The organism is Pantoea sp. Cy-640, assembly GCF_011752635.1.
Taxonomy (GTDB): Bacteria; Pseudomonadota; Gammaproteobacteria; order Enterobacterales; family Enterobacteriaceae; genus Pantoea; species Pantoea dispersa.
This window is the reverse complement of sequence record NZ_VWXB01000010.1, coordinates 57,009-114,679: the sequence shown is the minus strand read 5'-3', so window position 1 is coordinate 114,679 and position 57,671 is coordinate 57,009. Positions and strand designations below refer to the sequence as shown.

General features: G+C 59.3%; 45 protein-coding genes and 3 tRNA genes (2 of these 48 cut by a window edge). 36 read left to right on the top strand and 12 right to left on the bottom strand.

The features are described 5' to 3' along the window. The 11 genes from ptsP to recD all read left to right on the top strand — a co-directional run. Positions 1–500: the 3' end of a phosphoenolpyruvate--protein phosphotransferase gene (gene ptsP, locus F3J36_RS20855; RefSeq protein WP_058757064.1), read on the top strand. 1,747 nt of this gene lie to the left of the window's left edge; only the last 500 of its 2,247 coding nucleotides appear in the window; the start codon falls outside the window, past its left edge; its stop codon occupies positions 498–500. A 112-nt stretch (positions 501–612) separates the two neighbouring features. Then, a complete protein-coding gene (gene lgt, locus F3J36_RS20850; RefSeq protein WP_021506703.1) occupies positions 613–1,494 on the top strand; it encodes a prolipoprotein diacylglyceryl transferase in 882 nt (293 codons plus the stop codon). Then, the gene (thyA, locus tag F3J36_RS20845) at positions 1,491–2,285 is read left to right on the top strand and encodes a thymidylate synthase (RefSeq protein ID WP_104188425.1); all 795 of its coding nucleotides are present in this window, start codon (positions 1,491–1,493) and stop codon (positions 2,283–2,285) included. The genes lgt and thyA overlap by 4 nt, the downstream gene beginning before the upstream one ends. Positions 2,286–2,487: 202 nt before the next feature. Then, complete coding sequence (locus tag F3J36_RS20840; RefSeq protein ID WP_166720487.1) at positions 2,488–2,958, top strand: prepilin-type N-terminal cleavage/methylation domain-containing protein; 471 nt, start codon at positions 2,488–2,490, stop codon at positions 2,956–2,958. After that, positions 2,949–3,488, top strand: coding sequence for a prepilin peptidase-dependent protein (locus F3J36_RS20835; protein ID WP_166720486.1), 540 nt, complete (start codon positions 2,949–2,951; stop codon positions 3,486–3,488). Before F3J36_RS20840 ends, F3J36_RS20835 begins: the two co-directional genes overlap by 10 nt. Next, positions 3,485–3,913: a DUF2509 family protein gene (locus tag F3J36_RS20830; RefSeq protein WP_166720485.1), complete on the top strand. Its 429-nt coding sequence runs from the start codon at positions 3,485–3,487 to the stop codon at positions 3,911–3,913. Before F3J36_RS20835 ends, F3J36_RS20830 begins: the two co-directional genes overlap by 4 nt. A 1-nt stretch (position 3,914) precedes the next feature. Next, positions 3,915–4,205 (top strand): prepilin-type N-terminal cleavage/methylation domain-containing protein, encoded by a 291-nt coding sequence (locus tag F3J36_RS20825; protein ID WP_230857086.1) that lies wholly within the window; start codon positions 3,915–3,917, stop codon positions 4,203–4,205. 61 nt (positions 4,206–4,266) lie between these two features. Continuing rightward, positions 4,267–7,647, top strand: a complete 3,381-nt coding sequence (gene recC, locus F3J36_RS20820) for an exodeoxyribonuclease V subunit gamma (RefSeq protein WP_166720484.1) — start codon at positions 4,267–4,269, stop codon at positions 7,645–7,647. Between the two features lie 107 nt (positions 7,648–7,754). Then, positions 7,755–10,652: a pitrilysin gene (gene ptrA, locus F3J36_RS20815; protein ID WP_166720483.1), complete on the top strand. Its 2,898-nt coding sequence runs from the start codon at positions 7,755–7,757 to the stop codon at positions 10,650–10,652. Continuing rightward, complete coding sequence (recB, locus tag F3J36_RS20810; RefSeq protein ID WP_166720482.1) at positions 10,649–14,188, top strand: exodeoxyribonuclease V subunit beta; 3,540 nt, start codon at positions 10,649–10,651, stop codon at positions 14,186–14,188. The genes ptrA and recB overlap by 4 nt, the downstream gene beginning before the upstream one ends. Then, entirely contained in the window at positions 14,185–16,032 is a 1,848-nt protein-coding gene (gene recD / locus F3J36_RS20805) for an exodeoxyribonuclease V subunit alpha (RefSeq protein ID WP_058757057.1), read from the top strand. The genes recB and recD overlap by 4 nt, the downstream gene beginning before the upstream one ends. Positions 16,033–16,084: 52 nt before the next feature. Here the strand turns inward: recD and argA are convergent, their stop codons facing one another. Beyond that, positions 16,085–17,413, bottom strand: coding sequence for an amino-acid N-acetyltransferase (gene argA / locus F3J36_RS20800; RefSeq protein ID WP_021506712.1), 1,329 nt, complete (start codon positions 17,411–17,413; stop codon positions 16,085–16,087). 232 nt (positions 17,414–17,645) lie between these two features. Between argA and amiC the strand changes: the two genes are divergently transcribed. After that, positions 17,646–18,881 carry an N-acetylmuramoyl-L-alanine amidase AmiC gene (gene amiC / locus F3J36_RS20795; protein WP_166720481.1) on the top strand — a complete coding sequence of 412 codons (1,236 nt, stop codon included), beginning with the start codon at positions 17,646–17,648 and terminating at the stop codon, positions 18,879–18,881. An 88-nt stretch (positions 18,882–18,969) separates the two neighbouring features. Here amiC and F3J36_RS20790 read toward each other — a convergent pair. The 3 genes from F3J36_RS20790 to F3J36_RS20780 all read right to left on the bottom strand — a co-directional run bounded on the left by F3J36_RS20790 (position 18,970) and on the right by F3J36_RS20780 (position 19,304). Beyond that, positions 18,970–19,046 (bottom strand) — tRNA-Met (locus F3J36_RS20790). Between the two features lie 52 nt (positions 19,047–19,098). Beyond that, a tRNA-Met gene (locus F3J36_RS20785) sits at positions 19,099–19,175 on the bottom strand. Positions 19,176–19,227: 52 nt separating this feature from the next. Continuing rightward, positions 19,228–19,304, bottom strand: a tRNA-Met gene (locus F3J36_RS20780). A 207-nt stretch (positions 19,305–19,511) separates the two neighbouring features. Here F3J36_RS20780 and mltA point away from each other — a divergent pair. Further along, positions 19,512–20,660, top strand: coding sequence for a murein transglycosylase A (mltA, locus tag F3J36_RS20775; protein WP_021507388.1), 1,149 nt, complete (start codon positions 19,512–19,514; stop codon positions 20,658–20,660). A 60-nt stretch (positions 20,661–20,720) separates the two neighbouring features. Further along, complete coding sequence (tcdA, locus tag F3J36_RS20770) at positions 20,721–21,527, top strand: tRNA cyclic N6-threonylcarbamoyladenosine(37) synthase TcdA (RefSeq protein ID WP_021507387.1); 807 nt, start codon at positions 20,721–20,723, stop codon at positions 21,525–21,527. Here tcdA and csdE read toward each other — a convergent pair. Beyond that, positions 21,515–21,967 carry a cysteine desulfurase sulfur acceptor subunit CsdE gene (gene csdE, locus F3J36_RS20765; RefSeq protein ID WP_021507386.1) on the bottom strand — a complete coding sequence of 151 codons (453 nt, stop codon included), beginning with the start codon at positions 21,965–21,967 and terminating at the stop codon, positions 21,515–21,517. The genes tcdA and csdE overlap by 13 nt on opposite strands. A gap of 4 nt (positions 21,968–21,971) precedes the next feature. Further along, positions 21,972–23,177 (bottom strand): cysteine desulfurase CsdA, encoded by a 1,206-nt coding sequence (csdA, locus tag F3J36_RS20760; protein ID WP_166720480.1) that lies wholly within the window; start codon positions 23,175–23,177, stop codon positions 21,972–21,974. 208 nt (positions 23,178–23,385) lie between these two features. Between csdA and F3J36_RS20755 the strand changes: the two genes are divergently transcribed. The 4 genes from F3J36_RS20755 (at position 23,386) to rlmM (ending at position 26,409) form a co-directional block, all read left to right on the top strand. Further along, entirely contained in the window at positions 23,386–23,610 is a 225-nt protein-coding gene (locus F3J36_RS20755; protein ID WP_010616412.1) for a YgdI/YgdR family lipoprotein, read from the top strand. A gap of 342 nt (positions 23,611–23,952) precedes the next feature. After that, entirely contained in the window at positions 23,953–24,870 is a 918-nt protein-coding gene (locus F3J36_RS20750; RefSeq protein ID WP_010616414.1) for a transcriptional regulator GcvA, read from the top strand. Between the two features lie 50 nt (positions 24,871–24,920). Continuing rightward, positions 24,921–25,316, top strand: coding sequence for a DUF423 domain-containing protein (locus F3J36_RS20745; RefSeq protein ID WP_021507384.1), 396 nt, complete (start codon positions 24,921–24,923; stop codon positions 25,314–25,316). Continuing rightward, a complete protein-coding gene (rlmM, locus tag F3J36_RS20740; RefSeq protein WP_021507383.1) occupies positions 25,309–26,409 on the top strand; it encodes a 23S rRNA (cytidine(2498)-2'-O)-methyltransferase RlmM in 1,101 nt (366 codons plus the stop codon). The genes F3J36_RS20745 and rlmM overlap by 8 nt, the downstream gene beginning before the upstream one ends. Before the next feature lie 728 nt (positions 26,410–27,137). Here the strand turns inward: rlmM and xni are convergent. The 3 genes from xni to queF form a co-directional block, all read right to left on the bottom strand. Next, the gene (gene xni / locus F3J36_RS20735) at positions 27,138–27,905 is read right to left on the bottom strand and encodes a flap endonuclease Xni (protein ID WP_021507382.1); all 768 of its coding nucleotides are present in this window, start codon (positions 27,903–27,905) and stop codon (positions 27,138–27,140) included. 38 nt (positions 27,906–27,943) lie between these two features. Then, positions 27,944–29,308 carry a nucleotide 5'-monophosphate nucleosidase PpnN gene (gene ppnN / locus F3J36_RS20730; protein ID WP_021507381.1) on the bottom strand — a complete coding sequence of 455 codons (1,365 nt, stop codon included), beginning with the start codon at positions 29,306–29,308 and terminating at the stop codon, positions 27,944–27,946. 186 nt (positions 29,309–29,494) lie between these two features. Beyond that, the gene (gene queF / locus F3J36_RS20725; protein WP_058757052.1) at positions 29,495–30,340 is read right to left on the bottom strand and encodes an NADPH-dependent 7-cyano-7-deazaguanine reductase QueF; all 846 of its coding nucleotides are present in this window, start codon (positions 30,338–30,340) and stop codon (positions 29,495–29,497) included. 62 nt (positions 30,341–30,402) lie between these two features. Between queF and syd the strand changes: the two genes are divergently transcribed. The 4 genes from syd to F3J36_RS20705 all read left to right on the top strand — a co-directional run bounded on the left by syd (position 30,403) and on the right by F3J36_RS20705 (position 33,104). Then, positions 30,403–30,951, top strand: coding sequence for a SecY-interacting protein (gene syd, locus F3J36_RS20720; protein WP_166720479.1), 549 nt, complete (start codon positions 30,403–30,405; stop codon positions 30,949–30,951). 588 nt (positions 30,952–31,539) lie between these two features. Next, the gene (locus tag F3J36_RS20715; RefSeq protein WP_136547242.1) at positions 31,540–31,866 is read left to right on the top strand and encodes a YqcC family protein; all 327 of its coding nucleotides are present in this window, start codon (positions 31,540–31,542) and stop codon (positions 31,864–31,866) included. Beyond that, on the top strand, positions 31,866–32,645 hold the full coding sequence (truC, locus tag F3J36_RS20710) for a tRNA pseudouridine(65) synthase TruC (protein WP_166720478.1): 780 nt from the start codon (positions 31,866–31,868) through the stop codon (positions 32,643–32,645). Before F3J36_RS20715 ends, truC begins: the two co-directional genes overlap by 1 nt. A gap of 12 nt (positions 32,646–32,657) precedes the next feature. Further along, positions 32,658–33,104 carry a flavodoxin gene (locus F3J36_RS20705; RefSeq protein ID WP_021507375.1) on the top strand — a complete coding sequence of 149 codons (447 nt, stop codon included), beginning with the start codon at positions 32,658–32,660 and terminating at the stop codon, positions 33,102–33,104. A 73-nt stretch (positions 33,105–33,177) separates the two neighbouring features. On the opposite strand, the gene garD is transcribed toward F3J36_RS20705, so the two are convergent. Then, positions 33,178–34,737, bottom strand: a complete 1,560-nt coding sequence (gene garD / locus F3J36_RS20700; protein ID WP_166720477.1) for a galactarate dehydratase — start codon at positions 34,735–34,737, stop codon at positions 33,178–33,180. A 507-nt stretch (positions 34,738–35,244) separates the two neighbouring features. Here garD and F3J36_RS20695 point away from each other — a divergent pair. From F3J36_RS20695 to F3J36_RS20670, 6 genes are all read left to right on the top strand, one after another. Then, positions 35,245–36,591 (top strand): MFS transporter, encoded by a 1,347-nt coding sequence (locus F3J36_RS20695; RefSeq protein WP_058771607.1) that lies wholly within the window; start codon positions 35,245–35,247, stop codon positions 36,589–36,591. Positions 36,592–36,601: 10 nt separating this feature from the next. Beyond that, positions 36,602–37,948, top strand: coding sequence for an enolase C-terminal domain-like protein (locus F3J36_RS20690; RefSeq protein ID WP_125310154.1), 1,347 nt, complete (start codon positions 36,602–36,604; stop codon positions 37,946–37,948). A 10-nt stretch (positions 37,949–37,958) separates the two neighbouring features. Beyond that, positions 37,959–39,290, top strand: coding sequence for a glucarate dehydratase (gudD, locus tag F3J36_RS20685; RefSeq protein WP_166720476.1), 1,332 nt, complete (start codon positions 37,959–37,961; stop codon positions 39,288–39,290). 52 nt (positions 39,291–39,342) lie between these two features. Further along, a complete protein-coding gene (garL, locus tag F3J36_RS20680; RefSeq protein ID WP_021507370.1) occupies positions 39,343–40,110 on the top strand; it encodes a 2-dehydro-3-deoxyglucarate aldolase in 768 nt (255 codons plus the stop codon). Between the two features lie 19 nt (positions 40,111–40,129). Next, the gene (garR, locus tag F3J36_RS20675; RefSeq protein ID WP_058771604.1) at positions 40,130–41,014 is read left to right on the top strand and encodes a 2-hydroxy-3-oxopropionate reductase; all 885 of its coding nucleotides are present in this window, start codon (positions 40,130–40,132) and stop codon (positions 41,012–41,014) included. A gap of 85 nt (positions 41,015–41,099) precedes the next feature. Then, positions 41,100–42,239, top strand: coding sequence for a glycerate kinase (locus F3J36_RS20670; protein ID WP_166720475.1), 1,140 nt, complete (start codon positions 41,100–41,102; stop codon positions 42,237–42,239). A 172-nt stretch (positions 42,240–42,411) separates the two neighbouring features. On the opposite strand, the gene barA is transcribed toward F3J36_RS20670, so the two are convergent. Beyond that, positions 42,412–45,141, bottom strand: a complete 2,730-nt coding sequence (barA, locus tag F3J36_RS20665; RefSeq protein ID WP_166720474.1) for a two-component sensor histidine kinase BarA — start codon at positions 45,139–45,141, stop codon at positions 42,412–42,414. Between the two features lie 90 nt (positions 45,142–45,231). Here barA and rlmD point away from each other — a divergent pair, with 90 nt between their 5' ends. The 6 genes from rlmD (at position 45,232) to queE (ending at position 53,801) form a co-directional block, all read left to right on the top strand. Beyond that, the gene (gene rlmD / locus F3J36_RS20660) at positions 45,232–46,548 is read left to right on the top strand and encodes a 23S rRNA (uracil(1939)-C(5))-methyltransferase RlmD (RefSeq protein ID WP_166720473.1); all 1,317 of its coding nucleotides are present in this window, start codon (positions 45,232–45,234) and stop codon (positions 46,546–46,548) included. 32 nt (positions 46,549–46,580) lie between these two features. Next, entirely contained in the window at positions 46,581–48,815 is a 2,235-nt protein-coding gene (relA, locus tag F3J36_RS20655; protein ID WP_021507365.1) for a GTP diphosphokinase, read from the top strand. 109 nt (positions 48,816–48,924) lie between these two features. Then, positions 48,925–49,707, top strand: a complete 783-nt coding sequence (mazG, locus tag F3J36_RS20650) for a nucleoside triphosphate pyrophosphohydrolase (protein WP_125310165.1) — start codon at positions 48,925–48,927, stop codon at positions 49,705–49,707. Between the two features lie 259 nt (positions 49,708–49,966). Next, positions 49,967–51,604, top strand: coding sequence for a glutamine hydrolyzing CTP synthase (gene pyrG / locus F3J36_RS20645; protein ID WP_166720472.1), 1,638 nt, complete (start codon positions 49,967–49,969; stop codon positions 51,602–51,604). A gap of 77 nt (positions 51,605–51,681) precedes the next feature. Beyond that, complete coding sequence (gene eno, locus F3J36_RS20640; protein ID WP_021507362.1) at positions 51,682–52,980, top strand: phosphopyruvate hydratase; 1,299 nt, start codon at positions 51,682–51,684, stop codon at positions 52,978–52,980. A gap of 149 nt (positions 52,981–53,129) precedes the next feature. After that, positions 53,130–53,801, top strand: coding sequence for a 7-carboxy-7-deazaguanine synthase QueE (gene queE, locus F3J36_RS20635; protein ID WP_021507361.1), 672 nt, complete (start codon positions 53,130–53,132; stop codon positions 53,799–53,801). A gap of 204 nt (positions 53,802–54,005) precedes the next feature. Here the strand turns inward: queE and queD are convergent, their stop codons facing one another. Beyond that, positions 54,006–54,368, bottom strand: a complete 363-nt coding sequence (gene queD, locus F3J36_RS20630; RefSeq protein ID WP_176428100.1) for a 6-carboxytetrahydropterin synthase QueD — start codon at positions 54,366–54,368, stop codon at positions 54,006–54,008. Between the two features lie 293 nt (positions 54,369–54,661). Between queD and cysJ the strand changes: the two genes are divergently transcribed. Both cysJ and cysI read left to right on the top strand, forming a co-directional pair. Continuing rightward, positions 54,662–56,464 (top strand): NADPH-dependent assimilatory sulfite reductase flavoprotein subunit, encoded by a 1,803-nt coding sequence (gene cysJ / locus F3J36_RS20625; protein WP_058759740.1) that lies wholly within the window; start codon positions 54,662–54,664, stop codon positions 56,462–56,464. Beyond that, on the top strand, positions 56,464–57,671 hold the 5' portion of the coding sequence (gene cysI, locus F3J36_RS20620) for an assimilatory sulfite reductase (NADPH) hemoprotein subunit (protein WP_021507358.1). 517 nt of this gene lie beyond the right edge of the window; the window shows 1,208 of its 1,725 coding nt (coding positions 1–1,208); it begins with the start codon at positions 56,464–56,466; its stop codon lies beyond the right edge, outside the window. The genes cysJ and cysI overlap by 1 nt, the downstream gene beginning before the upstream one ends.

Here is a 57,671-nt window from a genome sequence, read left to right as displayed (position 1 = left end):
TCGGTTATGCCATTCCGAAACCGCGCATTGGTGTGATGATTGAAGTGCCGTCGATGCTGTTTCTGATCCCGCATCTGGCGCAACGCGTGGACTTTATCTCCGTCGGCACCAACGATCTCACCCAGTATCTGCTGGCGGTCGATCGCAACAATACCCGCGTTGCCAACCTTTACGATTCGCTGCATCCGGCGATGCTGCGGGCGTTGCAAACCATCGCCAGTGAAGCCCGCCAGGCCAAACTGGAGCTGTGCCTGTGTGGTGAAATGGCGGGCGATCCGATGTGCGTCGCGTTGCTGGTGGGTCTGGGTTATCACCATCTCAGCATGAACGGCAAGAACATTCCGCGCGTCAAATACCTGCTGCGCCACCTCGATTACGAAGAGGCGCAGAAACTGAGCCAGCAGGGCGTGATGGCGCACACCGCAACGGAAGTGCGCCATCTGGTGTCGGCCTTCATGGAGCGGCGCGGCCTGGGCGGACTGATTCGCGGCGGACGTTAACTGTTTACATTTCTGCGGAAATTGTGAAAAGCGGCTGTGCTATGATGCGCAGCCTTTTATTGTATGGCCCTTTAGCCACGCCCTTTTGCGGGCAGAAAAAACATGGTGAAAGATGACTAACGGCTACATTTCATTTCCCCAATTCGATCCGGTGATCTTCTCCATCGGACCGGTTTCGCTGCACTGGTACGGCCTGATGTATCTGGTAGGCTTTGTGTTTGCTATGTGGCTGGCGGTGCGCCGCGCCAACAAACCCGGCAGCGGCTGGAAGAAAGAAGAAGTTGAAAACCTGCTGTACGCAGGCTTCCTCGGCGTGTTCCTCGGCGGCCGCATCGGCTACGTGCTGTTCTATAACCTGCCGCTGTTCCTCGACAACCCACTCTATCTGTTCAAAGTGTGGGACGGGGGCATGTCATTCCACGGTGGTCTGATTGGCGTGATCGTGGTGATGCTGATCTTCGCCCGCCGTACCAAACGCACCTTCTTCCAGGTCTCTGATTTCATTGCGCCGCTGATCCCGTTTGGCCTCGGTGCTGGCCGTCTCGGCAACTTCATCAACGGGGAACTGTGGGGCCGCGTGGCGCCTGACTTTAAATTCGCCATGCTGTTCCCGGGTTCGCGCAGCGAAGATCTCGCGCTGGCGGCCAATAACCCGCAGTATCAGGAACTGCTGAACACGTACGGCGTGCTGCCGCGCCATCCGTCACAGCTGTACGAGCTGTGCCTGGAAGGCATTGTGCTGTTTATCATCCTCAACCTGTTTATTCGCAAGCCGCGCCCGATGGGCAGCGTCTCCGGCCTGTTCCTGATTGGCTACGGCGCATTCCGCATTATCGTGGAGTTTTTCCGCCAGCCGGATGCCCAGCTTGGCCTGTTCGAAGGCGGTATCAGTATGGGCCAGATTCTGTCGATCCCGATGATTCTGGCCGGAGTGATTATGATGGTCTGGGCGTATCGTCGTCGCCCGCAGCAACAAACGCGTGAGGTAAAATGAAACAGTATCTGGATTTGATGCAACATGTGCTGAATGAAGGCGCAGAAAAGGCCGACCGTACCGGTACCGGCACGCTCTCCATCTTTGGCCACCAGATGCGTTTCAATTTGCAGGACGGTTTTCCGCTGGTCACCACCAAGAAGGTGCATCTGCGCTCAATCATTCATGAGCTGCTGTGGTTCCTAAAAGGCGACACCAACATCGGCTACCTGAAAGAGAACAAGGTCACCATCTGGGACGAATGGGCGGATGAAAACGGCGATCTGGGACCGGTCTACGGCAAGCAGTGGCGCAGCTGGGGCAATGCTTCCGGCGAAGAGATCGATCAAATCAGCAAGGTGATTGAGCAGCTGAAACGCGATCCGGATTCGCGCCGCATTATCGTTTCGGCATGGAATGTCGGTGAGCTGGATCAGATGGCGCTGGCGCCGTGCCACGCGTTTTTCCAGTTCTACGTGGCGAATGGCAAGCTGTCGTGCCAGCTGTACCAGCGTTCGTGCGATATCTTCCTCGGCCTGCCGTTCAATATCGCCAGCTATGCGCTGCTGGTGCATATGGTGGCACAGCAGTGCGATCTTGAGGTGGGCGATTTCGTCTGGACCGGCGGCGATACGCACCTGTACAGTAACCATCTCGAACAGGCGCGACTGCAGCTGACGCGTGAAACGCGACCGCTGCCGAAACTGGTGATTAAGCGTAAGCCCGCGTCGATTTTTGATTACCAGTTCGATGATTTTGAGATCGAAGGCTACGATCCGCATCCGGCGATCAAAGCGCCGGTTGCCGTGTAATCTGCCGCTCTTCAGCATCAGGCCCTGCCATCGTGCAGGGCTTTTTTTTTGCCTGGCCCCGTCCGCTTCTGCGGGGATTTTCTGAATCCGACGCGCAAAAAAAGGGTGTTGTCTGCACCGGGCATAACTTTCCTGCGGCACGCTTTCCATCTTCTCTGTTTGCCGCTGTTGCTTTTCATCCGGCAGGCGCAGAGTGCCGGTTATGAACAGAACCCAAAACGCCGGCTTTACGCTGCCGGAACTGCTGCTGGTTATGGTGATTGCCGGCATCCTCAGCATCGCAGCCTTACAGGGCTGGCAGCGCTGGCAACAGTATCAGCAACTGCGTGACAGCGTTCTGCAGCTGCAGAGCTTTTTGCTACGGCTGCGCGCGCACGCCAGCTGGCACAACCGCGACCTCAGCCTGTGGCTGCAACCGGGCGAAAACGGCTGCCTCGGCACCGGGCCGCAGCCTGCAGAAGGGTGTCAGCTGCCGTCGCGCTGGCTGTTCCGGCCGCCTTATCGCGAAGTGCGCATCACCGCGCTGATCGGCGAGCCGGGCTTTTACGGCCGACGCGATGTGGCCCGGCCCGGCAGTATCGAACTGGAGAGCGCGGCTGGCCGCTGGCGCGTCATCCTCTCCGCCCGGGCGCGCATCCGGGTCTGCCAGCCGGGAGAGAAGGGATGCGAATAGCGCAGGGGGGCTTCAGTCTGCTGGAGATGCTGATCGCCATGGCGATTGGCGCGGTGCTGATGGTCAGCGTTGGCCGCTTTCTGCCGCTGCTGCTGGAACAGAACCTGCGGCTGCAGCAGCGGGTCCAGCTGCAACAGGAGCTGCAGCAGATTGCCGGCTCGCTGGCCAAAGCGCTGCGCCGTGCCGGTTACTGTCACGGTCAGTGCGGCGGTGCGGCGCTCACGCTGGTGAGCGGCGGCAGCTGTGTACTGCTGCGATGGGACGAAAACAGTAACGGACGCTGGGAAGGCGTCGGTCACAGTGAAAGCGATTATTACGGCTATCGTCTGCGCAACGGACAGCTGGAGATGCAGCGCGGCGTGGACGAGTGCAACAGCAACGGCTGGGAGCGCATCACCGATCCGGCATTCCTCACCCTCAGCACCTTCCGGGTTGAGCGCCAGGGCACGCGGCTGCTGTTGCAGCTGGCCGCCACGGCGGGCCGCCAGCAGGCAGAGCTAACGATGATAGCGGAGGGGCTGAATCTGTGAAGCAGCGCGGCAACAGCACGCTAGGCATGGTGGTGATGTTACTGCTGATGGGCGGGCTCACGCTGCACGCCGCGCGCACGCAGCTGGTGCAGGGCATGGCGCTGGTCGCCGACGAGCAGCAGCATCAGCAGGATTTCTGGCAGGCGCAGGCCGCGTTAACGTGGGGCCGGCAGCAAAACTGGCCGCGGGCCGCGGGCTGGCAGTGTCAGACCGCTCTGACCGATGCGTGGCAAAGCTGTCTGCTGCGGCAGGAGGAGAACAATGGCTTATTATCGGCGCGCGGCACCGGACGTGCGCTCGTGCTCTATCAGTGGGTATCGCTGCGCTACGGTCAGCTGCAGCCACAGCCGCATGGCTGGATCGACTACTGCCCGCTGGCGAAGGCGGAGCAGTGTCAGCTGCCAGAGGCGACAGCAGGGTTTTAGCCTGGCGGAAACGCTGGTCGCCATGCTGCTGCTGGCGATGACCATCAGCACGCTGCTGCAGTATCATCGCGCACTGGCGCTGGGATTTAGCCAGCAGTGGCAGCAGCGCCAGGCGTGGCAGGTAGCCGGGCAGGCGCTGCTCGGGCGTGATACTGCCGGCTGGCACATTGTGCACCAGCCGCAGAGTTTACCTGGCGGCTGCGTGCTGGATCGCGTTACTGTCACCGGACCCCATCAGCGCACGGCGTCACTGGCGCGGCTCAATTGCCGCGAAGGTGATGCCGGCGGGTAGGCAGGCCAGACGATTAAGGGTAGAGTGACCGGGCTGCGCTTTCCCTTCTTTAAGGAGTTTTATGTTCCGGGTTTACCACTCCAATCGGTTAGATTTATTGAAAGACTTAGCGGTAGAGCTGATAAAACTCCAGCCGCTGGCCGATCCGCTCGCGGCTGAGCAGGTGCTGGTACAGAGCCCGGGCATGGCGCAGTGGCTGCAGATGGAGCTGGCTAACCGCTTCAACATTGCCGCCAACATTGATTTTCCGCTGCCCGCCAGCTTTATCTGGAGCATGTTCGTTAAAGTGCTGCCGGATATCCCGGAAGAGAGCGCTTTCACCAAAGCCAGCATGAGCTGGAAGCTGATGCACCGGCTGCCGGTGCTGCTGGAGCAGGAGGCATTTCAGCCGCTGCGCAGCTATCTGCATGACGACGACGATCAGCGCAAACTCTACCAGCTCAGCGCGCGCGTGGCGGATCTGTTCGACCAGTATCTGGTCTACCGCTCCGACTGGCTGAACCGCTGGGAGCGCGGCGAACAGGTGGACGGGCTGAGCGATGCTCAGCAGTGGCAGGCGGCGCTGTGGCGCGATCTGGTCGAATTCACGCGCAGCCTCGGTCAGCCGATGTGGCACCGTGCCAACCTCTATGCACGGTTTATCCAGGCGCTGGAGCAGGCGTCAACGCCGCCGCCGGGGCTGCCGCAGCGCGTCTTCATCTGCGGTATCTCTGCGCTGCCGCCGGTTTATCTGCAGGCGCTGGAAGCGCTGGGCCGCCACATTGATATTCACCTGCTGTTTACCAATCCCTGTCGTCACTACTGGGGCGACATTCAGGATTACGCCTTCCTCGCGAAGCTGCAGAGCCGCCAGCGGCTGCGGCTGCATTCGCAGGAGACGCAGCCGCTGTTCCGCGATCCGGATGCCGCGCCTGCGCTATTTAACGAACTGGGCGAGCAGCAGCTGACCAATCCACTGCTGGCCTCGTGGGGTAAGCTGGGCCGCGACAACCTGTTTCTGCTGAGCCAGATGGAGTCAGCCGCCAACGACATCGATGCGTTTGTGGAGATGTCACCGGATAATCTGCTGCACTGCCTGCAGGCCGATCTGCTCAATCTTGACGATCGCGCGGTGATTGGGCTCAGCGCTGGCGAGCTGGCCGACAGCATGGACAAGCGCCGCCTCGATCCGCACGATCGTTCCATCACGCTGCAGGTGTGTCACAGCGCCCAGCGTGAAGTGGAAGTGCTGCAGGATCACCTGCTGGCGCTGATGGAAGCCGATCCGGAGCTGAAGCCGCGCGATATTATCGTCATGGTGGCAGACATCGACAGCTACGCGCCTTTTATTCAGGCGGCTTTTGCCAGTGCGCCGCCTGAGCGCTATCTGCCGTTCGCCATTTCTGACCGGCGCGCCAGTCAGGCGCATCCGGCCATCCTCGCGCTGCTCAGCCTGCTGGCACTGCCGGACAGTCGCTTTGCCTCAGAAGAGGTGCTGGCGCTGCTGGAGGTGCCGGCGCTGGCACAGCGTTTCTCCGTCGAGGAGAGCGGCCTGCGCCTGCTGCGCCGCTGGGTGATGGAATCCGGCATCCGCTGGGGACTGGATGATGCCAGCGTGGAAGCGCTGGCGCTGCCGGTCACCGGCCAGCACACCTGGCGCTTCGGCCTGCAGCGTATGCTGCTGGGCTACGCGCTGGAAAGCCGCAACGGCGACTGGCAGGGCATTCTGCCGTATGACGAATCCAGCGGCCTGATCGCCGAGCTGGCGGGCCATCTGGCCGAGCTGCTGGCGCGGCTCGACAACTGGCGCACGCGCCTTGCGCAGACGCGCACCCTGGCCGAGTGGTTGCCGCTGTGCCGCGAGCTGATCGACAGCTTCTTCAGCGGCGATGCCGACAGCGAGGCGGCGCTGCTGCTGGTCGAAACGCAGTGGCAGGAGATCATTGAACAGGGGATGCAGGCCGCCTATCAGCAGCCGATTCCGGTCACGCTGCTGCGCGATGAGCTGCGTTCGCGCCTCGATCAGCAGCGCATCAGCCAGCGCTTCCTGGCCGGGCCAATCAACTTCTGTACGCTGATGCCGATGCGCTCCATCCCGTTTAAAGTGGTGTGCCTGCTGGGCATGAACGACGGCGTGTATCCGCGCACCCTGGCGCCGCTCGGTTTTGACCTGATGCAGCAGCAGACGCGGAAAGGCGATCGCAGCCGGCGTGATGATGACCGCTATCTGTTCCTTGAAGCGCTGATCTCGGCGCAGCAGCAGCTGTACATCAGCTACATTGGCCGGGCGATTCAGGACAACACCGAGCGCTATCCCTCGGTGCTGGTGACTGAACTGGTGGATTATCTGGCGCAAAGTTTCTGTCTGCCGGGCGATGAAGCCTGTGAGCCGGACGTCAGTGAGCAGCGGGTGCGGGCACATTTGCAACGCCTGCATAGCCGCATGCCGTTCGCGGCGGAAAATTTCCAGCCGGGAAGCCACGTGCAGAGCTTCGCCGCAGAATGGTTGCCAGCGGCGACCGGCAGCGGCGTGGCGCAGCCCGGGTTTGTCCAGCCGCTGCCGGTTCAGCCGCTGACCACGCTGTCGCTGGAGCAGCTGCTGCGCTTCTGGCGTCATCCGGTGCGGGCGTGGTTTCAGCAGCGCCTCGGCGTGGCTTTCTGGATGGAGGAGAGCGAGCTGCCGGACAGCGAACCGTTCGCACCGGACAGCCTGGAGCGCTATCAGATCAACGCTGAACTGCTGAATACGCTGGTCAACGGTGACGATCCGGCCCAGCTGTATGCGCACCATCGCGCCGCCGGTAATCTGCCTTACGGCGCCTTCGGGGAACTTTTCTGGCAAAGCCAGACCGAAGAGATGCAGGAGGTGGCGGCGGAAGTGAGCGCGCAGCGGCTGCCGGCGGAGAGCTGGGAAGTCAACCTGACGCTGGGCGCAACGCAGTTGACCGGCTGGCTGACTCAGGTGCAAGCTGATGGGCTGTTACGCTGGCGTCCGGGCGTGCTCAACATCAACGATGGCCTGCTGCTGTGGCTGGAACATCTGGTGTATTGTGCGCTGGGCGGCAACGGCACTAGCCGCATGTATGGTCGCAAACAGAGCCGCTGGTGCTTCGCGGCCGTGGCACCTGCCCAGGCGCAGGCGCAGCTGGCTGAATATGTGGCCGCCTGTGAGGCGGGTCTGGCGCAGCCGCTGCTGCTGCTGAATAAATCCGGCGGCGCCTGGCTGGACGCCAGCTTTGACAGCAAATCCGGCCAGCTTCAGGAAGATGACGCCACGCAGAAAAAGGCGCTCAACAAGCTGTTGCAGGCGTGGCAGGGCGGCTACCAGGTTGAAGGCGAGGGCAGCGATCCCTATCTGCAGCGCCTGTGCCGCACGCTGGACGAGCCGACGCAGCAGCAGATCATCGCTGCGGCGCGTCAGTGGTATTTGCCGGTGCGCCTCGCGCATCAGGATGATGAATAGCAACGGAAGTGCGGCCTGTACCTTGGCAGCCACCGTCTTATAAGAAAGTGTTTGAGTATCCCGACCGGCGCAACGCCGGCGGATAAGGGTAACGTTAAGGGGTTGAAATGCGGATTTACGCACGCTGGATAGGAGCGCTGCTGCTGAGCATGCTGGCGCTGAATGCCTTTGCCGACGACGGGCGCGGCTGGCAGCCGATTGATGAAACCATCCGCAAGAGCGATCACGATCCGCGCAGTTATCAGGCCATAACCCTGAGCAACGGCATGACGGTGCTGCTGGTGTCGGATGCTGCCGCGCCGAAATCACTGGCAGCGCTGACGTTACCGATCGGTTCTCTGGACGATCCCGACAGTCAGCTGGGCCTGGCACACTATCTGGAACACATGGTGCTGATGGGGTCAAAAAATTATCCGCAGCCGGATAACCTGGCGGAGTTTCTCAAGAAGCACGGTGGCAGCCACAATGCCAGCACAGCCTCGTACCGCACCGCGTTTTACCTGGAAGTTGAAAACGATGCGCTGCAACCGGCGGTGGATCGTCTGGCGGATGCGATTGCGCAACCCCTGCTCGACCCGACCAACGCGGACCGCGAGCGGCATGCGGTTAACGCTGAGCTGACGATGGCACGCTCGCGCGATGGGCTGCGTATGGCGCAGGTTGGCGCGGAAACCCTTAACCCGGCGCACCCCGGCTCGCGCTATTCGGGCGGTAACCTTGATACCCTTAGTGACAAACCCGACAGCAACCTGCATCAGGCGCTGCTCGATTTCTATCACCGCCACTACTCGGCGAATCTGATGAAAGCGGTGATTTACAGTAACAAACCGCTGCCGGAGATGGCGACGATCGCTGCCGAGACTTTTGGTCGCGTGGCCAATCATCAGGCCAGCGTGCCGGACATTACCGTGCCGGTGGTCACCGATGCGCAGAAAGGCATCATCATTCATTACGTGCCAGCGCAGCCGCGCAAGCAGCTGAAAATTGAGTTTCGCATCGCCAACGACAGCGACCAGTTCCGCAGCAAAACCGACACCTTAATCAGCTATCTGCTGGGCAACCGCAGCAAAAATACCCTGAACGACTGGTTGCAGCAGCAGGGACTGGCGGATGGCGTCAATGCCGGCGCGGATCCGATGACCGAGCGCAACAGCGGCGTGTTTGCCATCTCGGTTTCGCTGACCGACAAAGGTCTGGCGCAGCGCGATCGCGTGGTGGCTGCAGTATTCAGCTACCTTGATATGCTGCGCAAACAAGGCATCGACAAGCGCTATTTCGATGAAGTTGCGCACGTGCTGGCGCTGGATTTCCGCTATCCATCAATTACCCGCGATATGGATTACATTGAGTGGCTGGTGGATACCATGCTGCGCGTGCCGGTGACGCACACGCTGGATGCACCTTATCTGGCCGACCGCTATGATGCGGCCGCGATCAACGCCCGTCTGGCTGAGATGACGCCGCAGAACGCCCGCATCTGGTACATCAGTCCCGCTGAGCCGCACAACAAACAGGCTTACTTTGTGAATGCGCCTTATCAGGTGGATAAAATCAGCGCCGCGCAGTTCAGCGCCTGGCAGCAGCAGGCGCAGCAGATTCCGCTGTCGCTGCCGACCCTGAATCCCTACATTCCGTCGGATTTCTCCCTCATCCCCTCTGACGGTAAGCATTACGATCATCCGGTGGCGCTGACCAGTGGCGACAGCATGCGCATCTACTGGATGCCGAGCCAGTTCTACGCCAGCGAGCCGAAGGCCGCTATTACGCTCGCGCTGCGTAACAAATCCGCGATCAGCGATGCGCGCCAGCAGGTGTTGTTTGGTCTCAACGACTACCTCTCCAGCCTGGCGCTGGATGAGCTGAATTCGCAGGCCTCGGTGGGCGGCATCAGCTTCTCCACCGGTGAGGACGACGGGCTGGTGTTCAATGCCAGCGGCTTCACCCAGCGCCTGCCGGAGCTGCTGAAAAAGCTGGTAGAAGGCTACGCCAGCTTCCAGCCGGATGCGCAGCAGCTGGAGCAGGCGAAATCCTGGTATCTGGATCGGCTGGAAGCAGCGGAAAAGGGCAAAGCATTTGAACAGGCGATTCAGCCGATGCAAATGCTGTCCCAGCTGCCTTATACCCAGCGTGAGGCGCGACGCCAGCTTGTGAAACAGATCACGCTGCAGCAGGTGATGGATTACCGCGATGCGCTGATCCAGCATGCCACGCCGGAAATGATGGTGGTCGGCAACCTGTCGGCGGATCGCGTCAGGCAGCTGGGCGAAGAGCTTAAACAGCAACTGCACAGCGCGGGGCATGGTTACTGGCACAGCGATTATGTGGTGGTGGATAAGCCGATCAAAGCCAACCTGCAGAAAACCGGCAGCAGCACCGACTCGGCGCTGGCGACGCTGTATGTGCCGCTCGGCTACAGCGAGTATCAAAGTATGGCTAACAGCACCATGCTGAGCCAGATTGTGCAGCCGTGGTTCTACAATCAGCTGCGCACCGAGGAGCAACTGGGCTATGCGGTGTTCGCTTATCAGATGCCGATTGGCCGCCAGTGGGGCATTGGCTTCCTGCTGCAAAGCAACAGTAAAGCGCCCGCTTATCTTATGCAGCGTTTCCAGGCGTTCTATCCGCAGGCGGAACAGCGTCTGCGCAGCATGAAAGCGGAAGATTTCGCCCAGTATCAGCAGGCACTGATCAACGACCTGAAACAGCGTCCGCAAACGCTGGATGAAGAAGCCAACCGTTACAGCCGTGATTTCAATCGCCAGAACTTCGCGTTTGATACGCGCGAAAAAGCCATTGCGCAAATTCAGCAGCTGACACCGGCCAGCCTGGCTGACTTTTTCCATCAGGCCGTGCTGGCGCAGCAGGGCATGGCGATGATCTCGCAGATTGGCGGCAGTCACGATGGCACCCACGATGCGGATTATGCGCCGCTGCCGGGCTTTACCACCTGGGATGAAGTCGCCCGGCTGCAGCAGTCGCTCTCCGTGAAGAGTGATGCGCCATGAGTCAGCGCCCTGAATCGCTCAATCCCCTGACGCTGCCGCTGCTGGGTGAGCGTCTGATTGAGGCCTCCGCCGGCACCGGTAAGACCTTTACCATTGGTCTGCTCTACCTGCGTTTACTGCTGGGACTTGGCGGGCAGAATGCCTATGCGCGCCCGCTGTCGGTGGAAGAGATTCTGGTGGTGACCTTTACCGAAGCCGCCACCGCCGAACTGCGCGGCCGTATCCGGGAAAATATTCATGAGCTGCGGCTGGCCTGTCTGCGCGGCGTCAGCGCAAATCCGATGCTGATGCAGCTGCTGGCCGACATTGCCCAGCCCGCTGAGGCGGCCTCGCTGCTGCTGGCGGCGGAACGGCAGATGGACGAGGCGGCGATTTTCACCATTCACGGCTTCTGCCAGCGCATGCTCAATCTCAACGCGTTTGAGTCCGGCATGCTGTTCGAGCAGCAGCTGATTGAAGATGAACAGCAGCTGTTGCGTCAGGCGACGGCGGATTTCTGGCGGCGCCACTGCTATCCGCTGACGCTGGATATTGCGCGCGTCATCGTTGCGGAATGGAGCGGGCCGGAACAGCTATTGTCGACGTTGCGCCCGTGGCTGCAGGGCGAGTCGCCCAGCCTGCGTCTGGCGCCGCACGACAGTGAAACCCTGACATCACGCCACAGCAGCAACCTGGCGCGTATTGCCGAAATGAAAGCGCAGTGGCGTGCGCTGGGCGAAGAGGTGCTGACGCTGGTCGGGCAGTCTGATGTTGATAAGCGCAGCTACAGCAGCAAAAACCTGCCGCTGTGGGTCAGTAAAGTCAGCGCCTGGGCGCAGAGCGAGACCGCGGATTACCAGATTCCCGCCGAGCTGGCGCGTTTCGGTCAGCAGGTGCTCAATGAAAAAACCAAAAAGGGCGCGCCACCGCAGCACCCGTTGTTTGCCGCCATAGATACGTTCCTGGCGCAGCCGCTGTCGCTGCGCGATTTGGTGATTGCACGCGCGCTGGTGGAGGTGCGTCACGCGGTGCGTAAAGAGAAACGCCTGCAGGCGCTGCTGGGGTTTGACGATCTGCTGAGCCGGCTGGACGAGGCGCTGCAACAGCCCGGCGGCGAGCAGCTGGCGCAGGCGATTCGCCAGCGCTTTCCGGTGGCGCTGATTGACGAATTCCAGGATACCGACCCGCTGCAGTACCGTATTTTCCGCACGCTCTATTTACAGCAGCCGCAGCATGCGCTGCTGCTGATTGGCGACCCGAAACAGGCTATCTACGCCTTCCGCGGTGCGGACATCTTTACCTATATCCGCGCGCGCAGTGAAGTTCACGCGCACTACACGCTGGATACCAACTGGCGCTCGTCACCGGCGATGGTGGAGAGCGTCAATCAGCTGTTTATGCGCCAGCCCGCACCGTTTCTGTTTGCGGACATCCCGTTTCTGCCGGTCAATGCCGCGCCGCCCAATCAGCGTTTGTCACTGAGTATCGACGGCGAGGAACAGGCCGCGCTGCGCTTCTGGCTACAGCCGGGCGCAGGCTGCAGCGTCAGCGAATACCAGCAGCTGATGGCGCAGCAGTGCGCCGCTGATATCAGCCGCTGGCTGCAGGCGGGTCAGCAACAGCGCGCGCTGCTGGGCAAAACGCCTGACCAGCGGCCGGTGCAGGCCTCGGACATTACCGTACTGGTGCGCAGCCGGAACGAAGCCAATCTGATTCGCGCCGCGCTCAATCAGCTCGGCATCCCTTCGGTGTATCTCTCCAACCGCGACAGCGTGTATACCACGCCCGAGGCGCGAGAACTGCTGTGGCTGCTGCAGGCGATCCTCGCGCCCGAACAGGAGCGGATGCTGCGCACCGCGCTGGCCACGTCGCTGTTTGCCTTTGATGCCGCGCAGCTGGACGCGCTGGATCAGGATGCACGCGGCTGGGATGCGCTGGTGGATACCTTTGCCCGCTGGCAGCAATTGTGGCACCAGCGTGGCGTACTGCCGATGCTGCGTCAGCTGATGCTGGAGCGCCAGCTGGCAGAAAACCTGCTGGCCTCAGAGAATGGCGAGCGTCGCCTGACCGATCTGCTGCACCTCGGCGAACTGCTGCAGGAGGCGGCGGCCCAGCTCGACAGTCCGCACGCGCTGGTGCGTTATCTGGCGCAGCAGATCGCCCGACCAGACAGCCAGTCGGCCAGCCAGCAGCTGCGGCTGGAGAGCGACCGCCACCTGGTGCAGATTGTCACTATCCATAAATCCAAGGGGTTACAGTATCCGCTGGTGTGGCTGCCGTTTGCCGCCGGTTTCCGCGAGACCGATATCGCGCTCTATCACGACCGCGAGCATTACAACGCGGTGCTGGATTTGCAGAATGATGAGCAAAGTCTTGCGCTGGCAGAGCAGGAGCGGCTGGCAGAGGATTTACGCCTGCTGTACGTGGCGCTGACGCGTTCGGTGTATCACTGCAGCGTCGGCGTGGCACCGCTGTTTCGCGGCACGCGCAAGAAAGAGGGCGAGAGCGATTTACATAAAAGCGCGCTGGGTTTCCTGCTGCAGCGCGGCGAGCCGGCCACCGCAGAACAGCTGGCGAGTTTACTGCACGACATCAGCGTGACCGGAACCGAAGTGGTGATGGCGCAGCCGCAGGGCCATGAACGCTGGCAGGCGCTGGACGAGGTTGACGATGAGCTGGATGCGCGCAGCGTCACGCGCGCGCTGGCCGATCCGTGGCGTGTCACCAGCTACTCCGGGCTGCAGCAGCACGGTAGTCACCGTCTGCTGGATGTGATGCCGGGCTTCGATGCGGAAGCGGTCGGGGAAGATCGCGAGGCGGAAGTGCTGGAAGCCGCGCTGACGCCGCACCATTTCCCGCGTGGCGCAGCGCCCGGGACTTTCCTGCATACGCTGTTTGAATCGCTCGACTTCACCCAGCCGCCGTCAGCGCCGCAGCTGGAACAGCAGTTGCAGCAGAGCGGCTATCCGCTGCACTGGCAGCCGATGCTGAGCGAGTGGATTACCCGCGTAGTGAACACGCCGCTCAACACTGAAGGGATCCGGCTGAGCGACATCACACCGGGCAATCGCCTGATCGAGATGGAGTTCTATCTGCCGATTGATGGACTGCTGACGGCACCGGCGCTGGACGCTTTGATGCGGCAGGATCCGCTGTCGCGTCAGGCACCGCCGCTCGACTTCCGTCAGGTGCAGGGCATGCTGAAAGGCTTCATCGACCTGGTATTTCGCTGGCAGGGCAAATACTATCTGCTGGATTACAAATCTAACTGGCTGGGCGAGAGCCATCAGGCATACACACCGCAGGCGATGGCGCAGGCGATGATCGACCACCGTTACGATTTGCAGTATCAGCTGTATACGCTGGCGCTGCATCGCTATTTGCAGCACCGCCTGACGGATTACGATTATGAACAGCATTTTGGCGGCGTATTCTATCTGTTTTTACGCGGCATGGATGGCAGCTTGCCGGATAACGGGGTGTTCCATACCCGACCAACATCAGATTTCGTTTCACAACTGGATAGCCTGTTTCGCGGGCCGGGAGCAGCAGCATGAGTAGCATGAGTACGCTATTGGCACAGGCGGCAGAACTGCGCCTGCTGCGGGCGCTGGATATTCAGTTTGCCCGGCTGCTGGCCGACGACGATCGGCCCGCGCATCTGCTGGCGGCTGCCTGTCTCAGCGCGGAAGCCGGTGACGGTCACGTCTGCCTGCCGCTGTCGCAGCTTACCCGCGAAGGGCTGTTCAGCGGTCGTCATCCGGAGCTGGCACACGCCATCTGGCAGGCCGCCGGCGAGCCGCAGGACTGGCCGACGCTGCTGGCGGACTGGCAGGCGCTCAGCGCCAGCGATCGCCCGGCACCGGTGGTGCTGCGTGATAACCGGCTCTATCTGCACCGGCTCTGGCATCACGAAGGAGAAGTGGCGCGCTTCTTCCAGCCACAGGCAGCGCCGCAGCTGTTTGCGCCCGAACAGGTGCGCAGCGTGCTGGATACCTTTTTCGGCAGCCAGCCTGAGGACTGGCAGAAAATTGCGGCGGCGGTGGCGCTGACGCAAAAAACCGCGGTGATCTCCGGCGGGCCCGGCACCGGCAAAACCACCACGGTGGCGAAGCTGCTGGCGGCGCTGATTCGCCTCAGTGAGGGAACGCTGCGCATTCAGCTGGCCGCCCCTACCGGTAAGGCGGCGGCGCGGCTCACCGAGTCGCTGGGTAAGGCGCTGCGCAGTCTCGACGTCAGCGATGCGGAGCGCCAGCGTTTTCCGGCAGAAGCCACCACGCTGCACCGTTTACTCGGTGCCCAGCCGGAGACGCAGCGCCTGCGCTACCACGCCGGTAATCCGCTGCATCTCGACGTGCTGGTGGTCGATGAAGCCTCGATGGTCGATCTCGGCATGATGGCAAACCTGATCGCCGCGCTGCCCGCTCACGCGCGGGTGATTTTTCTCGGCGATCGCGACCAGCTGGCCTCGGTTGAAGCCGGTGCGGTACTCGGGGATATCTGCCGCTGTGCTGAGGCGGGCTACAGTCCGGTGCGCGCGCTGCAGCTCACCACGCTGACCGGCTGCGAGGTTGCCGGCACCGATGATGCGGTGGCCCCGGCGGTGCGTGATGCCATCTGCCTGCTGCGCAAAAGCTACCGTTTTGCGGCGCACTCCGGCATCGGTCAGCTGGCTGCGGCGGTCAACGCCGGCGAAGCGCAGGCGGTCGAGGCGGCCTTTCAGGCGGGCTTCAGTGATATCGTGCGCCAGCCGCTCAACGATGCCGAAGCGTATCAGGCGATGCTGACGCAGATTGCCGAAGGCTATCGGCCATTTCTCCAGCTGATTAACCAGCGTGCCGCACCGGCCGAGGTGATTGCTGCGTTTGGCCGTTATCAGCTGCTGTGCGCGCTGCGCGAAGGGCCATTTGGCGTGCAGGGGCTCAATCAGCGTATTGAGCATAAGCTGATGCAGCTGCAGCTGATTCGGCGTCCGGCAGGGGGCAGCCGCTGGTATCAGGGGCGTCCGGTGATGGTGACGCGTAACGACAGCGCGCTCGGCCTGTTCAATGGTGACATCGGCATTACGCTGTTCGATGAGGAAGGGCTGCTCAAGGTGTTTTTCCCGCTGCCCGATGGCAGCATCAAAGCGGTACAGCCAAGTCGCCTGCCGGCCCATGACACGGCATGGGCGATGACGGTGCACAAATCACAGGGTTCGGAGTTTGACCACACCGCGCTGGTGATGCCGGCTCAGTTCCTGCCGGTACTGACGCGCGAGCTGATTTACACGGCTATTACCCGGGCGCGCAGCCAGCTGACGCTGTTCAGTGATGAAGCGGTGTTCCGGCGCGCGGTGCAGTTGCGCACGCAGCGGCGCAGCGGGCTGCTGGATCGCTTAGGGGGAGAAGAGGGCAGATGATTGCGCCGCCGCGGGGACTTTCCCTCAGCGGCGCTTTGATGAGCAGTGGCGCTTAGCGTAAGTCTGCCATCAGCACTTTGGAACGACGCTGATAGTTGTACATCTGCTTTTTGCTTTCAGGCAGCGACTCAATATCCACCGGCGTGAAGCCGCGCTCCTGGAACCAGTGGATACTGCGCGTGGTCAGCACGAACAGCTTCTTCAGCCCCATCTGCCGCGCCTGCAGCGCCACGCGCTCCAGCAGCAGCTCGCCGCGTGACGAGCTGCGATAGTCGGGGTGCACCGCCACGCAGGCCATCTCGCCGATTTGCTCGTCCGGGAACGGATAGAGCGCTGCGCAGGCGATGGTCATGTTGTCGCGCTGAATAATGGTGAATTTATCGATCTCCATCTCCAGCTGCTCGCGTGAACGGCGCACCAGAATGCCCTGCTGCTCCAGCGGACGAATCAGTTCGAGAATCCCGCCGATGTCGTTGATGTTGGCGCGGCGAATCTGCTCGGCCGACTCCATGACAATCTGCGTACCGATACCGTCACGCGAGAACAGTTCCTGCAGCAGTGCGCCATCTTCCTGATAGCTAATCAGATGGCTGCGGCGCACGCCGCTGCGGCAGGCTTTGACCGCACCACGCAGGAAGCGCACGGTGCCGGAGAGAAAATCACCGTCGCTCTCCATTTCATCAATACGCGTCTGCGCCTCGTTCGGGAACAGCTCGGAAATGATGGTGCCTTCGCGGTCGGTTACGCCCTGTTCGGAGCAGAAACCGATCATCTTCTCGGCTTTCAGCTTAATCGCCAGCTGCGTCGCCACCTCTTCCGAGGTCAGGTTAAAGCTTTCGCCGGTCACCGAGACCGCCACCGGCCCCAGCAGCACAATGGCATTGTTATCCAGCTGACGATGGATCGCCTCTTCGTCAATGCGGCGGATGCGGCCGCTGTGGCAGTAATCGACGCCGTCATCCACGCCCAGCGGCTGAGCGATGATGAAGTTACCGCTCACCACATTAATATGCGCGCCCTGCAGCGGCGTATTATTCAGGCTCATCGACAGACGCGCCGTAATATCGAGCTGTAAACGCCCGGCCGCCTGCTTCACCAGCTCCAGCGATTGGGCATCGGTCACGCGCGTGTGTTTGTGATAAATCGGCTCCAGCTGCTGCTGCGCGAGGCTGGCATCGATCTGCGGCCGCGCGCCATAAACCACTACCAGGCGAATGCCGAGACTATGCAACAGGCCGATATCGTTAACGATGCTGGAGAAGTTCTCATGCTCGATGGCCTCGCCACCCAGCATGATGACAAACGTCTTGTCACGGTGGGCATTAATATAGGGAACGGTATGGCGAAAACCCTGAACCAGTTCGGTACTGCGTTCCTTCACGGCAAACCCTCTGTGAATGTTTATTCGAAATTTATGTATTTTTATGCTCTTTCGCCGCTTTTTGCAAGTATCGGACCTGACGTTACTTTACGATTTTCCTGATGCAAGCCACGCTAACAGACTGCATTATCTGGTTTTTCCGGCAAGACAAGACATTCCTCATTGAATAAAGTTTTCGCCTTCTGCTCGTCAACTGACGATTTTTTAGACATAACACAGTAGCTGGAGCGGCATGTCCGAAGCTTTTACCCGAAGACGACTTTTACAGGGCGCAGGTGCGCTGTGGTTGCTGAGCGTGACGCGCAGCGGTTTTGCGGCCAGTCAGCACATTGTGGCCGTGCGCATCTGGCCATCCTCGACTTACTCGCGCGTGACGCTGGAATCCAGCGTCGCGCTGCACTATAAGCAGTTCACGCTGAGCAATCCCGAACGGCTGGTGATCGATATCCAGAACCTGCAAATCAACAGCGCGCTGAAAGGCATTGATAAGCTGGTGCGGGTGGACGATCCCTACATTAAAACCGCGCGCGTCGGTCAGTTCGATCCCACCACGGTGCGCGTGGTGCTGGAGCTGAAGCGCAGCGTGGCACCGAAAACCTTCACCCTCGATCCGGTCGCCGGTATTCGCCACCGGCTGGTGGTCGATCTCTATCCCAGCCAGTCGTCACAGGAAGAGGATCCGCTGCTGGCGTTACTGAAGGATTACAACCAGGGTGAACTGGAGCGCGATCAACCGGCGCAGGCGCCGCTACCGGGTAAAGCCGGGCGCGATCGACCGATTATTATCATGATCGATCCCGGTCACGGCGGGGAAGATCCCGGCGCGCACGGCAAGTACAAAACGCGCGAGAAAGATATCGTGCTGAAGATTGGACGCTATCTGAAAGCGCTGATCGACAAAGAACGTAATATGAAGGCTTACATGACGCGCAACGAAGATGTATTTATACCGCTGCGCGTGCGGGTCGCGAAAGCGCGCAAGCAGCGCGCCGATCTGTTTGTCTCAATTCACGCCGACGCCTTTACCAGCCGGGCGGCGCGCGGCTCTTCGGTCTTCGCGCTCTCCACCAGCGGCGCAACCTCGGCCGCCGCGCGCTTTCTCGCCCAGACGCAGAACGAAGCGGATTTGATCGGCGGGGTCAGCATGAGCGGCGATCGCTATCTCGACCACACCATGTTCGATATGGTGCAGCGGCAGACCATCAGCGACAGTCTGAAGTTTGGCAAAGAAGTGCTGACGCGCATGGGCCACATTAACCACCTGCATAAACGCACGGTGGATCAGGCCGGCTTTGCGGTGCTGAAAGCGCCGGATATCCCGTCGATTCTGGTGGAAACGGCGTTTATCAGTAACGTCGAAGAGGAGCGGAAGCTGCGTACGCCGCGCTATCAGCATCAGGTGGCGGAAGCCATTCTGCACGGTATTAAGGCGTATTTTGACAAAGGCGGCGTGCTGGCACGACGTTAGGGCAGGGCGGCAGCGATGCCGCTTTTTACCGGGCGCAGAAACAAAAAAACACCCGTCAGGGTGTTGTGATGTTCTTCGTCAGAAGAAGTGGTTGCGGGGGCCGGATTCGAACCGACGACCTTCGGGTTATGAGCCCGACGAGCTACCAGGCTGCTCCACCCCGCGTCCGTCTGTCGCACTGAGCGACTTTGCACATTGTATTCTTCGTTAAGACAATTGGTTGCGGGGGCCGGATTCGAACCGACGACCTTCGGGTTATGAGCCCGACGAGCTACCAGGCTGCTCCACCCCGCGTCCGTCTGTCGCGCTAAGCGACTTGCCACATTGTCTCTTCATCACGAAGAATTGGTTGCGGGGGCCGGATTTGAACCGACGACCTTCGGGTTATGAGCCCGACGAGCTACCAGGCTGCTCCACCCCGCGTCCGTGGATGCGCACTATACACCGGGCGTATGATGATGCAACCCCTTTTTTGCGTTAAAGCGCTAAATAGACAAACAGTTGCTGAATTATTTGGCCATTGGACGATTTATTATACAGATGTGAGCGCGCTAGCCTGCGGCAGATTTCATTCTGTCTGCCCCTTTGCTATCGTCGCCGTGCAAACAACCAGCTTAAAAAGAGAAGGTAATGAAAGGACATTGGGCGAAGTATGCACTTACTGGCGCATTTCTGGCGCTGTTAGCCGGTTGTAGCTCTAAGCCGACCGATCGCGGTCAGCAATATATTGATGGCAAGCTGGAGCAACCGCTCGGGCTGGTGAATGAGCCGAACGCCAAAGGGCGTCCGGTCAATGGCCGTGATTTCGGCCTGCAGGTGCAGCAGATCCAGTCGGCGTCGTCCGGTCTGTATGGCCGCAACCTCGGCACTTACAGTGCGATTCAGAACTGGCTGCTCTCCGGCGCCGATACGCGTCAGCTGCGCCAGTTCGGCCTGAACGCCTATCAGATGGAAGGCACCGACAGCTACGGCAACGTACAGTTTACCGGTTACTACACGCCGGTGGTGGAAGCGCGTTATACCCGTCAGGGCGAATTCCAGTATCCGATTTATCGCATGCCGCCGCGTCCGCGCGGACAGAAGCTGCCAAGCCGCGCTTCTATCTATAGTGGCGCACTGGATGAGCGTTATGTGATTGCCTGGAGCAACTCGCTGATCGACAACTTTATGATGGACGTGCAGGGTAGCGGCTATGTCGATTTCGGCGATGGCCGTCCGCTGCGCTTCTTCGGTTACGGCGGCAAGAACGGCTGGGCTTACCACAGTATTGGTAAAGAGCTGATCGATCGCGGTGAAGTGAAGCGCGAAGACATGTCGATGCAGGCGATTCGGCAGTGGGCGCAGGAGCACTCACCGCAGGAAGTGCGCAACGTTCTGGAAACCAACCAGTCGTTCGTGTTCTTCAAGCCGGAAGAGTATGTGCCGGTGCGCGGTGCCAGCGCGGTACCGCTGATTGCCAAAGCCTCGGTGGCGTCCGATCGTTCGCTGATTCCCGCCGGTACGGCGCTGCTGGCTGAAGTGCCGCAGCTGAATGAGAAGGGCAAATTCAACGGCAAATATGAGATGCGCCTGATGGTCGCGCTGGACGTGGGCGGCGCGATCAAAGGCCAGCACTTCGATATCTACCAGGGCGTCGGCCCGGATGCGGCGCATCTGGCGGGCTTCTACAACCATTATGGCCGCGTCTGGGTGCTGAAAGCCGCACCGGGAACCGGCCAGCCGCTGTTCAGCAATCCGCAAAACGGCAATAATGGTTCATTGATTATCGGCGCAAATTGATAGGCTGTGCACCCTGGGTTTGTCGGGTGCGCGTCTGCGCATCGTACTAAAAGGTTAGCTATGAAAGTTGTCAGCGACGCCTGGCGCCAGCGATTTGGCGGCACGGCGCGTCTCTACGGGCAGGAAGCACTGCAGCGTTTTGCCGACGCGCATTTCTGCGTCATCGGCATCGGCGGCGTCGGTTCCTGGGCGGCCGAAGCGCTGGCGCGCACCGGCATCGGTAAAATTACCCTGATCGACATGGACGATGTGTGTATTACCAATACCAACCGTCAGATTCATGCGTTGCAGGGGCATGTCGGCCAGGCGAAAACCGAGGTGATGGCGCAGCGTATTCATGCCATCAATCCGGAGTGTGAGGTGATCTGCATCGATGACTTTATCACGCCGGACAATACCGCGGAGCTGATGGCGGCGGGGTTCGACTATGTGATCGACGCGATTGATAGCGTGCGCCCCAAGGCTGCGCTGATTGCCTGGTGCCGGCGCAATAAGATCCCGCTGATCACCACTGGTGGCGCCGGCGGACAGATTGATCCGACGCAGATTCAGGTCAGTGACTTAGCCAAAACCATTCAGGATCCGCTGGCTGCCAAACTGCGCGAGCGGCTGAAAAGTGATTTTGGCGTAGTGAAAAACAGCAAGGGTAAACTGGGGATCGACTGCGTGTTCTCTACCGAGGCGCTGGTGTATCCGCAGCCGGACGGCAGCGTATGCGCTTCGCGCAGCACGGCGGAAGGGCCAAAGCGCATGGACTGTGCCGCCGGCTTTGGTGCGGCCACCATGGTGACCGCCACCTTTGGTTTTGTTGCGGTGTCGCACGCGCTGAAAAAATTCCTCGCGCGCGCGGCGCGTCAGTCTGCCTGATGCGCGCGGGCGGCACGCTGTACCGCCTCTGCCAGCGCCTGTAAACCACTGCTGCGCGAGGCGCTCAGCTGCGCGCGCAGCCCTAAGGTATCAAATAGCGCCAGCGGGTCTGTGGCTAACAGGGCCGCGGGCGTTTTTCCTTCCACCGCTGTCAGCAGCACCGCCAGCAATCCGCGCACAATGCGCCCCTCACTGTCGCCGTAAAAATGCAGCGTGCCGTCGGCCCGCTGCTGGCTGCTGAGCCAGACGCGGTTTTCGCAGCCGGACAGCTCAATTTCCGCCGTTTTCAGCGCTTCCGGCAGCGCCGGCAACTGGCGGCTGAGCTGAATCAGCTGGCGATAGCGATCTTCCCACTGATGAAAATGGGCAAACTTCTCCGTCAGGCTGGCTTCGGTAATCAGATCCCCAAACGGATGGGGGGCAAGCAGGGCTGATGTCATTACGTTACTCACTCAGTAAATCTACGGCATGGTGCATGGCGCGCACCAGCGCGTCCACGTCCTGCAGATTATTATAGGGGGCAAATGAGACGCGCAGCGTGCCGCTGACGCCAAGCGCCGCCATCAGCGGCTGGGCACAGTGCTGGCCGGCGCGCAGCGCGATGCCCTGTTCCGCCAGCAGCGTCACGATATCGCTGTGGTGAATACCGGCGATATCAAACGCCAGCAGGCTGGCGCTGCCGCAGCGGAAACTGCGGAAGCCGGGAATAGCGCTGAGTTGCTCTTCGGCAAGGCTGGCCAGCTGCTGGCTCCAGCGTTCGGCTTTCCCTGCATCATATTGTGTCAGCCAGTCCAGCGCCGCACTCAGCCCGACCACGCCCGCCACGTTCGGCGTGCCTGCTTCAAAGCGCCACGGCACCGGCTGCGGCGTGAAGCCGCTGAAATCGACCTGCGTCAGCATTTTGCCGCCGCCCTGCCACGGCGCCATCGCGTCCAGCAGCTCCGCTTTGCCGTACAGCACACCAGTGCCCATCGGACCGTACAGCTTGTGCGCGGAAAAGGCGTAGAAGTCGATATCCAGCGCCTGCACATCCGGCGGGCAGTGCACTACGCCCTGAGCGCCATCCACCATCACTTTCGCCCCGACGCCGTGCGCCAGCGTAATCGCCTGCGCCAGATCCGGACAGCCGCCGGTCACGTTAGACATCTGACCTATCGCCAGCAGCCGGGTGCGTGCGTTAAGTAACTGCGGCAGCAGGGCGATATCCGGCCGCCGGTCTGCGCCAATCGGCCACTTTATCACTTTCGCACCGCTGGCCTGTGCCACCATCAGCCACGGCACCAGATTGGCGTGGTGCTCGGCTTCGCTCACCACAATCTCGTCGCCCGGTTGCAGACGCGGTGCCAGCCAGCTGTGCGCCACCAGGTTGATGGCTTCCGTGGTGCCACGCGTCCAGACGATTTGCCGATCGTCCGCCGCCTGCAGCCAGTGCGCCACGCGCGCGCGCGCCTGTTCATACTGTGCCGTCAGCGCGCGGGCAGCGGCGAACTGGCTGCGGTGGACGGTGCCGCCGCTCAGCGAATAAAACTGCGCGGTCGCGTCAATCACCGCCTGCGGCTTCAGCGCGGTGGCAGCGCTGTCGAGATAGACACCCGCATCGCTCAGCGCGGGAAACTGCTGACGAAACTCGCCAGGAGAGAAATGGGTCATACTCAGCTCACTTACTTGGATGTTAGGACCAGGCTGAAAGCCACGCCGTGGCCTGGCAAAGCTGGAAAAGCGCGTTATGCTAATTATTGCAAGGTTTGAACCGAAACCCGCATAACGAATCGGTCTGTTCCAGTCGATCGCTCTGTTTGCTACCACTGGTCAGCGCACGCGGGTGGTTTAATGCAATCAATCTGCAAGGAGATAGAAGATGAATAAACTCGCCGCAGTGCTGGCCGTGTGCACCATGGCCTTTACCCTGGCCGCCTGTTCCAGCAACTACGTCATGCATACTAATGATGGTCGCACCATTGTTGCGGATGGCAAACCAAAAGTTGACGATGAAACCGGTATGATCAGCTATAAAGATGCCAATGGCAACGAGCAGCAGATTAACCGCTCAGATGTGAAAGAGATGGTGGAAATGGGCCAGTAAGCCCGGTTAGCAGGTAAAAAAAAGCACCGCAATTTGCGGTGCTATTTAAAATCACTATGGACAGACAGGGTAAATCTACAGGAATTAAAAGTTTGATCTGCAATCGTCAGATCAAAATGCAAACACAACATCACGACCACAAGCCAAAAGCTCTCTAAAAGTCTGCGATCTCTCGCACGTTTCCAGAAATCTTTTCGTTCCGGCTCAGGAAGTGCGGCAACTATAGGTATTTGCTGGAGCTTCCTCAACGGACAAATTATAATGTCTCGGATTAAAAAATCTAATACGTAACGACTTTGTATAAGTTGCAGTGTTACGCTGTCAATCCGGGTACGGAAAACCATGTCAAAACGCCTTCCGCCGCTTAATGCTCTTCGCGTCTTCGACGCTGCGGCCCGTCATTTGAGCTTCACCAAAGCCGCTGAGGAGCTGTTTGTAACCCAGGCGGCTGTCAGCCATCAGATTAAATCGCTGGAAGATTTTCTTGGTCTCAAGCTGTTTCGCCGGCGCAATCGTTCGCTGTTACTGACCGAAGAGGGTCAAAGCTACTATCTCGATATCAAAGAGATTTTTTCGGCACTGAACGATGCCACGCGCAAACTGCAGGCGCGCAGTGCCAAAGGGGCTCTCACCGTCAGCCTGTTGCCGAGTTTCGCCATTCAGTGGCTGGTTCCGCGCCTTTCCAGCTTTAATCTGGCTTATCCGGGCATTGATGTGCGTATCCAGGCGGTGGACCGTGATGAGGAGAAGCTGGCCGACGATGTCGACGTGGCGATTTTTTACGGCCGCGGCAACTGGCCCGGTTTGCGGGTAGAGAAATTGTATGCCGAATATCTGCTGCCGGTGTGCTCGCCGCTGCTGCTGACCGGCGACAATCCGCTCAAATCACCAGCCGATCTGGCGCATTTCACGCTGCTGCATGACGCCTCGCGCCGTGACTGGCAATCCTATATTCGTCAGCTGGGCTTGCAGCACATTAATGTTCAGCAGGGGCCGATCTTCAGCCACAGCGCCATGGTGCTGCAGGCGGCGATCCACGGCCAGGGCGTGGCGCTGGCCAATAACGTGATGGCGCAGAGTGAAATTGAGGCCGGACGGCTGGTCTGTCCTTTCAACGATGTCTTAGTGAGTAAAAATGCTTTTTATCTGGTTTGTCATGACAGCCAGGCAGAACTGGGTAAAATAGCCGCCTTTCGGCAGTGGATTCTGGAAAAAGCCGCAACTGAACAAGAAAAATTCCGCTTCCGCTACGATCACTAACGCGTTGCCTGCCGCACAGTGATGTGCGGTTTCACCTTGAGGATAAATGAATGTCCAGTCGTGCCATGTTTATATTTGCCGCCATCAGCGGCTTTCTGCTGGTGGCGTTTGGTGCTTTTGGGGCGCACGTGCTGAGCAAAGCGCTCGGCGCGGCCGAGATGGCGTGGATCCATACCGGCCTTGAATATCAGGCGTATCATACGCTGGCGATTATCGGTATTGGCGCAGCGATGCTGCGTCGCGCCAATATCTGGTTTTACTGGAGTAGCGCCGCGATGGCGCTGGGTATCGTCCTGTTCAGCGGCAGCCTGTATTGTCTGGCGCTGTCGCACCTGAAGTTTTGGGTGTTTGTTACGCCGGTTGGAGGCCTGTGCTTCCTGATTGGCTGGTTTTTGATGTTGATTGGCGCGCTGCGTCTGAAACGAAAGGCAGATCGCCATGAATAAAGTTTTACTCTATTGCCGTCCGGGATTTGAGAAAGAGTGTGCGGCAGAAATCAGTGCCAAAGCAGCGGAACGTGAAATCTATGGTTTTCCACGTGTTAAAGACGACGCCGGTTACGTGCTGTTTGAGTGCTATCAGCCGGAAGAGGCGGAAAAACTGATCGCCACGCTGCCGTTCGCGGAGCTGATTTTTGCCCGGCAAATGCTGGTGGTGGGCGAGCTGCTGCGCGATCTCCCGCCGGAAGATCGTATTACCCCGATTGTCGGTATGCTGAGCGGCGTAGTGGAGAAGGGCGGCGAGCTGCGTGTTGAAGTGCCCGACACCAATGAAGCCAAAGAGCTGACCAAATTTTGCCGCAAGCTGACGGTACCGCTGCGCGCCAGCCTGCGCGACAGCAAAATCCTGCTGAATTATGAGAGCAATAAACGTCCGGTAGTGCATGTGTTCTTTATCGCGCCGGGCACCTGCTACGTAGGTTATTCGCTGCCGCACAACAACTCGCCGTTTTACATGGGCATTCCGCGCCTGAAGTTCCCGGCCGATGCGCCAAGCCGCTCTACGCTAAAGCTGGAAGAAGCATTCCATGTGTTTGTGCCGGCCGATGAGTGGGACGAACGGCTGGGCAGCGGCATGTATGCGGTCGATCTTGGTGCCTGCCCCGGCGGCTGGACCTATCAGCTGGTGAAGCGCAGCATGTGGGTCTACGCGGTGGATAACGGCCCGATGGCGCCGAGCCTGATGGATACCGGACAGGTTACGCACTGCCGCGAAGACGGTTTCAAATTCCGCCCGCCGCGCAGCAACATCAGCTGGCTGGTGTGCGACATGGTGGAAAAACCGGTGCGCGTCGCCAGCCTGATGACCGAATGGCTGGTCAACGGCTGGTGCCGTGAGGCGATCTTCAACCTCAAGCTGCCAATGAAAAAGCGCTATGAAGAAGTTACGCAGAACCTGGCAATGATGGACGCGGCGCTGAAGGAGAAGGGCGTAAACGCGCAGATCCAGGCGCGCCAGCTGTATCACGACCGCGAAGAAGTGACCGTGCATGTGCGCCGGATCTGGGCGGCAGTCGGCGGACGGCGCGACGAACGCTAGTTCTGCTTCATGCTTTGCACTACCGCGGCGCTGGCTGCGCCTGCTTCATACTTTGCACTACCGCAGCGTTGGCTGCGCCTGCTCGCCCCGGTCACATACTGATGTATGCTCCCGGGGACTCTCAGGCTTGCCGCCTTGTGCCAGCACAAATTATTTCGCAGAACTTCTGCTTCATACTTTGCACTATCGCGGCGTTGGCTGCGTCTGCTCGCCCCGGTCACATACTAATGTATGCTCCCGGGGACTCTCAGGCTTGCCGCCTTGCGCTAGCACAAATTATTTCGCAGAAATTAGGTGCACCAGCCCGTAGCGGCGCGATTCATCGCGCAATAAATTGCGCCGCTACCAAAACCGCAATCGGTGTGGAATGGGGCTGAAACCTGCCTGACCAGCTCGGGCTTGCCGTCCTGCGGTGGCACAAATTATTTCGCTGAAATTAGCTGCACTAACCTTTAGCGGCGCGATTAATCGCGCAATAAATTGCGCCGCTACCAAAACCACAACCGGTGTGGAATGGGGCTGAAACCTGCCTGACCAGCTCGGGCTTGCCGTCCTGCGGTGGCACAAATTATTTCGCAGAAATTAGGTGCATTCACCCGTAGCGGCGCGATTCATCGCGCAATAAATTGCGCCGCAACCAAACCCGCGATCGTTGTGGAATGGGACTGAAACCAGCCTGAACAGCTCAGGTTTGCCGTCCTGCTGTAGGGGCGCCATTCATGGCGACCTCAGTGACGCGCCGGACCCTGATACCGCAGGGTATTTAAATTTCCCTGCAACACCAAATCCCGCTTCAGCGTTGACACCTGTCGGCACACCTCCGCGATCGCGCGGTGATCGCGTAACTTCTTCTGCCACTTCTCAGGTACCTGATCCAGCTGCTGATACAGGGCCTCGAGCGAACCAAACTGCAGCAGCAGTTCCCGCGCGCTTTTCGGTCCGATGCCGGGCACGCCTGGAATTTTGCTGCTGCTGATACCGCATAAGCCCCAGTAATCCGCCAGCTGGGCCGGCGCAACGCCGAACTCCTGTTCGATAAACGGTACGTCCAGCCAGCGCTTCTGAAAATAATCGCGGATGCGGATGCTCGGCGCCAGCAGCTGGCAGTAACCTTTATCGGTGGAAACGATGGTGGCCTGATGACCGGCGTCGGCCATCTTCACTGCCAGCGTCGCGGCCAGATCGTCCGCTTCATCCTGTTCGGCAACCCAGCAACTGACACCGCTGGCCTCAAAGGCCGCCTGCAGCGAGGCCATCTCCTGCTGTAAATCGTCCGGCATCGGCGGGCGACCCGCTTTATAGTCCGGCAATAACTGATGACGCCAGCCAGGCTGTCGGTCATGGCTGTCAAACACCGCCACCACGTGCGTTGGTCGCGTGTGGCCCAGCAGCTGATGCAGCGCCGCCACGCAGGCCTCACGACAGGGCGAACCCTGCACCGCGTGCAGGCGGCGGATCAGATTGAGCGCGTCGATAATAAGCAGATGAAGCGACATAGTGATACCGGCAGCCCGCAGGCTGCCTTCCTGATGGGTTATTTGATGATTTCGTAGCAGGGGATGTAAGCGCTGCCGGGCAGCTTCATGCGCTGCTGCGCGACGAAGCCCTGCAGCAGTTCGTCCATGCGGTGCATCAGATCGGCATCACCTTGCAGCTGATACGGACCTTTTTCCCGGATTTCGCGGATCCCCATCTCTTTGACGTTACCGGCCACGATGCCCGAGAAGGCACGCCGCAGATCCGCCGCCAGTTTTTCTGCTGGCTGATTCGGGAACAGCTTGAGGTTGGCCATATTTTCGTGGGTTGGCAGGAACGGCACCTGCAGATCCGGCGCAATGCGAATCGACCAGTTGAAGCTGTAGGCATCGCCGGTTTCGCGGCGGTACTCTTTCACCTGCGGCATGGCTTTCTTCATCAGACGCGCCACTTCCGCAGCATCATCAATGATAATTTTGTAATGCCGGCGCGCAGCTTCACCCAGCGTATTAACGATGAAATCATCCAGCACGCGGAAGTAATCGGCGCTCTCTTTTGGCCCGGTGAGGATCAGCGGCAGGACCTGATCGCTGTTCTGCGGATTCATCAGAATGCCCAGCAGATATAACAGCTCTTCAGCTGTACCGACGCCGCCAGGGAAGATCACGATGCCGTGCGCGATGCGCACAAAGGCTTCCAGACGCTTTTCGATATCCGGCATGATGATCAGTTCATTCACCAGCGGGTTAGGTGGCTCCGCAGCGATGATCGACGGTTCGGTCAGGCCGATAAACCGGCTGTCGTGATAGCGCTGCTGTGCATGGCCTACCGCCGCCCCTTTCATCGGCGCTTCCATCACGCCCGGACCACAGCCGGTACAGATGTTCAGTTCGCGCAGGCCCATCTGCGTCCCGACATTGCGGCAATATTGATATTCGACCGCGTTGATGGAGTGACCGCCCCAGCACACCACGGTGTTGGGATATTCGCCCACGTGCAGCGCGCGCGCGTTGCGCAGAATGGAGAACACCTGATTGGTGATGTGCGCGGAGTCGGTGACGTCCTGATTTTGTAAACGATCCGCCGCTGAGAGCTGACCGTTAACAAACAGAATATCGCGCAGTACGGCAAACAGGTTCGCCTGCAGCGAACGGATAATCCGGCCGTCAACAAATGCCTCTTCCGGCGGGTTGATCAGCTCCAGTTTCACGCCGCGCTCGCGGCGCAGCACGTTGATGTCAAAGTTTTCAAAGCGGGAAAGCAGTTCGTGGCTACTGTCGGTCTGGCTGCCGGAGTTGAGTACCGCCAGCGAACAGTTGCGAAACAGTTGGTAGAGATCGCTGCTGGCAGTGCGCTTCAGCATGTCGACTTCCAGCTGGGAGAGCAGATCCATTGAGCCAAGCGGGCTGATATGTGTAATCAAGAGAACTCCTTTACACGCAAATGCGTGACTGATGACGCTGCGCTTAACCCGTTGAGCGCAGTGACGAAAATCCTTCGGTAAGCACGCTGTCGCCCTCGCGCCTGTACCAGAGTACCGTTGTCGGCCGCGAATGCTCAAGTGGAACCGCGCATCCGTGCGGCGGCCTGCGAGACATCTCGCAATCTGTTACTGGCGCACCAGGCGGGAGTAGCCCGGCGTGAAGGGAACATTGCTGCGCCACGGATTGATATCCAGCCCGCCGCGCCGCGTGTAGCGCGCGTAGACGGTTAATGCTGCTGGCTGACAAAAGCGCTGAATATCGTTAAAAATACGCTCGACGCACTGCTCGTGAAACTCATTGTGCTGGCGGAACGAAATCAGATAGCGCAGCAGCGCTTCGCGATCGATACGCGGGCCCTGATAGCGGATCATCACTGAACCCCAGTCCGGCTGATTGGTGATCAGACAGTTCGATTTCAGCAGATGGCTGACCAGCGTCTCTTCAACCACTTCGCTGCCCGTTGCGCTGGCGAGGTAATCAGCGTTAAAGCCGTAATCGCTGATGGTGATATCCTGCTCGTCGATGACATCGCCAGCGAAGTGCCCGATCGGCTGACCTTCCACTTCGCTCAGGCGAAACAGCGCCACGCTGACCTGGCCGTTAGCGCAGGCGCTGAGATCGCGCTCCAGCGTTTGCCGCACGGCGCCCCAGTCGGCGAAAATCGTCTGGTTAAAGCTGTTAAGATAGAGTTTGAAGCTTTTGGACTCGATCAGATTCACGCTGTCGGCGCTTAGCACCACTTCGCCGACCGCGACCTGCGGCACGCCTTTGCTGTTTAGCCAGGAGAGTTCATACAGCGTCCAGATATCTGCGCCGTGGAACGGCAGGTTGTCGGGATAGAGCCCGAGCGGCTCGCGATTCAGGCTGCGCGGCACCGCCTGCAGCAGCGTGTTATCGTAGCGATCAACATACGCGGTGGGCTTACCCAAAGTCAGGCCGCTCAGCGCCGTATCCCGGTTTTCAGAAGACATAACGGTTACCACTAAAATCCATCAAAGGGAGTCAGTGTAACCGATCACCAGCGAGAAGATGAATGATGCAGCAAACCGCAGAGGCCCTGCGCGATTTTACCGCCCGTTATGTAGCGCACTGGCAGCAGCAGCACGGCCATTTTCCCGCCAGCGCCGAGCTGTACGGCGTGCCGTCGTCCTGCATCATCAGTGAACTGGATGAGCGCGTCCTGTGGCAGCCGCAGGACTTTACCGTGCCAGCCTCGCTGGCAGCCGTTGAGCGCGCACTGGATATTCAGCTGCAGCCGGACCTCACCACGTTCTATACCACGCAATTTGCCGGCGACATGCACGCGCAGTTTGCACAGCAGCCGCTGACGCTGCTGCAGGTGTGGAGCGAGGACGATTTTACCCGCCTGCAGGAGAACCTGATTGGTCATCTGGTGATGAAGCGCCGTCTGAAACAGAGCCCGACGCTGTTTATCGCCACGACAGATTCGGAGCAGGATGTTATCGCGGTGTGTAATCTGACCGGCGAAGTGATCATGGAGCAGCCGGGTACGAAGAAGCGGCAGAAACTGGCGGTGGATATTCAGACATTTCTTAATGCTTTACAACCGGTTAGTTCGTGAGTTGCAGACTTTTCTCGCAGCCTTTGTAAGAGATCTCTCACAACTGTTGTGCGAGATCGCCAGAACATTGCGCAGACTTCCGGAAGTCCGCAATGTAAAAATATTGTGAATCATGCAGTTATGGCATCAATCCGAAAATACAGACATGGCTTAATCGTTTAACGGCGCTTACTGACTTGTTATTGCGATGGTTTCTGCCAGAATAGTCACCACTGGCAGGAAGCCACGGATTGAGAGACGTTCAGGAGAATGTCAGCCAGGCGGCAGGAACGTAACGGAGTTTACGTCACAGGGAAGGCTTCAGGATGAAGCAGGACACTCCGGAGTGAGTAAAGGACACCTCCAGGATGGAGAATGAGAGCCACGCGGGATGTGGCGGGCCAGGATGCTAAGGACCAATGTCACGATGACAGGCGACGGAAAGCGCAGGAACAGTTGTCATGGATGAGCAGGGAGCACAGCGGTGGCGGGAATGCTGCAAACGAACCGGGAGCACTGTAATCACAGTGCTCCCTTTTTTTATGCCGTTTTTGCGCGCGCACCCACTAATGATATGCTTGCCGCCCCTTTTTGACGCGGAGGTAGCGTATGTCGACGCACCTGATTATTCAGCGGCTGCAGCAGGTCGAAGCGGTGATGCGCGAACACGGCCACTGGCAGACGCACGCCCCGACGGCGGAAGCCTTTAATAGCACGCAACCTTTCTGTCTTGATACCCTGCAGCCGCTCGAATGGCTGCAGTGGGTCCTGCTGCCGCGCATGCAGGCGCTGCTTGACGCCGGCGCCGCGCTGCCGCAAAACTTCGCCGTTACGCCTTATTATGAGATGGCCCTGCCACCCACCACGCCGGGCCATGCAGCGCTGCTGCTGACGCTCAGCCAGCTTGATGCGCTGTTTGCGCCGCCGGACGCCTGATGCTGGAGATCATTTATCAGGATGCATGGCTGGTTGCGGTGAATAAACCGGCGGGCTGGCTGGTGCACCGCAGCTGGCTCGATCGCAAAGAGAAAGTGGTGGTGATGCAGACGGTGCGCGATCAGATTGGTCAGCACGTATTTACCGCGCATCGCCTCGATCGTCCCACGTCTGGCGTGCTGCTGATGGGGCTCTCCAGCGAAATCGGGCGGCTGCTGGCGCAGCAGTTTGAGCAGCATCAGATACAGAAGACCTATCATGCAGTGGTGCGCGGCTGGCTGGACGGTAGCGCAACGCTGGATTATCCGCTGGTGGAAGAGCTGGATAAAATTGCCGACAAGTTTGTCACGGAACCACGCGCGCCGCAGCCGGCGGTCACCGATTATCGCGCGCTGGCGCAGGCGGAACTGCCGGTGGCTATCGGCAAGTACCCCAGCGCACGTTATACGCTGGTTGAGCTGTCGCCGCACACCGGGCGCAAGCATCAGCTGCGGCGCCATATGGCGCACCTGCGTCATCCGATTATTGGTGACAGCTCGCACGGCGATCTGCGGCAGAACCGCGGTGCCGCGGCCCACTTTGGCATGGATCGCCTGATGCTGCACGCCAGTGCGCTGGCGCTAACGCATCCGGTGACCGGCGAACCGCTGGTGATTCGCGCCGGGCTGGATCGTGTCTGGCAGCAGATGCTGCAATCGTTTGGCTGGCAGCAGCAACTGCCCGAGGTGCCGAGGGTTGAGTTTGCCGCTGAGGCAGTCCAGGATAAGCCGACAGAATAAAGGAGCGGCAAAATGGCAAAGATTGGCATTTTTACAGGTACGGTATACGGCAACGCGCTGCTGGTTGCCGAAGAGGCGCAGCCGGTGCTGGAAGCGCAGGGGCATGAGGTGAAGGTGTTTGAAGATCCGTCACTGGCCGACTGGCAGGCTTACAGCAAAGAGGTCGCGTTAATTGTTACCTCGACCACCGGGCAGGGCGATTTTCCGGACAATATCGCGCGGCTGTATGTGCAGGTGCGCGATGAACTGGGCTATCAGCCTGAGCTGCGCTATGGCGTGATCGCTTTAGGCGACAGCAGTTACGACCATTTCTGCGGGGCCGGTAAGACCTTTGATGCCACGCTGCAGGAGCAGCAGGCGCAGCGTATTGGCGAGGTGCTGCTGGTGGATGCGACGGAAAATCCGGAGCCAGAGTCAGTGACCACGCCGTGGGTGGAGAGCTGGGGTAAGTTGTTATAAATCAGGCCCTCACCCTAACCCTCTCCCGCAGGCGGGAGAGGGAACCGAGCGCGCCGAAAGTTAATTTTGCACATCACGTCACCGGTGCCGGATTGAATACCGCCAGCTGATTACGGATTCCCCAGCGATCTGACCACGTCTGTTTACGTCCGCTGGCGATATCCAGAATCAGCTCAAACAGCCGCCAGCCGACCTGTTCAATACTCTCTTCACCCGTCGCGATGGTGCCGGCATTGATATCCATTAAATCGTGCCAGCGGTTTGCCAGCGCGCTGCGCGTCGCCATTTTGATTACCGGAATCGCCGCCAGGCCGTAAGGCGTGCCGCGCCCGGTGGTGAACACCTGCAGCGTAATGCCGGAAGCCATCTGCTGGGTGCCACAGACAAAATCGCTGGCCGGCGTGGCGGCGTAAATCAGCCCGCGCTGCGTCGGGCGCTGTCCGGGTGACAGCACTTCGACAATCGGGCTGCGGCCGGATTTGGCAATTGAGCCCAGCGCTTTTTCTACCACATTGGCCAGGCCACCTTTTTTATTGCCCGGCGACTGATTCGCGCTGCGGTCGGTTTGCCCCTGGCTCAGATAATCGTCGTACCACGCCATCTCCTCCAGCAGCCGTTTGCCCACCGCTTCGTTTACCACACGCGGTGTCAGCAGATGGATCGCATCGCGTACCTCGGTCACTTCCGAGAACATCACCGTCGCACCACAGCGCACCAGCAGATCCGAGGCAAAGCCAACCGCCGGATTGGCCGTCACGCCGGAAAACGCATCACTGCCGCCGCACTGGGTGCCGACCACCAACGCTGACGCCGGGCAGGTTTCGCGCTGACGCTGGTTGAGTTTTTTCAGATGGCGCTCGGCCACCTGCAGAATTTCATCGACCATCGCGCCAAAGCCCACGTGACGCTCATCCTGCAGGCGCACGATATCGCGCTCATCCAGCGAAATGGCCTGTACGTCCGGTGTACCGGTGAGCAGGCGCTCCGGCTGTAATTTCTCGCAGCCGAGGCTCACCACCATCACTTCGCCGCCAAAATTAGGATTCAGCGCAAGATTGTGAATGGTGCGAATCGGCACCACCGCCGCCGGTGCGTTGATCGCCACGCCGCAGCCATATAAATGGTTGAGCGCCACCACCCCGTCGACGTTGCTATAGCGCGGTAGCAAATCGCGCTCAATCAGCTGCACCACGTAATCCACCACGCCCGCCACGCAGTGCACGCTGGTGGTGATGCCGAGCAGATTGCGCGTGCCGACGCTGCCGTCGGCGTTGCGATAGCCTTCAAAGGTGTAGCCGTCCAGCGGCGGCAGAGGCGGCGGCACGTTGGTTGCCAGCGGCAGGCTGGCCAGCGGTGGGGCGGCGGGCAGCGCCACCAGCGACTCCTCAATCCAGCTGCCGCGCGCAATCGGGCGCAGCGCTGTGCCAATCACTTCACCGTAACGCACGATGTCGCCATGCAGGGCGATATCGCTCAGCGCCACTTTGTGCCCCTGCGGCACATGCTCAGTCAGTTGCAGACCGTCATCAAAGCGGCTGCCTGCGGGCAATCCCTGATCGTTGACCACTATCGCCACGTTATCGGCGTCGTGCACTTTAATGTAGCGCGGTTTGTCTGTCAGAGGTCGGTTCATTGCTCACCTTCCGGTTCGTCGCACCGGTCATAGCGGTGCGGTTGAAATCACGTCCGTCACATCATCGTTATTTGCCAGCCTCAGTATAAGCAGGGGTATTCACCCGCGCATTGTGCAACTGACTGGCTTTGTGCCGCGATCGGCGCGCAGTTTGGTTCGTTTTACCAAACGCAAGTGAAGAGCCTCACAAAGCGTACGCTTGCTGTTCACTTTTGCAGCAATCTGGCGGCTGGATGGCGGGTTCCGTGAGCCACGCCGCAGCGTTATGGGCAAATGCCACAAAATCGTGCCGGATTGATGATTATCCTCGGGCGTTCCTCCAGTGTTTCGCGGTGATGCTGTTCCTATACTGATTGCCGTTCTTCGACGTTTGGTTATTCGTCACGACGCATCATCGTTTTGCCATAACAACAATCGCCGTGTTTAACCCAACATCATTCTGATACCCAACGCGATGTGTATGCAGTCAGAGTGAATGTAGCGTTCGCTATATTTCAGGAGTGCATCATGAATAGTTACAGCCAGACAGCGGCAGCGGTGCAAAAGCGCACCAACGCCCGTTACTGGATTGTGGTGATGTTATTTATCGTCACCTCGTTCAACTACGGTGACCGGGCCACCATTTCGATTGCCGGTTCGGCGATGTCGAAGGAGATCGGTCTCGATTCCGTCGGCCTCGGCTACATCTTCTCCGCCTTCTCGTGGGCGTACGTTATTGGTCAGATTCCTGGCGGCTGGCTGCTGGACCGCTTCGGCTCCAAACGTGTCTATTTCTGGAGCATCTTCCTGTGGTCGCTGTTTACCCTGCTGCAGGGCTTTGTCGACATCTTTAGCGGCTTCGGCATTGTGGTGTCGCTGTTCCTGCTGCGCTTCATGGTGGGGCTAGCGGAAGCGCCATCTTTCCCGGGTAACAGCCGTATTGTTGCTGCCTGGTTCCCGGCGCAGGAGCGCGGTACCGCCGTCGCCATCTTTAACTCCGCCCAGTACTTCGCCACGGTGATTTTCGCACCGATCATGGGCTGGCTGGTGGCCGAGGTGGGCTGGGCGCACGTGTTCTGGTTCATGGGCGGGCTGGGCATCATTCTCAGCTTTATCTGGCTAAAAGTGATTCATGACCCGAACGATCACCCTGGCGTGAACAAAGCCGAGCTGGAGTACATGGAGCAGGGCGGTGCGCTGATTAACATGGATGCGAAGAAAGCCGAGCGTAAAGTGAGCTGGGATGAGAAGTGGTTCCAAATTAAGCAACTGCTCTCCACCCGCATGATGTGGGGGATCTATCTCGGGCAGTACTGCGTTAACGCCCTGACCTACTTCTTTATTACCTGGTTCCCGGTGTATCTGGTGCAGGCGCGCGGCATGTCGATTCTTAAAGCCGGCATGATCGCCTCGATTCCCGCCATCTGCGGCTTCCTCGGCGGCGTGCTGGGCGGCGTGATTTCAGATTACCTGATGCGTAAAACCGGCTCGCTGAACATCGCGCGTAAAACCCCGATTGTCATCGGCATGCTGCTCTCCATCAGCATGGTGATGTGTAACTACACCGAAACCGAATGGGTGGTGGTGCTGTTTATGGCGCTGGCGTTCTTTGGTAAAGGCATTGGCGCGCTGGGCTGGGCGGTGATGGCCGATACCGCACCCAAAGAGATCAGCGGCCTGAGCGGCGGCCTGTTCAATATGTTCGGTAACTTCTCTGGCATCGTCACGCCGATTGCCATTGGTTACATCATTGCCACCAGCGGTTCGTTTGAAGGGGCGCTGATTTATGTCGGCATCCATGCGTTTGTGGCGGCGTTCAGCTTCCTGGTGATAACCGGCGATATCAAACGTGTCGAACTCAAACCCCGTTCATAAGGAACCGAATATGAATACGCAAAGTTCCCCGGTGATTACCGACATGCAGGTGATCCCGGTGGCGGGTTACGACAGCATGCTGCTCAACATCGGCGGCGCGCACAGCGCCTGCTTCACCCGCAATATCGTGGTGCTGACCGACAGCGCCGGTCACACCGGCGTCGGCGAAGCGCCGGGCGGTGAAACCATTTATCAGACGCTGGTCGCGGCAATACCGCAGGTGAAAGGGCAGCAGGTGGCGCGCATGAACCGGCTGGTGCAGCAGGTGCACAAAGGTAACCAGTCGGCGGATTTCGATACCTTCGGCAACGGCGCCTGGACGTTTGAGCTGCGGGTCAATGCGGTAGCGGCGCTTGAAGCGGCGCTGCTCGACCTGCTCGGCCAGTGCCTCGGCGTGCCAGTGGCCGAGCTGCTGGGACCAGGTCAGCAGCGCGATGAGGTCACGGTGCTGGGCTACCTGTTTTACATTGGCGATCGGCGTAAAACTGATTTGCCGTATCAGAGCGGCGACGCGGCCGGTCACGACTGGTATCACCTGCGCCATCAGGAGGCGCTGACGCCGGACGCGGTGGTGCGCTTAGCCGAAGCGGCGCAGGACAGGTACGGCTTCAAAGATTTCAAACTGAAAGGCGGCGTGCTGCCGGGCGAGCAGGAGATCGCTTCTGCGGTAGCACTGAAGCAGCGTTTCCCGGACGCGCGCATCACCGTCGATCCCAACGGCGCCTGGCATCTGGATGAAGCCATCGCGCTGTGCAAAGGCCTGCATGAGGTGCTGACCTATGCCGAAGATCCGTGCGGTGCCGAGCAGGGATATTCCGGGCGCGAAGTCATGGCCGAGTTTCGCCGCGCCACCGGTCTGCCGGTCGCCACCAATATGATCGCCACCAACTGGCGTGAGATGAACCACGCGGTGATGCTCAACGCGGTCGATATTCCGCTGGCCGACCCGCACTTCTGGACGCTGAGCGGCGCGGTACGCGTGGCGCAGCTGTGTGATGAGTGGGGGCTGACCTGGGGCTGCCACTCCAATAATCACTTCGACATTTCGCTGGCGATGTTTACCCACGTCGGCGCAGCGGCACCGGGTAAACCGACCGCCATCGATACCCACTGGATTTGGCAGGAGGGCGACCAGCGTCTGACTAAAGAGCCGCTGCAGATCCGCAACGGCAAAATTGCCGTGCCGGATAAACCCGGCCTCGGCGTTGAACTGGACTGGGATCGCCTGCGTGAGGCTAACGCCCTGTATCAATCGCTGCCGGCAGGCGCACGTAATGACGCCACGGCAATGCAATATCTGGTTCCCGGATGGTCGTTCGACCGCAAGCGTCCGGCTTTTGGACGCCGCCATGCATAAGGAGCAGGAAATGAGTCACACCCCGAAAATTACAGCAATGCAGGTCATTCCGGTGGCCGGTTACGACAGCATGCTGCTGAATCTGAGCGGTGCCCACGCGCCGTTTTTTACCCGCAATATCGTGATTGTGAAAGATAACGCCGGCCACACGGGCGTGGGCGAGATCCCCGGCGGCGAGAAAATTCGTCAGACGCTGGAAGACGCGGCGGCGCTGGTCACCGGAAAAACCGTCGGCGAGTACAAAAATATCCTCACCCTGGTACGCACCACCTTTGCCGATCGCGATGCCAGTGGGCGCGGCAATCAGACCTTTGACCTGCGCACCACCATTCACGTGGTGACCGGCATCGAAGCGGCGCTGCTGGATCTGCTCGGCCAGCATCTGGGCGTCAACGTGGCGTCGCTGCTGGGCGAAGGACAGCAGCGTGACCGCGTCGAGATGCTCGGCTACCTGTTTTACGTCGGCGATCGCCGCAAAACGTCACTGCCGTATCAGAGCCAGACCGATGATCCGTGCGACTGGTATCGCCTGCGGCATGAGGAAGCGCTGACGCCGGACGGGGTGGTGCGCCTGGCAGAAGCCGCCTACGAAAAATATGGCTTTAACGATTTCAAACTGAAAGGTGGCGTACTGCGCGGCGGTGAAGAGGCCGAAGCGGTAACCGCACTGGCGAAGCGTTTCCCGCAGGCGCGCGTGACGCTCGATCCCAACGGCGCCTGGTCGCTGAATGAGGCCATCCTGCTCGGTAAACAGCTGAAAGGCGTGCTGGCTTATGCAGAAGATCCATGCGGCGCTGAACAGGGTTACTCCGGACGTGAAGTGATGGCCGAGTTCCGGCGCGCCACCGGTCTGCCCACCGCCACCAATATGATCGCTACCGACTGGCGCCAGATGGGCCACACGCTGTCGCTGCAGTCGGTCGATATTCCGCTGGCCGATCCGCACTTCTGGACCATGCAGGGCTCGGTGCGCGTGGCGCAGATGTGTCACGACTTCGGCCTGACCTGGGGTTCGCACTCCAACAACCATTTCGATGTTTCGCTGGCGATGTTCACCCATGTGGCCGCCGCCGCACCGGGCGCCATTACCGCCATCGACACCCACTGGATCTGGCAGGAGGGCAATCAGCGCCTGACCAAAGAGCCGTTGCAGATCAAGGGCGGCATGGTGCAGGTGCCGCAGAAGCCGGGCCTTGGCGTCGAACTGGACATGGATCAGGTGATGCAGGCCCATGCGCTGTATCAGCAGTATGGACTGGGCGCGCGCGACGATGCGCAGGCGATGCAGTTCCTCGTGCCGAACTGGACATTTGATAACAAGCGTCCGTGCCTGGTGCGCTGATTTTATTCCGCGCGCCCGCGGGCGACGGTGCTAAATAACAGGAGTAGAGATCATGAGCAATGCCTGGCCCAACCCTTTTCGTCGTCGTTTGCTGGCAGGGGAAACCCTGATTGGCAGCTGGTGCGCCCTTGCCAATCCTCTCACCACGGAAGTGCTGGGGCTGGCGGGCTTTGACTGGCTGGTGCTGGACGGCGAACACGCGCCGAACGACATCACCACCTTTATTCCGCAGCTGATGGCGCTGAAAGGCAGCCCGAGCGCGCCGGTGGTACGACCGCCGTGCAATGAGCCGATCATCATCAAGCGTCTGCTGGATATTGGCTTCTATAACTTCCTGATTCCGTTTGTGGAAACCGCAGAAGAGGCGGCGCGCGCGGTGGCATCGACCCGCTATCCGCCAGCCGGTATTCGCGGCGTGTCGGTTTCGCATCGCAGCAACATGTACGGCACGCTGGCGGACTACAACGCCACCATCAATGACAACATCACCGTGCTGGTGCAAATCGAAACCCAGCAGGCGGTGGACAACATTGACGCCATCGCGGCGGTTGACGGCGTAGACGGCATCTTTGTCGGCCCGGGCGATCTGTCAGCGGCGCTGGGCTATCTCGGCCAGCCGGCGCATCCGGAAGTGCTGAAAGTGATCCGTTACATCCTTGAGCGCGCCAAAGCCGCCGGTAAGCCGAGCGGGATTCTGGCGCCGGTGGAGGCTGACGCACGCCGTTATCTCGAATGGGGTGCCAGCTTTGTTGCCGTCGGCAGCGATTTGGGTGTTTTCCGCCACGCCACGCAGGCGCTGTGCGACAAATTTAAGCAGTAACTGACGAAGGGGAAAGGCAATGAAAATTGGATTTATCGGCCTCGGCATCATGGGCAAACCGATGAGTAAAAACCTGGTGAAAGCCGGTTACACCCTGGTGGTGCGCGACCACAACGCCAGCAACGAAGCCGAACTGGTGGAGCTGGGTGCCACCGTGGCGAAAACGCCGAAAGAGCTGGCCGCGCAGGTTGACGTGGTGATCACCATGGTGCCGAACTCACCGCAGGTAAAAGAGGTGTGTCTGGGCGAGAACGGCATCATCGAAGGGGCGAAGCCGGGGCTGGTGGTGATCGACATGAGCTCCATCGCGCCGCTGGCCAGCCGCGAAGTGCATGATGCGCTGGCAGAAAAAGGCATCAGAATGCTGGATGCGCCGGTGAGCGGCGGTGAGCCAAAAGCGATTGAAGGCACGCTGTCGGTAATGGTTGGCGGTGATAAAGCGCTGTTTGATCAGTGCTACGATGTTCTTAAGGCGATGGCCGGTTCGGTGGTGCACACCGGCGATATCGGCGCGGGCAACGTCACTAAACTGGCCAACCAGGTGATTGTGGCGCTTAACATTGCCGCGATGTCAGAAGCGCTGTCGCTGGCCACCAAAGCCGGCGTCAATCCGGAACTGGTTTACCAGGCGATTCGCGGCGGTCTGGCGGGCAGCACCGTGCTGGATGCCAAAGCGCCCATGGTGCTGGATCGCAACTTTAAGCCTGGCTTCCGTATCGATTTGCATATCAAGGACTTAGCCAATGCGCTTGATACCTCACACGGCATAGGCGCACATCTGCCGCTGACCGCAGCGGTGATGGAGATGATGCAGGCGCTAAAAGTCGACGGGCAGGGTACGTCCGATCATAGCGCGCTGGCTTGCTATTATGAAAAATTAGCCAAAGTTGAGATCACCCGGTAGTGCCCGCGTCCGGTGTCTGCGGATGCCGGACGCTGTACTGCCTTAGCCAGACGGATTTCCGTCACCTACCGCGCTCGGATTGCCTATGAAAATTGTCATCGCACCGGATTCATACAAAGAGAGTTTGTCCGCCCTGGAAGTGGCTACCGCGATAGAAGCGGGATTTCGCGAAATTTTCCCCGCCGCTGACTATGTCAAAATACCGGTCGCCGACGGCGGAGAAGGCACGGTTGAAGCAATGGTGGCGGCAACCCAGGGCAACATCGTCAGACTGACGGTGACCGGGCCGCTCGGCGAGCCGGTCGACGCGTTTTACGGATTATCCGGTGATGCGCGTACTGCCTTTATTGAGATGGCGGCGGCCAGCGGGCTGGAGCTGGTGCCTGCGGCACAGCGCGATCCGCTGATCACCACTTCCTACGGTACCGGTGAACTGATCAAAAACGCGCTGGATCGCGGCGTCGATCACATCATCATCGGCATCGGCGGCAGCGCCACTAACGACGGCGGTGCCGGCATGGTACAGGCGCTCGGTGCCCGGCTGCTGGACAGCGACGGCAGCGGGATTGGCTACGGCGGCGGGGCACTGCCGCAGCTGGCGAAGATTGAGATCGCCGATCTGGATCCGCGCCTGCTGCAGTGCCGCATTGAAGTGGCGTGCGACGTGACCAATCCGCTGATTGGCGAAGAGGGGGCGTCGGCGATTTTTGGCCCGCAGAAGGGGGCAACGCCGCAGCTGGTGCATCAGCTGGATGCCGCGCTCGGCCATTACGCCGCGATTATTCAGCGCGATCTGGATATTGATGTGCTGCACATCGCCGGCGGTGGCGCTGCCGGCGGCATGGGCGCGGCGCTGCATGCGTTTTGCCAAGCGGAACTGCGGCGCGGCATTGAGATTGTCACCGAAGCGCTGGGACTGGCGCAGCAGGTGCAGGATGCCGATCTGGTGATTACCGGTGAAGGGCGCATCGACAGTCAGTCAGTCAACGGCAAAGTGCCGGTTGGCGTGGCGCAGGTGGCGAAGCAGTTCAATAAGCCGGTGATCGGTATTGCCGGCAGCCTGACGGCGGATGTCGGTGTGGTGCATCAGCACGGGATCGACGCGGTGTACAGCGTGCTGTCGGGTATCTGTTCGCTGGAAGAGGCGCTGGCCAATGCCGCGCAGAATGTCCGCCTGACGGCAAGGAACGTCGCTGCCACGATCAAGGTGGGGCAGGGGTTGTAGGGGGAGGCGGTGCGGTTTTCCCCTCACCCTAACCCTCTCCCGGCGGGAGAGGGAACCGTCCGGCGCGATCCAGAGGAACAGCGCGAAATCCAAATCTTTGCACCATCAGCCCCCTCTCCCGCGTGCGGGAGAGGGCTGGGGTGAGGGCCCAGCGCACACCCCACAACCCTCACTACACCACGCGCAGCACCTGACGCGCTTCGCGCGCCACATTCGCTATCTCGTCGCTCAGCTCCAGCAGTTCTGGTTCCAGCGCTGCGATATCGCTCTCCTGATGCAGACTCTTCTCCAGCTGCTGACACAGCTGTTTCAGCCGCGGCACGCCGCTGTAGCTGGCGCTGCCGTGCAGCTTGTGGATAATCTCGCGCAGCCCATCGACGTCATTCTGCGCCATACACTGCGCCACGCGCTGCTCCACTTCCGGCAGAAAATCCAGCAGCATCTGCAGCAGATCGCGCGCCAGCTCGGCTTTATTCGCCGCCTGGCGCAGCGCCAGCGCCCAGTCGAGTGAGGGCGCGATAGCCGGTTGTCGCACCGCGCTCGCCACGCTGCCCGGCGCATAGCGCTGCAGCAGCTGCTTCAGCTTGTCCTCATCAATCGGTTTGGCGAGATAGTCATTCATGCCGGCGGCGATTAACTGCTCACGTTCGCCATCCAGCGCATGCGCCGTGACCGCGACAATCGGCGTGCTGGCGTGCTGTGGCAGGCTGCGGATGATCTCGCTGGCGCGGATGCCGTCGATGTCCGGCATCTGAATATCCATCAGGATCACGTCCAGCCGCTGCTGCCGCGCCTGATGAATCGCCTGACTGGCGTTGTCGCACAGAATGATGTTCTGGACCTGCTCCTCCAGCAATGCGCCGATCAGCTTCAGGTTGGCCGGATTATCATCCACCGCCATCACCGTCAGCGGCTGTCTTACGCCGCGCGGGGCGGCGTCGCTGTGACGCATGTTGAGATCGAGCAGCATCGGCAGCAATCGCGTCAGCGACACCGGTTTGGCAATGCAGCCGGCGATACCGCGCGCGCGCAAATCGTCAGCGAACAGCATCATTTCGCTTGGCAGCGCCAGCAGCACGGAGTCGGCGTGCGCGCGCAGGCGGGCAATCAGCGCATCGGACAGCGTAGCCGGATGCGGATCGCTGACCGGCAGCCCCATCAGCAGCAGCGGGAAATGGGCGTCGGGCAGATCGTCAAGGCTGGCAAAGTGCTGCACCTGCAGAGGCGTAATGCTCAGCATCTCCTGAACCGCTTTCGCCACCGCCGGATGGGGTTCGATATAAGCCAGCGGCGTGGCGTGCAGATCGTCCAGCATGCGTGGAATCGCCGGTGCGTTAGGATTGAGATCCAGATGTACCTGTACCCAGAAGGTGGAGCCCTGATTCTGCCGGCTGTGGAAGGCGATCTCACCGCCCATTTCGTGCACCAGTTTCTGCGTAATCACCAGGCCAAGACCGGTACCGCCGTGACGGCGCGAAATACTGGCGTCCGCCTGACGAAATGCCTGGAACAGCTGCGACTGCTGCTGCTCAGAGATACCGATGCCGGTATCGTGCACCTGAATCTCCAGTTCCGCCCGCGTGATGCTGAGATGACGCAGCTCGACGCGCAGATCAATGTGGCCGCGCTCGGTGAATTTGATGGCGTTGCCAATCAGGTTGATCAGAATTTGCTGCAGACGCAGCGGATCGCCAATCACATTATCCGGCACCTGTTTCTCGAGGCACACGGTGATCTCAAGGCCTTTCTCATGCGCGGACGGTGCCAGCAGCACCAGCGTTTCATCCAGCGTGGCGCGCAGCGGGAACGGGATCGACTCCAGCACCAGCTTACCGGCTTCCAGTTTGGAGAAATCGAGCACGTCGTTAATGATGCTCAGCAGGTTATTGGCCGAACGCTCAATGGTGCTCATGTAATCACGCTGGTTGGTGCTCAGCCCGGTTTTCAGCATCTGGCGGGTAAAGCCAATCACGCCATTGAGCGGCGTGCGCAGCTCGTGCGACATATTGGCGAGAAACTCCGACTTGATGCGTGCCGCTTCCTGGGCGCGCTTTTTCGCCAGGTCCAGCTCGACGTTCTGAATCTCCAGCTGCTCCAGCGTTTCGCGCAGATCGTAGGTTGCCTGGTCGATGTTCTGCTGCATCTCTTCATGGTAGGCAGTGAGCGACATCGCCATGGCGTTGATGCCGTTTTTCAGGATGCTCAGCTCGCCCAGCATATAGCCATCCACGCGGCTGTCGAGCTGTCCACGCCGGATGCGGTCCACGGTGGTAACCATATTGCGGATCGGGCCGGTGACGTCGCGCATCAGTCGATAGGCAAACAGCATGGCGATACACAGGCAGAACAGCAGCAGCAGCGTGGCGACAAACACCTCTTTATACTGCTCCAGCCGCACCGACTGCAGATCCAGCTCAATCGCTACATAACCCAGCGGATTGCCTGCCGGCTTGGCGTCTTCTCCCGGCAGTTCGTCCACCGAATAGCGTTCAGAGATGATTGGCGTGCGCAGCACCATCAGGTTGCCGTGTCGCTCCACCGACACGCCATCCGCCAGCGTGGAAATATCGGCTTTTTGCAGCAGCGCGAGGTTCTGGTTGTTATTGGAGCTGACGTAGATGTGATTGTTGTTGTCGAAAACCGTAATGGCACGGACAATATCGGAATGACGGCGATGCAGCAGGCTGACCAGCTCGCGAATCGCATCACGATTATGCCACGTCATGCCGTACTCGCTCGACACCGCCAGCGGTTCGATAATGTTAGCGCCGGCATCGCGCACCTGGTGCTGCAGTTCGTTGTAGCGGTGCACCACGAAGAAGGTACTGAGCAGCAGGCCAATCATCAGCGTCGGCGCCAGTATCAGAATCATCATTCGCGCCCGCAGGCTGTATTTGGTCATAATTGTGGCCTGGCGACTCCTGGCATTTTATCCCTGTGCAAAAACCGCATACGGCTGCACACCTAATGAAAACTGAGAATTCACAATACTATGGCGCAATTTTACTCCGCAAAACAGCGCGTGACGACGAAGCAACGTCTCAGCGTCACCATTGACGAGCTCGATCCCTTTGGTCAGGGCGTGGCGCGCCATAACGGTAAAACGCTGTTTGTCAGCGGCGCTCTACCCGGCGAACAGGCCGAGGTGATCCTGACCGAAGACAAGCGTCAGTTTGCGCGCGGCAAAGCCAAAAAGATTACACAACCGAGCCCGCAGCGCCAGCAACCGCGCTGCATCCATTTCGGCGTGTGCGGCGGCTGCCAGCAGCAGCACGTGTCCGTGGCGCTGCAGCAGGAGAGCAAAGCGCGGGCGCTGGGCCGCATGCTGAGTCAGGAAGCGGCGCTGCCGGTGCAGGTGGATGAGATCATCAGCGCTGCGCCCTGGGGCTATCGCCGGCGCGCGCGTCTCGGTTTGCAGTGGCTGCCGAAGCAGCAGCGCCTGCAGATGGGCTTCCGTCAGGCGGGCAGTAACGATCTGATTGATGTGACGCAATGCCCCGTTTTGGTGCCCGAGCTTGAGGCGCTGCTGCAGCCGCTGCACCACTGTCTCAGCAGCCTGCACGCAGCGAAACGGCTGGGGCATGTGGAACTGGTGCTGGCGGATAACGGTCCGCTAATGGTGCTGCGCCATCTTGATGCGCTCTCCGCTGCGGACCGGACAAAACTGGAACGTTTTTCGCATGAGCACCGGCTGATGATCTGGCTGGCGGACGGCAGTGACGCGCTGCAGGCGCTCGGTGCCGAGCAGCCTTACTACCGCTCGTTTGATTTGCAGCTAACCTTTAGCCCGCAGGATTTCATACAGGTCAACGATGGCGTGAATCAGCAGATGGTGGCACAGGCGATTGCCTGGCTGGATCTGCAGCCGGACGATCGGGTGCTCGATCTGTTCTGTGGCATGGGCAACTTCACATTGCCGCTAGGAAAGTTCGTACAAAATGCGGTGGGTGTGGAGGGCGTTGCAGCATTAGTGCGCCAGGCAGAGTATAATGCTCAGCTTAACAATCTCAGAAATGTCTGCTTCTTCCAGCACAATTTAGAGGAAGATGTCTCGCGCCAGCCCTGGGCGGCGCAGGGATTTAATAAGGTGTTACTGGATCCGGCACGAGCCGGGGCCGCGGGCGTGATGTCGCATATCGTTAAACTTGCGCCGCAACGCGTGGTCTATGTTTCCTGTAACCCGACAACACTTGCCCGCGACAGTCAGACATTACTGTCGGCGGGCTACCATCTGGAAAGGGTCGCGATGCTGGATATGTTCCCTCATACCAGCCATCTCGAATCCATGGTGCTGTTTAGCAAAACATAAGCGATGTTTAAGTCGCTGTGGCAGGAGAGGATATGGTTGCGGTTAGAAGTGCGCATTTAAATACGGCCGGGGAATTTGCCCTTGACCAGTGGATCGCCAGCTTGAGTATCAGTAATCCGCAATCCTGCGAACGACTGGCGGAAACATGGCGCTACTGTGAAGCCGAAACGCACGACCATCCAGATCAGGCTCTGCTGCTGTGGCGCGGTATTGAGATGGTGGAAATTCTCACCATGCTCAGTATGGACATCGACAGTCTGCGCGCCGCGCTGCTGTTCCCGCTGGCCAATGCGGGCGTGGTGAGCGAAGAGGATCTGGAGAAGGCCTTTGGCAAAAGCATCGTCTCGCTGGTGCACGGCGTGCGCGATATGGATGCCATCCGTCAGCTGAAAGCCATTCACAACGACTCAATGGCCTCAGAGCAGGTGGATAACGTGCGCCGCATGCTGCTGGCGATGGTGGAAGATTTCCGCTGCGTGGTCATCAAGCTGGCAGAACGTATTGCCCACCTGCGCGAGATGAAAGATGCGCCGGAAGATGAGCGCGTGCTGGCGGCGAAAGAGAGCACCAACATTTATGCGCCGCTGGCCAATCGTCTCGGGATCGGCCAGCTCAAATGGGAGCTGGAAGATTACTGCTTCCGCTACCTGCATCCTGACGAATATAAGCGCATCGCCAAACTGCTGCATGAACGCCGCATCGATCGTGAACAGTACATTGATAACTTCGTCGATAACCTGCGTAAAGAGATGCAAAAAGAGGGCGTGCGTGCGGAAGTTTACGGCCGTCCCAAGCATATCTACAGCATCTGGCGCAAAATGCAGAAGAAGTCGCTGGCGTTTGATGAGCTGTTCGACGTGCGCGCAGTGCGCATCGTCGCTGAACGCCTGCAGGACTGCTACGGCGCACTCGGCACCGTCCACACGCTGTATCGTCATCTGCCTAGCGAGTTCGACGATTACGTTGCCAATCCCAAGCCAAACGGCTATCAGTCGATTCATACCGTGGTGCTGGGACCGCAGGGCAAAACGGTCGAGATTCAGATCCGTACCCGCCAGATGCACGAGGACGCTGAGCTGGGCGTCGCGGCACACTGGAAGTACAAAGAAGGGCCGACGGCCAGCAACGCGCGCGGTGCCGCAGGGCACGAAGAGCGCATCGCCTGGCTGCGTAAACTGATTACCTGGCAGGAAGAGATGGCGGATTCCGGCGAGATGCTGGAAGAGGTGCGCAGCCAGGTATTTGATGACCGCGTTTACGTGTTTACGCCGAAGGGTGACGTGGTCGATTTGCCGGCCGGTTCCACGCCGCTCGACTTTGCCTACCACATTCACAGTGATATTGGTCATCGCTGCATCGGCGCCAAAATTGGCGGCCGTATCGTGCCCTTTACCTATCAGCTGCAGATGGGCGATCAGATTGAGGTGATCACCCAGAAGCAGCCGAACCCGAGCCGCGACTGGCTGAACCCCAACCTCGGCTATATCACCACCAGCCGTGGACGCTCGAAGATTCATGCCTGGTTCCGTAAACAGGATCGCGACAAAAATATCGCGGCCGGCCGGCAGATTCTGGATAGCGAGCTCGGTCAGCTGGATATCAGCATGCGCGAAGCCGAGAAGCTGCTGCTGCCGCGTTATAACGTCAGCTCACAGGATGAGCTGCTGGCGATGATTGGCGGCGGGGATATCCGTCTTAACCAGATGGTTAACTTCCTGCAGGCGAAGCTCAACAAGCCGAGCGCTGAAGAGGAAGATCGCGAGGCGCTGCGTCAGCTGACGCAGAAATCGCATCAGCCGTCGTCGGCGCGCAAAGAGAGTGGCCGCGTGGTGGTGGAGGGCGTCGGCAATCTGCTGCACCACATTGCGCGCTGCTGCCAGCCGATTCCGGGCGACGATATTGTCGGGTTTATTACCCAGGGGCGCGGCATTTCGATTCACCGCGCCGACTGCGATCAGCTCAGCGAACTGATTTCACATGCGCCGGAACGGATTGTCGATGCGGTGTGGGGCGAAAGTTACTCCAGCGGTTATTCGCTGGTGGTACGCGTGACGGCCAACGATCGCAGCGGGCTGCTGCGCGACATCACCACCATTCTGGCCAATGAAAAGGTCAACGTGCTGGGCGTGTCCAGCCGCAGCGACACCAAAAAGCAGCTCGCCACCATCGATATGGATATCGAGATTTATAACCAGCAGGTGCTGGGTCGCGTGCTGGCGCGCCTTAATCAGGTGCCGGATATTATCGATGCGCGCCGCTTACATTAAGCCCTGCTGAGACCGGTGCGCAGCAATGCGCACCGGGGCAAAACAGCGTAATTACCCTGCAGGGTCGCCATTAATGGCGGCTTTTTATCTTGTTGTTCCGGGGACTTTCATGACTGCTTTAAACCGCCTGCTCACCATCATGCAAACCCTGCGCGATCCGGTGCGCGGCTGCCCGTGGGATCGCCAGCAGACTTTCGCCTCTATCGCGCCGTATACGCTGGAAGAGACCTATGAAGTTATCGACGCCATCCAGCGCGAAGACTTTGACGATCTGCGCGGCGAACTGGGCGATCTGCTGTTTCAGGTGGTGTTCTACGCCCGCATGGCCGAGGAGCAGCAGCGTTTCAACTTCGATGACATCTGCAACGCCATCAGTGACAAACTGGAGCGTCGCCATCCGCACATCTTCGGTGAAGTCCAGGTCGATTCCACGGCCGAAGTGCTGAAAAACTGGGAGGCGATCAAGCAGCGCGAGCGTGCGGAGAAGTCGCAGCACTCGGTGCTGGACGATATCCCGAAAGCGCTGCCGGCGCTGATGCGCGCCTATAAAATCCAGAAGCGCTGTCACAGCGTAGGCTTCGACTGGGACAGCCTCGGGCCGGTGCTGGATAAAGTGCATGAAGAGATCGACGAAGTGATGCATGAAGCGCAGCAGGCCGTGGTGGACAGCGACAAGCTGGAAGAGGAGATTGGCGATCTGCTGTTCGCCACCGTCAATCTGTCACGCCATCTCGGCAGCAAAGCGGAAACCGCGCTGCAGAAGGCCAATGACAAGTTCGAGCGCCGCTTCCGTCAGGTCGAGAATATTATTCAGGCCCAGGGGCTGAGCATGGAACAGGCTACGCTGGCGCAGATGGAAGCCGCCTGGCAGCAGGTCAAAGCCGGCGAATAATCTTGTTCAGCCTCACCGCGCAGCGCAGGTGATTATTCCAGCGCTGCGCATAAAATCACCGGCCGAGCTTACTCGATTCAGCCAGTCGGCAACTTTGTGACGTACGTCAACATTTCACCCGGCACTCTCCGCTATGTTACAGGCTGTAATGCGAGGAGGATGGTGTGATTCATCAATTGTGGCTGCGGACGACTTCGGGTATACTGTTTTCCCGTCCTGGTTATTCCACCGTCTTTAAACCTAAACTCTCAGGTTCAGCATGACAACGAATTATATTTTTGTGACCGGCGGGGTCGTTTCCTCTCTGGGCAAAGGCATTGCCGCAGCCTCCCTCGCAGCCATCCTTGAAGCACGTGGTCTGAATGTGACCATCATGAAACTCGATCCGTATATCAACGTCGATCCGGGTACCATGAGCCCTACGCAGCACGGTGAAGTGTTCGTCACCGATGACGGGGCCGAGACCGATCTGGATTTAGGTCACTACGAGCGCTTCATCCGTACCAAAATGTCGCGCCGCAACAACTTTACTACCGGCCGTATCTACTCAGAAGTGCTGCGCAAAGAGCGTCGCGGCGACTATCTGGGCGCGACCATTCAGGTTATCCCACACATCACCAACGCCATCAAAGAGCGCATCATTGAAGGTGGCGAAGGTCATGACGTCGTGCTGGTGGAAATCGGCGGAACCGTGGGTGATATCGAATCCCTGCCGTTCCTGGAAGCGATTCGCCAGATGGCGGTCGATGTTGGCCGTGAACACACCATGTATATGCACCTGACGCTGGTGCCTTACATGGCGGCGGCGGGTGAAGTGAAAACCAAGCCAACTCAGCACTCGGTCAAAGAGCTGCTGTCGATTGGTATTCAGCCTGACGTGCTGATTTGCCGTTCAGACCGCGCGGTGCCCGCTAACGAGCGTGCGAAGATCGCCCTGTTCTGTAACGTGCCGGAAAAAGCGGTTATCTCGCTGAAAGACGTTGATTCGATCTACAAGATCCCGGGCCTGCTGAAATCGCAGGGTCTGGATGATTACATCTGCAAGCGTTTCAACCTGAGCGCGCCGGAAGCCAATCTGGCCGAGTGGGAGCAGGTGATTTACGAAGAAGCCAATCCGGGCGGCGAAGTGACCATCGGTATGGTCGGCAAATATGTCGAACTGCCGGATGCCTACAAATCCGTGATTGAAGCGCTGAAGCACGGCGGCCTGAAAAATCGCGTCACCGTGAACATCAAGCTGATCGATTCGCAGGATGTGGAAACGCGCGGCATCGAAATTCTGAAAGATCTTGATGCTATCCTGATTCCTGGTGGCTTCGGTTACCGCGGTGTGGAAGGGAAATTGCTGACCGCACAATACGCGCGTGAAAACAACATTCCGTACCTCGGCATTTGCCTTGGCATGCAGATTGCGCTGATGGAATTCGCGCGCAACGTGGCCGGGATGGAAGGCGCCAACTCCACTGAATTTGTGCCAGACTGTAAGTACCCGGTGGTTGCGTTAATCACCGAATGGCGCGATGAAAACGGTAACGTTGAACAGCGTACCGAGCAGAGCGATCTGGGCGGCACCATGCGTCTGGGAAGCCAGCAGTGCCAGCTGACGCCGGAAAGCAAAGTGCGCCAGCTGTACGGCTCTGACGTCATTACTGAGCGTCATCGCCACCGTTACGAAGTAAACAATCTGCTGCTGAAGCAGATTGAAGCGGCGGGTCTGCACATTGCAGGCCGTTCCGGCGACGATCAACTGGTGGAGATCATCGAGATCCCGAATCATCCATGGTTTGTAGCCTGCCAGTTCCACCCGGAATTCACGTCGACCCCGCGTGATGGTCATCCGCTGTTCGCTGGCTTTGTGAAAGCCGCGCAGGAGCACCAGAAGCGTTTAGCGAAGTAAGAGTTTAACGAACAGCGCGCGAACTTTTCGCGCGTTGTTTGTCTTAGGATTGACTAACTTGTACTGAGGAAAATCGAATGTCCAAAATCGTTAAAGTCATCGGTCGCGAAATCATCGACTCCCGTGGCAACCCGACTGTAGAAGCAGAAGTGCATCTGGAAGGCGGTTTCGTTGGTCTGGCTGCTGCGCCATCAGGTGCATCAACCGGTTCACGCGAAGCACTGGAGCTGCGTGACGGTGATAAGTCTCGTTTCCTGGGCAAAGGCGTAACCAAAGCGGTTGCTGCGGTTAACGGCCCAATCGCTGACGCGGTAAAAGGCAAAGATGCCAAAGACCAGGCGAACATCGATAAGATCATGATCGAGCTGGACGGTACTGACAACAAATCCAACTTCGGTGCAAACGCCATTCTGGCGGTTTCTCTGGCAGCAGCCAAAGCAGCAGCAGCCTCTAAAGGCCTGCCACTGTACGCACACATTGCAGAACTGAACGGCACCCCGGGCAAATACTCTATGCCACTGCCAATGATGAACATCATCAACGGTGGTGAGCACGCGGATAACAACGTTGATATCCAGGAGTTCATGATTCAGCCGGTTGGCGCGAAAACCGTGAAAGAAGCCATCCGTATGGGTTCTGAAGTGTTCCATCACCTGGCTAAAGTCCTGAAAGCCAAAGGCATGAACACCGCGGTGGGTGACGAAGGTGGCTACGCGCCAAACCTGGGTTCAAACGCCGAAGCGCTGGCCGTTATCGCCGAAGCTGTTAAAGCAGCAGGCTACGAGCTGGGCAAAGACATCACCCTGGCGATGGACTGCGCAGCATCTGAATTCTACAAAGACGGCAAATATGTGCTGGCTGGCGAAGGCAACAAAGCCTTCACTTCTGAAGAGTTCACCCACTTCCTGGAAGACCTGACCAAACAGTACCCAATCGTTTCTATCGAAGACGGTCTGGATGAGTCTGACTGGAACGGCTTCGCTTACCAGACCAAAGTGCTGGGCGACAAAATTCAGCTGGTGGGCGACGATCTGTTCGTGACCAACACCAAAATCCTGAAAGAAGGCATCGAGAAAGGCATCGCTAACTCTATTCTGATCAAATTCAACCAGATCGGTTCTCTGACCGAAACCCTGGCTGCGATCAAGATGGCGAAAGACGCTGGCTACACCGCGGTCATCTCTCACCGCTCTGGCGAAACTGAAGATGCGACCATCGCTGACCTGGCGGTCGGTACTGCCGCTGGCCAGATCAAAACCGGTTCTATGAGCCGTTCTGACCGCGTTGCTAAGTACAACCAGCTGATTCGTATCGAAGAAGCGCTGGGTGACAAAGCGCCGTTCAACGGTCTGAAAGAAGTTAAAGGCCAGGCGTAATCGCCTGCGGATGTGGCTAAACGGCCACATCGCCTGACATCAAGCCCCGCCTCGTGCGGGGCTTTTGCTTTTTATGGCACGAAGCAGCTGTGAAGCGACGCACAAAATCTGCCATAATCTGCGCCTCGAATTTCTGACGTGAGTAAAAAATGTTCTACCCGATTAACGAAATGTTCCAGACGCTGCAGGGCGAAGGTTTTTACACCGGCGTGCCGGCCATCTTTATCCGCTTACAAGGATGTCCGGTGGGCTGTAGCTGGTGTGATACCAAACATACCTGGGAAACGCGGGCGGATCGGGAGACGTCGCTGGGGGACATTCTGGTCAAAACCGTGGAGAGCGATGCCTGGGGCAGCGCCGATGCGGCCACGCTGATTGAGAGCATTCAGCGTCAGGGCTGGACCGCCCGCCATGTGGTAATCACCGGCGGTGAGCCGGCAATTTTTGACTTACGTCCACTGACCGAAGCGCTGGAAGCGGCCGGTTTTCAGTGTCAGATTGAAACCAGCGGCACGCATGAAGTGCACTGTTCCGCTGCCACCTGGGTGACGGTGTCGCCGAAGGTGAACATGCGGGGTGGCTACGATGTGCTGCCGCAGGCGCTGCAGCGTGCCGATGAGATCAAACATCCGGTGGCGCGCGAGCGGGATGTGGAAGCGCTGGATGCGCTGCTGGCTGGCCTGCAGGATGAGAAAAAACGCATTGTGGCGCTGCAGCCCATCAGCCGTGGCGAGGCGGCGACCAGACTGTGTATCGAAACCTGCATTGCCCGCAACTGGCGGCTTTCGATGCAGACGCACAAATACCTGAACATCGCCTGATTCACCCGAGGCGCACCCGGCAAAATCAACGCAATTGTGGCTGGTGCGCATCAATGCGCACCCTGTAAAACTCATTACACCGTAGGGTCGCCATTGATGGCGACCTGGCCAATGGTACCCGATGCGCATCAATGCGCACCCAGTAAACCGCACTGCACCGTAAGGTCGCCATTGATGGCGACCTTCTGACCTTTACCGCGGCTGTCAGCCGCGATAGACGCAGCCTGCGGTGCAGGTCTCTTTGATCATCACCGCACTCAGCTCAGGCAGAATCGGCTTCATCTCATCCCAGATCCATTTCGCCAGCACTTCGCTGGTTGGGTTCTCCAGACCGGGAATATCGTTGAGATAATGGTGATCGAGGCGATCGTAGATCGGCCTGAACGCCGCCTTCAGTTCGGCAAAATCCATTACCCAACCGGTATGCGCATCCACTTCACCGGTAATTTCCAGTCGCACCAGAAATGAATGGCCGTGCAGACGACCGCATTTATGCCCTTCCGGCACGTGAGGTAAGCGGTGGGCCGCTTCAAACTGGAACTCTTTAAACAGCGTGGTAGACATAATGGCTCTCAGACGTAAAAACCGCTGAAGTCTACCTGAAAAGCAGATTTTTCGCACCCGCCAGCGCTGAAAAGGACATTTCTGCCGATCTGCCGTTTACGCCGTAAATTAACTGATTGAATTACGACGACTTTATTTACCACTTTTACTGGTTAGACTGACCCAAAAAACCACTTAGTCATTTTGGTTATTTATTATGTCGAAGCCTTATTTAATCGTTAATATACAGGCCGGTAACCTACCCACTCTTCCGCCGCTTCCCGGTACGGATTTCTGACACTGGAATTTTTAACGCGATGACGACTCAGGCACCCCCAGCGATGCTTCCGCTATCCCCGGAGCAAATTGCGCGCTTACAGGCCGCGACCACCGATTTCAATCCAACGCAGCTGGCATGGCTCTCTGGCTACTTCTGGGGCATGGTTAATCAGGCACCGGGCACCGTTGCCGCGCCTGCGCCAGTCGCCGCCGAGGTGCCGGGCATTACGCTGATCTCCGCCTCCCAAACCGGCAATGCGCGCCGGCTGGCCGAGCAGCTGCGTGACGATTTACTGGCGGCGAAACTGAGCGTCAACCTGGTGAATGCCGGCGACTACAAATTCAAACAGATCGGTCAGGAAAAACTGCTGGTCATCGTGACCTCAACGCAGGGCGAGGGCGAACCGCCGGAAGAGGCGGTGGCGCTGCATAAATTCCTGCTGTCGAAGAAAGCGCCGAAGCTGAGTGATACCGCCTTTGCCGTGTTTGGTCTTGGCGATACCTCCTATGAATTTTTCAGTCAGGCCGGTAAAGACTTCGACCAGCGTCTGGCCGAACTGGGCGGCGAACGCCTGCTGGATCGCGTGGATGCCGATGTTGAATACAGCGAACTGGCCAGCGCCTGGCGTCTGCAGCTCACCGATATTCTCAAAGCACGCGTGCCGGCGGAACCGGCAGCGCAGCTGGCAGCCAGCGCGGCTGGCAGCGTCAATCTGGTGGACAGCAGTCCTTACACCAAAGAAGCGCCGCTCACCGCCAGCTTTGCCCTGAACCAGAAAATTACCGGTCGTAACTCAGATAAAGACGTGCGCCATATTGAAATCGATCTGGGAGATTCCGGTCTGCGTTACCAGCCAGGCGATGCGCTCGGCGTATGGTATGAAAACGATGCGGAACTGGTGCAGGAGCTGCTGCAGCTGGTGTGGCTGAAAGGCGATGAGCAGGTCGAGGTGCGCGGAGAAACCCTGCCGCTGGCCGAGGCGCTGCAGAAACATTTTGAGCTGACGGTCAACACGCCGCAGATTGTCGAGCAGTATGCGGCCCTGTCGCGCAACGAGGCGCTGCTGGCGCTGGCGGGCGACAAGCCGAAGCTGCAAAGCTTCGCGCAGAGTTTCCCGATTGTCGACATGGTGCGCCAGGCACCCACCGAACTGAACGCCGGCCAGCTGACTGGCCTGCTGCGTCCGCTAACGCCGCGGCTTTACTCCATCGCCTCGTCGCAGGCGGAGAGCGAAACCGAAGTGCATATTACCGTCGGCGCGGTGCGTTATGAAATTGACGGCCGTCAGCGCGGCGGCGGTGCTTCTACCTGGCTGGCCGATCGCCTGGAAGAAGATGGCGAAATCCGCGTGTTCATCGAGCATAACGATAATTTCCGCCTGCCGGCCAATCCGGATGCACCGGTGATCATGATCGGCCCGGGCACCGGCATTGCCCCGTTCCGCGCCTTCATGCAGCAGCGTGAAAACGACGGTGCCAGTGGTAAAAACTGGCTGTTCTTTGGTAATCCGCACTTCACCGAAGATTTCCTCTATCAGGTAGAGTGGCAGAAATACGTTAAAGACGGTCTGCTGACCCATATCGATCTGGCGTGGTCACGCGATCAGGCCGAAAAGATTTACGTACAGGATAAAATCCGCGCCAGAGGGGCGGAAGTGTGGCGCTGGATTGAAGAGGGCGCGCACCTGTACGTCTGCGGCGACGCCAATCGCATGGCGAAAGACGTTGAACAGGCATTACTGGATGTGGTGGTCGAACACGGCGGCATGGATCGTGAAACCGCTGACGAATTTTTAAGTGAGCTGCGCATTGAGCGCCGTTATCAGCGAGACGTTTACTAATGAGCGAAAAACATCCTGGACCGCTGGTGGTTGAAGGCAAACTTTCCGACGCCGAGCGTCTGAAAAAGCAGAGCAACTACCTGCGCGGCACCATTTTAGAAGATCTCGACAATGGCCTGACCGGCGGCTTTACCGGCGATAACTTCCTGCTGATCCGTTTTCACGGCATGTACCAGCAGGATGACCGCGACATCCGCGCCGAGCGCGCTGCGCAGAAGCTGGAGCCACGTCATGCCATGATGCTGCGCTGCCGTCTGCCGGGCGGCATCATCACGCCAACGCAGTGGCTGGCGATTGATAAATTTGCCACCGACAAAACGCTGTATGGCAGCATTCGCCTGACTAACCGTCAGACGTTCCAGTTTCACGGCATTCTGAAGAAGAACGTTAAGCCGACTCACCAGATGCTGCATGAAGTCGGACTGGACGCGCTGGCTACTGCCAACGACGTCAACCGTAACGTGCTGTGTACCTCGAACCCGGTGGAGTCAGAGCTGCATCAGGAAGCGTACGAGTGGGCGAAAAAGCTTTCCGAGCACCTGCTGCCGCAGACGCGCGCCTACGCCGAGATCTGGTGGGATCAGGAGAAGGTCGCCACCACCGATCAGGAGCCGATCCTCGGTGAAACCTATCTGCCACGTAAGTTTAAAACCACCGTGGTGGTGCCGCCGCATAACGATGTCGATCTGCATGCGAACGATCTGAACTTCATCGCCATTGCGGAGAATGGCAAGCTGATTGGCTTTAACCTGCTGGTCGGCGGCGGCTTGTCGATTGAGCACGGCAACAAAGCCACTTACGCGCGCACCGCCAGCGAGTTTGGTTACCTGCCGGTGGAGAAGATCCTTGATGTGGCTGCGGCGGTGGTCACCACGCAGCGCGACTGGGGTAACCGTACCGATCGTAAAAATGCCAAAACCAAATACACGCTGGAGCGCGTCGGCGTCGAGACCTTTAAAGCCGAAGTCGAGAAGCGTGCCGGCCTGACCTTCGAGCCGATTCGCCCGTACGAATTTACCACCCGTGGCGATCGCATCGGCTGGGTGAAGGGCATCGACAAGAAATGGCACCTGACGCTGTTTATCGAAAACGGTCGCCTGCTGGATTATCCGGGCCGTCCGCTGAAGCGTGGTATCGCGGAGATTGCCAAAGTGCATCAGGGCGATTTCCGCCTGACCGCCAATCAGAACCTGATTGTGGCCGGCGT

Coding starts and splice junctions, on each gene's coding strand:
- lgt (WP_021506703.1), top strand. CDS start 613: ATGACTAACGGCTACATTTCATTTCCCCAATTCGATCCGGTGATCTTC.
- thyA (WP_104188425.1), top strand. CDS start 1,491: ATGAAACAGTATCTGGATTTGATGCAACATGTGCTGAATGAAGGCGCA.
- F3J36_RS20840 (WP_166720487.1), top strand. CDS start 2,488: ATGAACAGAACCCAAAACGCCGGCTTTACGCTGCCGGAACTGCTGCTG.
- F3J36_RS20835 (WP_166720486.1), top strand. CDS start 2,949: ATGCGAATAGCGCAGGGGGGCTTCAGTCTGCTGGAGATGCTGATCGCC.
- recC (WP_166720484.1), top strand. CDS start 4,267: ATGTTCCGGGTTTACCACTCCAATCGGTTAGATTTATTGAAAGACTTA.
- ptrA (WP_166720483.1), top strand. CDS start 7,755: ATGCGGATTTACGCACGCTGGATAGGAGCGCTGCTGCTGAGCATGCTG.
- recB (WP_166720482.1), top strand. CDS start 10,649: ATGAGTCAGCGCCCTGAATCGCTCAATCCCCTGACGCTGCCGCTGCTG.
- recD (WP_058757057.1), top strand. CDS start 14,185: ATGAGTAGCATGAGTACGCTATTGGCACAGGCGGCAGAACTGCGCCTG.
- amiC (WP_166720481.1), top strand. CDS start 17,646: ATGTCCGAAGCTTTTACCCGAAGACGACTTTTACAGGGCGCAGGTGCG.
- mltA (WP_021507388.1), top strand. CDS start 19,512: ATGAAAGGACATTGGGCGAAGTATGCACTTACTGGCGCATTTCTGGCG.
- tcdA (WP_021507387.1), top strand. CDS start 20,721: ATGAAAGTTGTCAGCGACGCCTGGCGCCAGCGATTTGGCGGCACGGCG.
- csdE (WP_021507386.1), bottom strand. CDS start 21,967: ATGACATCAGCCCTGCTTGCCCCCCATCCGTTTGGGGATCTGATTACC.
- csdA (WP_166720480.1), bottom strand. CDS start 23,177: ATGACCCATTTCTCTCCTGGCGAGTTTCGTCAGCAGTTTCCCGCGCTG.
- F3J36_RS20755 (WP_010616412.1), top strand. CDS start 23,386: ATGAATAAACTCGCCGCAGTGCTGGCCGTGTGCACCATGGCCTTTACC.
- F3J36_RS20750 (WP_010616414.1), top strand. CDS start 23,953: ATGTCAAAACGCCTTCCGCCGCTTAATGCTCTTCGCGTCTTCGACGCT.
- F3J36_RS20745 (WP_021507384.1), top strand. CDS start 24,921: ATGTCCAGTCGTGCCATGTTTATATTTGCCGCCATCAGCGGCTTTCTG.
- rlmM (WP_021507383.1), top strand. CDS start 25,309: ATGAATAAAGTTTTACTCTATTGCCGTCCGGGATTTGAGAAAGAGTGT.
- xni (WP_021507382.1), bottom strand. CDS start 27,905: ATGTCGCTTCATCTGCTTATTATCGACGCGCTCAATCTGATCCGCCGC.
- queF (WP_058757052.1), bottom strand. CDS start 30,340: ATGTCTTCTGAAAACCGGGATACGGCGCTGAGCGGCCTGACTTTGGGT.
- syd (WP_166720479.1), top strand. CDS start 30,403: ATGATGCAGCAAACCGCAGAGGCCCTGCGCGATTTTACCGCCCGTTAT.
- F3J36_RS20715 (WP_136547242.1), top strand. CDS start 31,540: ATGTCGACGCACCTGATTATTCAGCGGCTGCAGCAGGTCGAAGCGGTG.
- truC (WP_166720478.1), top strand. CDS start 31,866: ATGCTGGAGATCATTTATCAGGATGCATGGCTGGTTGCGGTGAATAAA.
- F3J36_RS20705 (WP_021507375.1), top strand. CDS start 32,658: ATGGCAAAGATTGGCATTTTTACAGGTACGGTATACGGCAACGCGCTG.
- garD (WP_166720477.1), bottom strand. CDS start 34,737: ATGAACCGACCTCTGACAGACAAACCGCGCTACATTAAAGTGCACGAC.
- F3J36_RS20695 (WP_058771607.1), top strand. CDS start 35,245: ATGAATAGTTACAGCCAGACAGCGGCAGCGGTGCAAAAGCGCACCAAC.
- F3J36_RS20690 (WP_125310154.1), top strand. CDS start 36,602: ATGAATACGCAAAGTTCCCCGGTGATTACCGACATGCAGGTGATCCCG.
- gudD (WP_166720476.1), top strand. CDS start 37,959: ATGAGTCACACCCCGAAAATTACAGCAATGCAGGTCATTCCGGTGGCC.
- garL (WP_021507370.1), top strand. CDS start 39,343: ATGAGCAATGCCTGGCCCAACCCTTTTCGTCGTCGTTTGCTGGCAGGG.
- garR (WP_058771604.1), top strand. CDS start 40,130: ATGAAAATTGGATTTATCGGCCTCGGCATCATGGGCAAACCGATGAGT.
- F3J36_RS20670 (WP_166720475.1), top strand. CDS start 41,100: ATGAAAATTGTCATCGCACCGGATTCATACAAAGAGAGTTTGTCCGCC.
- barA (WP_166720474.1), bottom strand. CDS start 45,141: ATGACCAAATACAGCCTGCGGGCGCGAATGATGATTCTGATACTGGCG.
- rlmD (WP_166720473.1), top strand. CDS start 45,232: ATGGCGCAATTTTACTCCGCAAAACAGCGCGTGACGACGAAGCAACGT.
- relA (WP_021507365.1), top strand. CDS start 46,581: ATGGTTGCGGTTAGAAGTGCGCATTTAAATACGGCCGGGGAATTTGCC.
- mazG (WP_125310165.1), top strand. CDS start 48,925: ATGACTGCTTTAAACCGCCTGCTCACCATCATGCAAACCCTGCGCGAT.
- pyrG (WP_166720472.1), top strand. CDS start 49,967: ATGACAACGAATTATATTTTTGTGACCGGCGGGGTCGTTTCCTCTCTG.
- eno (WP_021507362.1), top strand. CDS start 51,682: ATGTCCAAAATCGTTAAAGTCATCGGTCGCGAAATCATCGACTCCCGT.
- queE (WP_021507361.1), top strand. CDS start 53,130: ATGTTCTACCCGATTAACGAAATGTTCCAGACGCTGCAGGGCGAAGGT.
- cysJ (WP_058759740.1), top strand. CDS start 54,662: ATGACGACTCAGGCACCCCCAGCGATGCTTCCGCTATCCCCGGAGCAA.